The sequence below is a fragment of the Aldersonia sp. NBC_00410 genome, from assembly GCF_026342035.1.
Lineage (GTDB): Bacteria > Actinomycetota > Actinomycetes > Mycobacteriales > Mycobacteriaceae > Aldersonia.
In genome coordinates, this window is the sequence record NZ_JAPENM010000012.1 from 57672 (window position 1) to 114699 (window position 57028).

Consider the following 57028-nt stretch of genomic DNA (forward strand, 5'->3'; position numbering starts at 1 on the left):
GTGCTTGGGGAACCGGACGCCTTCGACGTCGGTCCAGGCCACCGAGCGGGAGCCAAGTGCACTGCGTAGTTCGAGGCCCTCCTCGGTGAGGACGGTGCGGCTGCGCACCACCCACACCGTGACGCCGATCGGGAAGATCAGCAGCCAGCCGAAGCCCGCGGGCCAGCCGATCACCGGGAAGCTGACGCTGATGAACAGCATCAGAACAGCGAGGTAGGCGAGCTTGGGAATCCGAATGACGTAGCGGCGCGCGGTGGGCGGTGCGGCCCGGTCGCCACCGCTGGTGGCGGTATTGTCTGCGCCGTCGCCGACGGGGGAGGATTGCGGATGTTGCGGTGTTGACACGGGACCATCTTCGCACTACGCACGATCGTTCCCACATTTTGGGATGCGGGGGTAGCGAGTTTGACTCTGCGGTAATCCGCCGAATACCGTCGTGTGCGTGTACCGAAATGAGTTGCTCGTAATCGGCAGGCGCGTCGCCGCCTGAGCCGATACTTTCAGCTCTTCGCCCGACGCGCCACCCTCGATCAGCCAACCGCTGACGAGGGTTTTTTGTTGTGTCGAGGCATTTGGCACGAATGAGGAACCCACGCGATCCGTAAGGAAGCACAGTGAGCGCACCAACCGCCCGGCCCGGGCCGTCGACCCAGCGGTCGGCAGCACAGGCCAGCCAGTCGAATCCGGCGGCTCCTGCCGCACCGACGCAGACCCGTCGCCAGCTCGCCCCCGAGCAGGTCACCGGCGCGCAATCGGTTGTTCGCGCGCTCGAGGAGCTCGACGTCGACACCGTTTTCGGGATTCCTGGCGGCGCAGTACTGCCGGTCTACGACCCGCTGTTCGATTCGGTCAAGGTGCGGCACGTCCTCGTCCGCCATGAGCAGGGCGCCGGCCATGCGGCGACCGGCTACGCGCAGGCGACCGGCAAGGTCGGCGTGTGCATGGCGACCTCGGGTCCCGGCGCGACGAACCTGGTCACCCCACTCGCAGACGCGCAGATGGACTCGGTGCCGATTGTGGCGATCACCGGCCAGGTGGGTCGTGCGCTGATCGGAACCGACGCGTTCCAGGAAGCCGACATCTCGGGCATCACCATGCCTGTCACCAAGCACAACTTCCTCGTCACCGACGGTGCCGACATCCCGCGCATCATGGCGGAGGCGTTCCATATCGCTGCGACCGGACGCCCGGGCGCCGTGCTCGTGGACATCCCGAAAGACGTGCTGCAGGCGCAGACCACGTTCAGCTGGCCGCCGGAGATGCGGCTGCCCGGTTACCGCCCGGTGACCAAGCCGCACGGCAAGCAGGTGCGCGAGGCCGCCCGGATGATCATGGCCGCGAAGGCCCCCGTCCTGTACGTCGGCGGCGGTGTGATCAAGGCGGATGCGTCCGAGCAGCTGCGCGAGCTCGCGGAGCTCACCGGAATCCCGGTGGTGACGACGCTGATGGCGCGCGGATCCTTCCCCGACACGCACCAGCTCAACCTGGGCATGCCCGGCATGCACGGCACCGTCGCTGCCGTTGCGGCGCTGCAGAAGAGCGATCTGCTCATCACCCTCGGTGCCCGCTTCGACGACCGTGTCACCGGCCGGCTCGACTCGTTCGCACCGGGCGCCAAGGTGATTCACGCCGATATCGACCCGGCCGAGATCGGCAAGAACCGCAAGGCCGATGTCCCGATCGTGGGTGACTGCGGCGAGGTGATCGCGGAGCTGATCGAGGCGATCCGCAACGAGCAGGCCGCAAATGCACGGATCGATATCGCGAAGTGGTGGGACTACCTCGACGGCATCCGACGCACCTACCCGCTGGCCTACGACCGGCCTACCGACGGGTCGCTCTCGCCCGAATACGTCATCCAGGCGGTCGGCCGGCTCGGCGGACCGGACGCGATCTACTGCGCCGGCGTCGGACAGCACCAGATGTGGGCCGCACAGTTCATCGATTACGAGAAGCCACGCACCTGGCTCAACTCGGGCGGTCTCGGCACCATGGGATATGCGGTCCCCGCCGCGATGGGCGCCAAGATGGGCAAGCCCGACACCGAGGTCTGGGCCATCGACGGCGACGGCTGCTTCCAGATGACCAACCAGGAGCTGGCCACCTGCGCGGTGGAGGGCGTGCCGATCAAGGTCGCGCTGATCAACAACGGCAACCTCGGCATGGTCCGGCAGTGGCAGACGCTGTTCTACGAGAAGCGCTACTCCAACACCAACCTCGGCACGCACGGTCAGGTCCGCATCCCGGACTTCGTCAAGCTCGCGGAAGCCTTGGGCTGCCACGGAATTCGCGTGGAGCGCGAGGAAGACGTGGAGGCCGCGATCCGCGAGGCGCAGTCGATCACCGACCGCCCGGTGGTCATCGACTTCATCGTCGGTGCCGACGCCCAGGTGTGGCCGATGGTCGCCGCAGGCACCAGCAACGACGAGATTCAGGCCGCGCGCGGCATCCGTCCGCTGTTCGACGAGGACGAGACCGCCGCCGAACCTGCGGTGATCCACGAGGCGATGGACAACGCCCAGAATGCCGCGCCGCGCAACGGCGCCGCGAAGGAGGACGCTCAGTGAGCACCACGCACACCCTGAGTGTGCTCGTCGAGGACAAGCCGGGCGTGCTCGCGCGCGTTGCGTCGTTGTTCTCCCGGCGCGGATTCAACATCGAGTCACTGGCCGTGGGCGGCACCGAGATTCCGTCGATCTCGCGCATGACGATCGTCGTCACCGTTGAGGATCTCCCGCTCGAGCAGGTCACCAAGCAGCTCAACAAGCTGGTCAACGTGATCAAGATCGTCGAGCAGGACGAGGACACCTCGGTCGCTCGCGAACTGATCCTGGTCAAGGTCCGGGCCGATGCAAGTGTGCGGACCCAGGTGATCGAGGCGGCAACACTGTTCCGCGCCAAGGTCATCGACGTTTCACCCGACGCGTTGACCATCGAGGCGACCGGAACTCGGTCGAAGCTCGAGGCGCTGCTGCGGATGGTCGAGCCCTACGGTATCCGCGAAATAGTGCAGTCCGGTGTCGTGGCGGTTGGCCGCGGGCACAAGTCCATTACGGCGAACCGCTAAATGTCGGCGAAATAGCCATAACTACAAACGCTTTCGACAATTCGAAGAGCCGAAGGCAAAGAAGAAGGGAACTACCAGTGGCAGTCGAGATGTTCTACGACGACGATGCCGACCTGTCGATCATTCAGGGCCGCAAGGTCGCTGTCATCGGCTACGGCAGCCAGGGTCACGCGCACTCGCTGAGCCTGCGCGACTCGGGTGTCGAGGTGAAGATCGGCCTCAAGGAAGGCTCGAAGTCGCGGGCGAAGGCCGAGGAGCAGGGCCTGGCCGTCGGAACTCCTGCCGAGGTTTCCGAGTGGGCCGACGTCATCATGCTGCTCGCCCCGGACACGGCGCAGGCGGGCATCTTCTCCAACGAGATCGAGCCGAACCTGAAGGACGGCGACGCGCTGTTCTTCGGCCATGGCCTCAACATCCACTTCAAGCTGATCGAGGCACCGGCCAACGTCACCGTCGGCATGGTCGCCCCGAAGGGCCCGGGCCACTTGGTGCGTCGCCAGTTCGTCGACGGCAAGGGCGTTCCCGCGCTCATCGCCATCGACCAGGACCCGAAGGGTGAGGGCCAGGCGCTCGCGCTGTCCTACGCCAAGGGCATCGGCGGCACCCGCGCAGGCGTCATCAAGACCACCTTCAAGGAAGAGACCGAGACCGACCTGTTCGGCGAGCAGGCCGTGCTCTGCGGTGGCACCGAGGAACTGGTCAAGACCGGTTTCGAGGTCATGGTCGAGGCCGGCTACGCACCGGAGATGGCCTACTTCGAGGTGCTGCACGAGCTCAAGCTGATCGTCGACCTCATGTACGAGGGCGGCATCGCGCGGATGAACTACTCGGTTTCCGACACCGCCGAGTTCGGTGGCTACCTGTCGGGACCGCGCGTCATCGACGCCGGCACCAAGGAGCGGATGAAGGCGATCCTGGCCGACATCCAGTCCGGTGAGTTCACCAAGCGCCTCGTCGCCAACGTCGAGAACGGCAACACCGAGCTCGAGGGCCTGCGCAAGGAGAACGCCGAGCACCCGATCGAGGTCACCGGCAAGAAGCTGCGCGACCTGATGAGCTGGGTCGACCGGCCGATCACCGAGACCGCCTGATCGTTCCAATCGCTCGTCGGCCCGGTACCCCGAAGGTGCCGGGCCGACGGCGTTTCACGGTGGCGTCGCACACTTTTTGGTGCCGTGCCGTGCGGAAATTCGCGCGGAAAACCGGAGGCGGTCACTTCGGGCATCGCGCGGGCACTAAACTATGCACGTCGCGGCCCTGTGTGGTGTCAACCCCGGGGCCGTCAACGACCCGCAAGCGCCCCGACCCCAGGAGAATTCTTCGTGAGCCAGAACGGCCGTCCCATTGTTCTGATCGCCGACAAACTGGCGCAGTCGACCGTCGACGCGCTCGGTGACGGTGTCGAGGTTCGCTGGGTCGACGGTCCGGACCGTCCGGCTCTGCTTGCGGCGGTGCCCGAGGCGGATGCGCTGCTCGTGCGCTCCGCGACCACCGTCGACGCCGAGGTCCTCGCTGCCGCGCCGAACCTGAAGATCATCGGGCGCGCCGGGGTCGGCCTGGACAACGTCGAGATTCCGGCCGCGACCGAGCGTGGCGTGATGGTCGTGAACGCGCCGACCTCCAACATCCACTCCGCCGCCGAGCACGCCGTCTCGCTGCTGCTGTCCACCGCACGACAGATCCCTGCGGCCGACAAGACCCTGCGTGAGCACACCTGGAAGCGGTCGAGCTTCAACGGCACCGAGATCCTCGGCAAGACGGTGGGTGTCGTCGGACTCGGTCGTATCGGTCAGTTGTTCGCGCAGCGTCTCGCCGCGTTCGAGACCTCCATCATCGCCTACGACCCCTACCTGCCTGCCGCGCGTGCAGCGCAGCTCGGCATCGAACTCGTCGACATCGACGAACTGGTCGAGCGCGCCGACTTCATCTCGGTGCACCTGCCGAAGACGAAGGAGACCGCGGGCCTGATCAATGCCGCGCGCCTGGCCAAGGCCAAGGACGGCGTGATTATCGTCAACGCCGCGCGTGGTGGGCTCATCGACGAGGATGCGCTCTACGACGCACTCGTCTCCGGCAAGGTCCGCGCCGCCGGCCTGGACGTGTTCAGCACCGAGCCGTGCACCGACTCGAAGCTGTTCGGACTCGACAACGTCGTAGTGACCCCGCACCTGGGCGCCTCCACCTCCGAGGCGCAGGACCGGGCGGGCACCGATGTCGCCAAGTCCGTACTGCTCGCTCTCGCAGGTGAATTCGTGCCCGATGCGGTGAACGTCTCCGGCGGCCCGGTTGGCGAGGAAGTCGCGCCGTGGCTCGAGCTCGTTCGCAAGCTCGGCCTCATCGCGGGCACCCTCTCACCCGAGGCCGTGCAGAACGTGCAGGTGCTCGCGAGCGGTGAGCTGTCCGCCGAAAACGTCGAGATCCTCGGTCTGGCCGCGCTGCGCGGGTTGTTCTCGGCCAGCAGCGACGAGCCGGTCACCTTTGTCAACGCGCCGCAGCTCGCGGAGCAGCGTGGCGTCACCGTCGAGGTCGAAAAGCACAGCGAGGCTTCGACGCACCGCAGCGCTGTCGAGGTGCGTGCCGTCGCCGCCGACGGCACTGTCACCTCCGTCGCGGGTGCGCTCACCGGTCTGCAGCAGGTGGAGAAGATCGTCAACATCAACGGCCGCAGCTTCGATCTGCGCGCCGAGGGCCACAACCTCGTCGTGCACTACGAGGATCGCCCAGGTGTGCTCGGCACGATCGGCACGGTTCTCGGCAACGCCGGCATCGACATCCAGGCCGCTGCGCTGAGCCAGGACTCCGAGGGCCCGGGCGCCACCATCATCCTGCGGGTCAGCGAGGTCGTTGGCGATGCCGATGTCGCCCTCATCGTCGAGCAGCTCGATTCCCGCGTCGAGCAGGTCGACCTGTCCTGAGGGCAGCCGGACCGACACCGCAGTTGAAAAAGGAAGTGAGACAGCAATGAAGCTCGCGGTCATCGCCGGCGATGGCATCGGTATCGAGGTCACTGCGGAGGCACTCAAGGTGCTGCGCAAGCTCGTTCCCGAGCTCGAGACCACCGAGTACGACCTCGGCGCGCGCCGCTACAACGCGACCGGCGAGCTGCTGCCGGCCGCCGAACTCGCCCAGATCCGCGAGCACGACGCCATCCTGCTCGGCGCGATCGGCGACCCGTCGGTCACGCCGGGCGTGCTCGAACGGGGTCTGTTGCTGAACATGCGGTTCGCGCTCGATCACCACGTCAACCTGCGGCCGTCGCGGCTCTACCCCGGCACGACTTCACCGTTGGCGGGCAACCCGGAGATGGACTTCGTCGTCGTTCGCGAGGGCACCGAGGGCCCGTACACCGGCAACGGCGGCGCGATTCGGGTCGGCACCGACCACGAGATTGCCACCGAGGTGTCGATCAACACCTGGTTCGGCGCCGAGCGTGTCGTGCGCTACGCCTTCGCGCTCGCGCAGACCCGGCGCAGGCATCTGACGCTGATCCACAAGACCAACGTGCTGTCCAATGCCGGTGCCATCTGGACCCGCGCGATCGAGACCGTGGGCGCCGAGTACCCGGATGTCGAGACGTCGTACTGCCACATCGACGCGGCCACCATCTACATGGTCACCAATCCGGCGCGGTTCGACGTGATCGTCACCGACAACCTGTTCGGCGACATCATCACCGACCTGGCGGGTGCGGTGACCGGTGGCATCGGGCTGTCGGCGTCCGGCAATATCGACGCCTCGGGAACTAACCCGTCGATGTTCGAGCCGGTGCACGGCTCGGCGCCCGATATCGCCGGTAAGGGCATCGCCGACCCGACAGCCGCGATCCTGTCCGCTGCGCTGTTGCTGCGCCATCTCGGCCGGGACGAGGACGCGGCGCGCGTCGAGCGTGCCGTCGAGGCCGATCTCGCCACTCGCGGGGACAAGGCCATCGTCACCAGCGAGGTGGGCGACCGGATCGCGGCCGCGGTCTGACCCGTCCCGCAGGGACGCTGCGTTACCCAGCAGACCGGCGATCGCGCGGCACCAGGGGGACCGCGGCGAGCGCCAAGGCGGCCGCGACCAGGTACGCGGCACCGAATCCGGTGGTGACGATGAGCGCGCCGAACACGGGTGGAATGGCCGCCATCGCGAGGTTCTGCCCCGTGTTCTGGATACCCAAACCCCTTCCGCTCCAATATGGTCCGGCAATCTCGGCGACCGCGGTAAAGGCCAGCCCGTTGTCGGAAACGGTGATCACCGAGGCGGCGAGCAGCAGCGGAATCGCGGCCCACCACCACTGCGTCGCAGCGGCGACGCCCAATGCGGCCATCGAGATCGCCGCCGCGATCGCCACCTGACGCAGCGGACCGAGCCGACTCCCCACCCGGTCGGACCAGGCGCCCGCGCCGATCCGGCCGGCCGCGCCGAGCAACTGCGTCACGGTGACGAGTGCACCCGCCGCAGCGATCGACCAGCCGATGTCGCGGTGGATCCACAGCAGGGCGAACGTCCACACCACTCCCTGCGGAACGCACAGCAGCACGGAGACGCCGTGGATGCGCCACAACGTCGAATCGCCGCGGTACGGGTTGGCTCGGTCGACACCTTTGCCGCCGGGGCGAGGCGGATCGACGATGCCGAACAGGCAGGCCACCGCAGCAACGCCTGCCATGATCGCGGGCACCAGGATCGCCGCCGAAACGCCATGTGCGGCAGCCACCGCGGGGATGGCGAGCGCGCCGATGCCGACCCCGAGCGGTTGCGCGGTCTGCCGGATGCCCATCGCGAACCCGCGCCGGTGCACGGGGAACCAGCCGACGATGACGCGGCCGCTCGCGCCGTTCGTGCTCGCGGCTCCCGCACCGCCGAGAAACAACAGTGCGCCCAGGGCCACGTTGTTGGTGGTGCAGGCGGCGGCGATGCCCGCGACACAGGTGATCAGCGGTCCGGCGACGAGCACCTTCCGTTCGCCGATGTGGTCCATCACATAGCCCCACGCGATCAGGGTGCAGACCAGGCCGACGGTCGGCATCGCCACCAGCAGACCGGCAGTCGGTAGCGACATGCCGCGATCGGTGAGCGCGGGCAGCAGAAACGGAGTGCCGTGGATGAACACCGCGCTCGCTGCCTGGGCGAAGACGCCGAGACCGAGCATCGACCACCGTCGAGTGGTGCCGATCGCCTCCGTCGTCGATACGCCCCGGGTGTTCATCGGTTGCCCTCTGTCTCATATATTGGACACGCAGTCCTACCATCTGGATTCTGGTGGGACTCTACACCGCCTTCGCCGGGGTCGCTGCCTCGGTCGATAGACTCGGCGGCATGCGCCTTGGACGGATTGCCAGCCCGGATGGTGTCGCCTTCGTCAGCATCGAAGGAGACCCCGACAACGCGATTGCCCGGGAAATCGCGGAACACCCGTTCGGTACGCCGACCTTTACCGGACGCAGTTGGCCGGTCGCCGACGTGCGCCTGCTCGCGCCGATCCTGGCCACGAAGGTGATCTGCATCGGGAAGAACTACGCCGACCACGCGGCCGAGATGGGTGGCGAAGCGCCGGCAGATCCGGTGATCTTTCTCAAGCCGAACACCTCGATCGTGGGGCCGGGCGCGTCGATCGTCCTGCCGCCGAGTTCCGCGCAGGTCGACTACGAGGGTGAATTGGCCGTGGTGATCGGCCGGCCATGCAAGGACGTGCCTGCCGCGCGGGCGCGCGACGTGGTGCTCGGCTACACCGTCGCCAACGATGTCACCGCACGCGACCACCAACGCCATGACGGTCAGTGGACCAGGGGCAAGGGCTATGACACCTTCTGCCCGCTCGGCCCGTGGATCGAAACCGACCTCGACCCGTCGGACCTCGAGATCACCACCGAACTCGACGGGCAGGTGCGCCAGCAGAGCCGAACATCGCTGCTGCTGCACGACATTCCGAAGGTCATCGAGTGGATCTCCGCGGTGATGACGTTGCTACCGGGCGATGTGATTCTCACCGGAACGCCGGCGGGGGTCGGGCCGATGCAGGACGGGCAGACCGTCTCGGTGACCGTGTCCGGGATCGGCACCCTTTCCAATCCGGTCACGAAAAAGAAGTGACCACAACACTTTCGGGCGTTCGTCCCGATTCAGAAAGGCCACAGCGAGGATGACCGCAACCAATTCGACCGCGTCCGGTCGCCCCGACGGCGTCCGCGTGCGCTTCTGTCCCTCGCCTACCGGAACCCCGCACGTCGGCCTGATCCGGACTGCGCTGTTCAACTGGGCGTACGCAAGGCACACCGGGGGCACCTTCGTCTTCCGGATCGAGGACACCGACGCGGCACGCGATTCCGAGGAGTCGTTCGCGGCGCTGCTCGACGCGCTTCGCTGGCTGAATCTCGACTGGGACGAGGGACCCGAGGTCGGCGGGCCGTACGCCCCCTACCGGCAGTCGCAGCGGCGCGAGCTACATCTGGACGTGGTGCGGCAGCTGGTCGAAGCGGGCGAGGCCTACGAGAGCTTTTCCACCCCAGATGAAGTCGAAGCGCGCCACCGAGCGGCAGGTCGGGATCCGAAGCTCGGCTACGACAATTTCGACCGCGACCTGACCGAGGATCAGAAGCGGGAATACCGCGCGAATGGCGCCGCCCCGGTGGTTCGGCTGCGCATGCCCGATCACGATCTGACCTGGCACGACCTGGTGCGCGGCGAAACGACTTTCAAGGCGGGCACCGTGCCCGACTTCGCACTGACCCGCGGCAACGGCGACCCGCTGTACACACTGGTCAACCCGGTCGACGACGCGGCCATGAAGATCACCCACGTGTTGCGCGGCGAGGATCTGCTGTCCTCGACACCGCGTCAGCTCGCGCTCTACGGCGCGCTGCAGCGCGTCGGCGTCGCGGATTTCACCCCCGAGTTCGGCCACCTGCCGTTCGTGATGGGGCAGGGCAACAAGAAGCTGTCCAAGCGCGATCCCGAGTCGAGCTTGTTCGTGCACCGTGACCGTGGGTTCGTGCCCGAGGGTCTGCTGAACTACCTGGCGCTGCTCGGCTGGAGCATCGCCGACGACCACGACGTCTTCTCACTCGACGAGATGGTCGCCGCGTTCGACGTGACCACGGTCAATTCGAATCCGGCGCGGTTCGACCAGAAGAAGGCCGACGCGATCAACGCCGAGCACATCCGGTTGCTCGCGTCCGAGGACTTCGCGGACCGGTTGCGCGGCTATCTCGTCGAGCACGGCCACCTCGGTCCGGACGTGGACGACGCGGTGTTCCGGTCGGCCGCGGAGCTGGTGCAGACCCGGATCGTGGTGCTCGCCGATGCCTGGGACCTGCTGGCGTTCCTGTTCGTGCCCGAAGCCGATTTCGGTATCGATCCCGCGGCCGCGGCGAAGAACCTCGGCGACGACGCGCGGCCGGTACTCGAGGCGGCCGACGCGGCGCTGACCGGCGCGACCGAATGGACGACCGAAGCGATCGAGACAGCGTTGAAGACCGCTCTGGTGGAGGGACTCGGTCTCAAACCGCGCAAGGCGTTCGGGCCGGTGCGGGTCGCGGTGACCGGGTCGCATATCAGCCCGCCGCTGTTCGAGTCGCTCGAGCTGCTCGGCCGGGACACGACCCTGGCCCGGGTTCGCGCCGCGATCCCACAGGAAGCGGTCTGAGCTGCGCGTTTGTGGATTTTTGCGTCGGGTTTGATAACCTCTTCCTCGGTTCGAAACGACCGCCGGAGCCGTTGGCGCGGGCGGTCGGAACGGGCCATTGGGGTATGGTGTAATTGGCAACACAGCTGATTCTGGTTCAGCCATTCTAGGTTCGAGTCCTGGTACCCCAGCGACGTCCGAGCGATTTGGAACCCGGACGCGAGCCAGCTAAGCTGACTCGGGCGCAAAGCCGGGAGACCGGCCGAGATGCCAACCAAGGCCCCGTCGTCTAGCGGCCTAGGACGCCGCCCTCTCAAGGCGGTAGCGCGGGTTCGAATCCCGTCGGGGCTACAACGAACGGCGCCACCGGAGCAATCCGGTGGCGCCGTTCTTTGTGCGCTGCTTTCGGTCCTGGTCCGGGCGCGCGGCGAGAGTGCCTGCGGCACAAGCCGGCCGGCCCCGGAGACCGGCGGCGGGTCAGTGCGGCCGGGCGGTACTGCCGCCGACCGGCATGGCGGGCAGGCCGAGCTTGCGATGGTCCCAACTGCGTACGCGGTCGGGACGCACCCGGACTGCCACGCGCTTGTTCAGCATCGCCTCGACGGCGGGGCGCAACGACTCGTCGTAAGGCCCGGTATAGCGCTCCCAGACGCTCACGCCGACCCGAAACAGCGCCTCCGGATCGTCGACGATCTCCGCGCGGCCCTCGATGGCCACGCCTCGCAGGGTGTCATAGGTGTCGCCGGCCTCGACCATGGCCGTGATGCGGTCGTCGCGGCGCAGGTTCACCACCTTCTGCGACTTTGCCTTCGTCTCGAACCAGATTTCGCCGTCGACGAGGCCGTACCACATGGCGATCAGATGCGGATTGCCCTTCGGGCCGTTGGTCGCCATCGTGACGACCCGGCTGCGCCGGAGGAATTCGCCGATCTCGTCATCGGTCATCTGGATCTGTGCACGCTGGTTGACACCCATGCGGCGACATTACCGACGACGTGTGCGCGGGCTCATCGCCGGAGGTGGGGGAGTTGTTTACAGCCGTTTGTGCAGTGCCTCCGCGGCGGCGAGCAGGTCCGCCGCCCAGCGTGCCCCCGGCCGTCGGCCCATCCGGTCGATCGGACCGGAGACCGACACTGCCGCAACGACATTGCCGCTGCCATCGCGTACCGGGGCGGACACGCTTGCCACGCCGGGTTCGCGCTCGCCGGCACTCTGGGCCCAGCCCCGCTTGCGGACCTCGAGCAGGCTGCGCTCGGTGAAAGTCGCGTCGGCCATCGCGGATCTCAGCAGGTGCGGGTCGGCCCACGCGAGCAGCACCTTGGCGCCGGACCCCGCGGTGAGCGGCAAGCGCGCCCCGACGAGGACGGTGTCCCGCAGCCCGGTCAGCGGTTCCATCGACGCGACGCACACCCGGACCGATCCTTCCCGGCGGTAGAGCTGCACGCTCTCGCCGGTAATCTCGCGCAGCCGGGGCAGCACACTGGCGGCGGCCTCAACGAGGCTGTCGTTGGCGCTCGCGGCGAGTTCGGACAATGCCGGGCCGGGACGCCAGGCCCCGTCGTCGTCGCGAGCCAGCAGGCGATGCGTCTCGAGCCCGACGGCGAGCCGGTGCGCGGTGGCCCGCGGCAGACCGGTGCGTGCGCACAGTTCGTTGAGCGTGCACGGTTGCTCGGCGACCGCATGCAGGACGGTCATGGCTTTGTCGAGAACGCCGATGCCGCTATGCTGTCTCATAGGACGATACTTGCATCTCGTATAGTGAGATTGCAAACGATGTCTCCGCAGCCCGGACAACATCAGCGAAAGCAGGGTCGCCGAGCCCGTATTCGGTCGAAAGAGGTGTGTTGATGACTACCAAGCCGCGCACGATGGCGGAGAAGGTATGGGAAGCCCACGTGGTGACACGGGGCGAAGGCGAAGGCGAACAGCGCCGCCCCGACCTCATCTACATCGACCTGCATCTCGTGCACGAGGTGACCAGCCCGCAGGCCTTCGACGGGCTGCGTCTCGCCGGCCGCCCGGTGCGCCGCCCCGACCTCACGATCGCGACCGAGGACCACAACGTGCCGACGGTCGACATCGACAAGCCGATAGCCGACCCGGTGTCGCGCACGCAGGTCGATACGTTGCGGCACAACTGCGCGGAATTCGGTATCCGGTTGCACCCGATGGGCGATCTCGATCAGGGCATCGTGCATGTGGTCGGCCCTCAGCTCGGCCTCACTCAGCCGGGTATGACCGTGGTGTGCGGTGACAGCCACACCTCGACGCATGGTGCATTCGGCGCGCTCGCAATGGGAATCGGTACCAGCGAGGTCGAGCATGTGCTCGCGACGCAGACATTGTCGTTGCGCCCCTTCAAGACCATGGCGATCACCGTCGACGGTGAGTTGCCCCCGGGCGTGACGAGTAAGGATCTGATCCTCGCGGTCATCGCCAAGATCGGGACCGGCGGCGGTCAGGGCTATGTGCTCGAGTACCGCGGCGAGGCGATCCGGAAACTGTCGATGGAATCCCGGATGACGATCTGCAACATGTCGATCGAGGCCGGGGCGCGCGCCGGCATGATCGCGCCGGACGAGACCACGTTCGAATTCATCAAAGGCCGTCCGCACGCGCCCAAGGGCGACGATTGGGACGCTGCCGTGGCTGCCTGGACCGAGTTGCGCACCGACGAGGGCGCGGAATTCGACAACGAGGTGCATATCGACGCGAGCGAGTTGACGCCGTTCGTCACCTGGGGCACCAATCCCGGACAGGGCTTGCCGCTCGGTGCCGCGGTGCCGGATCCGGCCGAGATCTTCGATGAGAACGAGCGTGCGGCGGCGGAAAAGGCGCTGCGGTATATGGATTTGACGCCGGGCACGCCGTTGCGTGAGGTGCAAGTCGACACGGTCTTCGTCGGCTCGTGCACCAACGGCCGGATCGAGGATCTGCGTGCCGTGGCCGACGTGCTGCGTGGCCGTCGGGTTGCCGAAGGGGTGCGCATGCTCGTCGTGCCCGGCTCGATGCGGGTGCGGGCGCAGGCCGAGAACGAGGGCCTCGGCGAGATTTTCACCGCTGCCGGTGCGGAGTGGCGGCAGGCCGGCTGCTCGATGTGCCTGGGTATGAACCCGGATCAGCTCGCACCGGGGGAACGGTCGGCCTCGACCTCGAACCGCAACTTCGAAGGCCGCCAAGGCAAGGGCGGACGGACACATCTGGTCTCGCCGGCCGTCGCCGCCGCCACCGCCGTCCGTGGCCGGCTCTCGGCGCCCACCGATCTCGCCCCCGCCGATCGCCACTGACTCGCCTGCCCCCGTTAGGAGTTGTTCGAAATGGAAGCTTTCACCGTGCACACGGGTATCGGAGTTCCGCTGCGGCGGTCCAATGTCGATACCGATCAGATCATCCCGGCCGTGTACCTGAAGCGGGTGACGCGCACCGGGTTCGAGGACGGCTTGTTCGCCGCCTGGCGCAACGATCCCGAGTTCGTGCTCAACATCCCGCCGTACGACCGGGGCAGCGTGCTCGTCGCCGGACCCGACTTCGGTACCGGGTCGTCGCGCGAGCATGCGGTCTGGGCGCTGTCGGACTTCGGATTCCGCGTCGTGATCGCCTCCCGGTTCGCGGATATCTTCCGCGGTAACGCCGGCAAAGCCGGTCTGCTCGCCGCCCGGATGGCGCAGCCGGACGTCGAATTGCTCTGGAAACTGATCGAAGAGCAGCCCGGTCTCGAACTGACTGTGGATCTTCGTGAGCGGACCGTGACCGCTGGAACCACCGTGCTGCGCTTCGACATTGACGACTACACGCGGTGGCGTCTGCTGGCGGGTCTCGACGACATCGGGCTGACGTTGCGGCAGGTAGACGCCATTTCGGAGTTCGAAAAGGCAAGGCCGTCATGGCAACCGGTGACGCTTCCGGAGCCCACTTCCGCGGACTGACTTCCGTTGTGCCGGGCGGAATTACTACCGCTCGGAAGCAAATTTCGCAAGGCTTTGGCGATGAAATTTGGCGTGGCACATAGACTCTTGTGCTTTCGGGGTTTACCGTGTACGTAGTCGGTCCACAAATGGGCCTCTAAGTCTGCGGAGGAAACTCGATGAACAAGGCTGAGCTGATAGACATTCTGACCGACAAGCTCGGATCGGATAGGCGCACCGCGACCGACGCGGTCGAGAACGTCGTCGACATCATCGTCCGGGCCGTGCACAAGGGACAGAGCGTCACGATTACCGGCTTCGGTGTCTTCGAGCAGCGCAAGCGCGCCGCCCGCGTGGCTCGCAACCCGCGCACCGGCGAGACCGTAAAGGTAAAGCCGACTTCGGTTCCGGCGTTCCGTCCGGGCGCCCAGTTCAAGGCGGTCATCGCCGGTAAGCAGCGGCTGCCCGCAAGCGGACCGGCCGTGAAGCGCGGTGCGGTCGGCACCCCGACCAAGACCGTGGCCAAGAAGACCGCCGCCAAGAAGACCACCGCGGCCAAGAAGACCACCGCGGCGAAGACGCTCGCGAAGTCGACCACCACGGCGGCCAAGAAGACCACCGCGGCGAAGACGCTGGCGAAGGCGCCGGCGGCGAAGAAGGCCCCCGCGGCGAAGAAGGCTCCGGTGGCCAAGAAGGCCCCCGCGGCCAAGAAGGCTCCGGTGGCGAAGAAGGCCCCCGTAGCCAAGAAGGCTCCGGTGGCGAAGAAGGCCCCCGCGGCCAAGAAGGCTCCGGTAGCGAAGAAGACCGCCGCGAAGAAGGCACCCGCCGCCAAGAAGGCACCGGCGAAGCGCACCGGCCGGCGCTGAGTCCAACCACCGCGACCGACGACGATCGGCCCCCCGGACCAGGTGTCCGGGGGGCCGATCGTCGTCAGGGCTGTGGCGACAAGTGAATTCGGGCTGACAAGCGAATTCGGGCCGACAAGCGGATCCTTCGCATCACTGACGCTGCGTCGACCCGGCGCCCGGTGCATCGGGGAAGGGGCTGTCGATGTGGTCGGCGGCCACCAGCTTGCCGTCGTACAGCGACAACACCCATACGCTGCCTTTACGGTTGCGCGCCGGTGGCAATGCGATGCCGTCTTGGTCGGCCCACCAGGCAAGCAGATCGGGAATCACCTTGCCCTGACTGCACACCACCCGGATACCGTTCTTGGCCGCAATCTTTCGGGCACGATCCCGCCCAGCCGCCGGATCGTCGCGATAGGCCTCCTCGGCGAGGGTAGGTTCCGTCGCGACCTCAACGCCGAGGGAATCGGCAAGCGGGGCGACCGTCTGACTGCACCGCGTGCGGTCGGCGGCGTGGACGTGGCTGGCACCGAAAGCGTGCAGGTTCGCCACAAGGGCATCCGCCTGATTGCGGCCGACCTCGTCGAGCGGACGGAATCGGTCGTCGCCCTTGTATCGCTTGCGCCGGCCTGCCTTGGCATGCCGGACAAGCAGCATCGTCTGGGTATCGGCCGGCAGGCGCCGAAACTGGCGCAGCACGCGGCGATCCATCGGGTAGGACAATTCGTCGAGCATGCGACTCGGCGGCATCCACAGCAGTTTGTCCACCTCGTCGGAGGGGGCGAACTCGCCGTCGATGGCCTCGGCCGCCCAGTAATCCACGCGCTTGAGTTTGCGGTGACCGGGAACCGGGTACGTCACGCGTGCGATGTGCCTGCCGAGCACACAACGCATTCCGGTCTCCTCGGCGACCTCGCGGACGGCGGCGATCATGGCGGTCTCGCCGGGATCGAGCTTGCCCTTGGGAAAGGACCAGTCGTCATAGCGTGGACGGTGAATGAGCGCGACCTCGATGCCGTCCGGGCTCGCCGGCGCTCGGCGCCACACGATCGCACCCGCGGCGAAGACGTTTGCCCGCGCAACCGCCGATTCGGTCGAGTTCACCGGTCTCCTTCCCTCCGAGCGCGGAGTCGGTTCGTGCCCCCCCGATACGGACCCCTCCGATACCGACCCTCCGATACCGACGGACCGCTATGAGCCCGCCGTCCGCCTACTGCGGATGTACTCCTCCTGATGATCGCGGACCGCCTCGCCGCGCGCCGGCGACGCCACCCAGCTGCCGTCCGAATCCAGCACCCAGCACCGGGTCTTGGGGTCGAGGGCGGAGTCGAACATCTCGTCCAGGTATCGGGTCAGCTTCGGATCCTTCACTTGCACCATCACTTCGACCCGCCGATCGAGGTTGCGGTGCATCATGTCGGCGCTGCCGATCCAGATTTCGTCGACCGACTTGAAGTGAAATATCCGCGAGTGCTCGAGGAACCGGCCGAGGATCGACCTGACCTCGATGTTTTCGCTCAGTCCCGGCACTCCCGGCTTGAGGGCGCAGATCCCGCGCACGAACACCTGCACGGGGACACCCGCCTGGGACGCCCGATACAAGGCGTCGATGACCTGTTCGTCGACGAGAGCGTTGGCCTTCAGCCGGATTCGCGCGTCTTTGCCCGCACGCTTGTGGTCGATCTCGGTCTGGACGCGCTCGATGATGCCCTTGCGCACGCCGTACGGCGCGACGAGCAGGTTCCGGTACTCGGCCTTGCGCGAGTAACCGGTCAGCGAATTGAACAGATCGGTCAGGTCCGCGCCGATTTCGGGGGCCGCGGTGAGCAATCCCACGTCCTCGTAGAGCCGGGCCGTCTTCGGGTTGTAGTTGCCGGTGCCGATGTGGCAGTAGCGACGGATCGTGGAGCCCTCGCGGCGAACCACCAGACACGTCTTGCAATGCGTCTTCAACCCGACGAGACCGTAGACGACGTGAACGCCTGCCTGCTCCAGGGTGCGCGCCCATTTGATGTTGGCCTGTTCGTCGAAGCGTGCCTTGATCTCCACCAGTGCCACGACCTGCTTGCCTGCCTCCGCGGCATCGATCAGGGCATTGACGATCGGGGAGTCGCCCGAGGTGCGGTAGAGCGTTTGCTTGATCGCGAGCACCTGCGGATCGGCGGCGGCCTGCTCGATGAAGCGCTGCACGCTCGTGGAGAAGGAGTCGTAGGGATGGTGCACGAGCACGTCGCCCTCGCGCAGCGTCGAGAAGACGCTCTTGGGCGTCTCGCGCTCGCCGAAGGCGGGATGGGTGGCCGGTACGAACGGCTTGTCCTTCAGCGTCGCTCGGTCGACGCCATAGACCTGCCACAGGCTGGACAGATCGAGCAGTCCGGGCACCTGAATGACGTCCGCGGGATTCACGTCGAGTTCGCGCAGCAGCAGATCGAGCATGTGCTCGGTCATATCGTCGGCGACCTCGAGGCGCACCGGAGAACCGAAGCGGCGCCGAGCGAGTTCGCGTTCGAGGGCCTGCAACAGATCCTCGTCGCGATCCTCCTCGACCTCGAAATCGGCGTTGCGGGTGATCCGGAAGGCGTGGTGCTCCACCACAAACATCCCGGGGAAGAGTGCTTCGAGGTGCGCGGCAATGAGCTCCTCGAGCGGCACGAAGGCAGACATCGCATGTGGCCCCTCGCCGCGGCGCACCTGCACGAAGCGGTTCACGTTGTCGGGCACCTTCACGCGCGCGAAATGTTCGCCGGCATTGGTCGAATCACGAACCGTCACAGCAAGGTTGAGGCTCAGGCCGCTGATATAAGGGAACGGGTGGGCCGGGTCGACGGCGAGCGGGGTGAGGACCGGGAAGACCTGCGCGTGGAAGTACTCCGACAGGCCGCGCCGCTCATCGGGGGAGAGATCTTCCCAACCGATGATCGCGATGCCCTCGGCGAGCAGTTCGGGCAGTACCGAATCCAGGAATACGCGGGCATGTCGCGACGCGATCTCCTGTGTGCGGGTGGCGACCATGGCGAGCTGCTCGCGTGGGGACAGTCCGTCCGCCGAGCGCACCGACAGCCCGGTCTCGTCGCGGCGCTTGAGGCCGGCCACCCGAACCATAAAGAACTCATCGAGGTTCGAGGCGAAAATGGCGAGGAACTTGGCACGTTCGAGCAGCGGCAGCGACGTGTCCTCGGCGAGCGCGAGCACCCGGGAGTTGAAATCGAGCCAGCTCAGCTCGCGGTTGAGGTACCGATCGTCGGGCAGCCCTGCCACGGTGACATCGACCGCGAGCGGCGTAGCAGCCGGCGGTGCCGTCGGAATGCGCGGCGCGAGCACCGCGCCGTTTTCGTCCCGGTGGTTGCCGTTGTCGTCGCCAGCCCGGGCCGCCTCCGGCGAATCGGTCTGCGTTGCCGCTCGTCCTGTCTCACTCACGCCTCCAATCATCCCTCACATCGGAGGTGGCGTCATCGGAGCGGTCGATCGAGCGCCCATTCTCGTCGTCGGCCGATGGCGCCGAGCGCCTCCCGGGTCGCCGGGCCGACTCCGAGTTTTACGGCGAGATCGAGGTCGGCGGGGGTGTCGACGTCGAGCCGCAGTCCCGGCCACGTGCCGGTCAGCGCGACTGCGCCGTCGTCGAGATGCGCGCGGGCGGAGTCCGGGCCGAACTGCGGCCGCAGCGGTGCGTCGGGGGTACGCCATACCAGCGCCGCCGTGCCGGTGTCATGATGATCGATTACCACGGATCGCGGCACATCGGCTGCAGCGCAAAGCATTTCGTCCAGGTCGTCGGTCCGTAGGGCGGGCAGATCGGGTTGCAGTGCGAGCAGATCCACCGGGCCGTGGCTGCGCCGCACCGCCTCGGCGGCGTGCCGCAGTGCCGCGTTGAGCAACCCGGCGCCTGCGGTGCTGTCCGTGTCGTGCGCGCCGGCCCGGACCGGGTCGGCTAGCACCTGCGCGCCGTGGCGGCGGGCGAGATCGGCGACGCGCGGATCGGGCGTCACGACCGTGATCCCTGCGACCGCAGATGACTGGCCCACCGCGGCAAGAGTGTCGGCGAGCATGGCCAGCACGAGACGTGCGCGCCCACCGGGTGTCAGCTCGGCGGAAAGCCTGCTCTTGGCGCGATCCAGGTTCTTGACCGCGACGACGGCGTACACGGTCGTGCTCATAACCCGCAATAATGCCAGCCCCGATCCGGCAACGGCCGGTGCGGCGGGGGATACAGTCGAGTCCAATTCGAGTTGCGGCGAAAGGAACGGACACATGGTGCGGGCGGCGGTGCTGGGCGCGGGGTCTTGGGGCACGGCATACGCCAAGGTGCTGGCCGAGGCGGGGACCGATGTGACGATCTGGGCCAGGCGGTCCGAAGTCGCCAAAGCGATCGTCACCGAGCACGAAAACCCCTACTACCTCGCCGACGTCGAGTTGCCGCGGATGAAGGCGACCAACGACTACGCCGAGGCGCTCGCTGGGGCGGACGTCGCGGTACTCGCCGTTCCGTCGCAAACGCTGCGAGAAAACCTCGAGCACTGGAAGGGCGCGATCGGCCCCGACACCACGTTGCTCAGCCTGGCCAAGGGCATCGAGACCGGCACGCTGCTGCGCATGAGTCAGGTCATCGCCCAGGTCACCGGGGCCGACCCGGGCCGGGTCGCGGTGCTGTCCGGACCCAACCTGGCCAAGGAGATCGCGGCCGGGCAGCCCGCCGCGACGGTGATCGCGTGCACCGACTCCGGACGGGCGATCGAGCTACAAAAGTCCTGTGCCACAGGGTATTTCCGGCCCTATACGAATTCCGACGTGATCGGCTGTGAGATTGGTGGTGCGTGCAAGAACGTCATCGCGCTGGCCTGCGGAATCGCCGCGGGCATGGGCCTCGGCGACAACACGATCGCCAGCATCATCACCCGCGGGCTGGCCGAGATCATCCGGCTCGGTGTGGCGGTAGGGGCACGACCGGCCACGTTGGCGGGTCTGGCCGGTGTCGGCGACCTGGTGGCGACCTGCACCTCACGGCTCTCGCGCAACCATTCCTTCGGTTATGTGCTCGGCCAGGGCGGGTCGCTGGCCGAGGCGCAGGAAGCCGCCCACGGGCAGGTCGCCGAGGGCGTCAAGTCGTGTACTTCGGTGCGTGCGCTCGCCGAGGCCTACGACGTCGAGATGCCGATCACGGACTCCGTGCACCGGGTCTGCCACGAGGGCATAACCGCCAGGGAAGCCGGAGATTATCTGCTCGGCCGTAGACACAAGCCGGAGTGAGAACTTGCCGTCCCGAAGGGACGTGAGCGTGCCGTCCCGCACCGACGTGAGATTGCCCCATCCCGCCGGGCGGGAGTCGGCCAACTGCGCCGACCGGCGGTACCGTCAGTGATCGTGACGAACCGGATTCGCGTCGGCGTGCTCTACGGAGGCCGCAGCAACGAGCACTCGGTGTCCTGCGTTTCTGCAGGCAGCGTGCTGCGCCACCTCGACCCCGACCGCTACGAGCCCGTGCCGATCGGCATCACCGCGGCAGGCACGTGGCTGCTCGGCACCCGCGATCCGCGCGACTTCGCCCTGGTCGAGGGCGCACTGCCGACGGTGGAGCAGTCCGGTGTCCCGGTGGCGTTGTCCACCGATCCCGGACAGCGTGGCGCACTCGTCGCCATCGGCGACGGCATCACCGATCGGGTCGTGGAACGGGTCGACGTCATCTTCCCGGTGCTGCATGGCGCCTACGGCGAAGACGGCACGGTGCAAGGACTGCTGGAACTGGCCGACGTGCCCTACGTCGGGCCGGGCGTGCTCGCCTCGGCGGTCGCCATGGACAAGGAGTTCACCAAGAAGCTGCTCGGCGCGGCCGGGCTACCGATCGGCACGCAGTTCGTGCTGCGGGCGGGCGCCGAGACACTCACCGACGAGCAACGCCGCACGCTCGGGCTGCCCGTCTTCGTGAAACCGGCCCGCGGCGGGTCCTCGATCGGTATCTCCCGGGTCAGCGACTGGGCCGATCTGGAGGATGCGATCACCACGGCGCGCAAGCACGACCCGAAGGTGATCATCGAAGCGGAGATCCCGGGCAGTGAGGTCGAATGCGGTGTGCTCGAGTACCCCGACGGCCGAGTCGAGGCCAGTGTCGTGGCCGAGATCAGGATGCCGCTCGCGGTGGACGACGGGACCGCGTTCTACGACTTCGACAGCAAGTACCTCGATGACGTCTGCGAATTCGACGTGCCTGCGAAACTCGACGACGAGACCAGCGGCGCGATCCGCGCCATCGCCGTGCAGGCATTCCGCGCGCTCGACTGCACCGGTCTCGCCCGGGTGGACTTCTTCGTCACCGCGCAGGGCCCGGTGATCAGCGAGATCAACACGATGCCCGGGTTCACCGCAATCTCGATGTACCCGCGGATGTTCGATGCGGCCGGGGTCGATTACCGCACCCTGGTGTCGACGCTGATCGAAACGGCGCTCGCGCGGGGGACCGGGCTGCGCTGACGGCGATGCCCGATCAGTTCGGCAGCGGCGCTGGATCGATGGGCCGAGCGGGCAGCGTCTCGTTCACCGTCGCCGAAACCTCCTGCACCGGCGTCGGCCCCGAGCCCGTCGGCACGGTGAGTGCGATGTACACGTCGCGGTCGACGACGTACCAGGTGCTGAAGCCGGACTGGCCCGGATCGGATACCTCGAACCACTGCACCCCGTCGACGACCTGCAGTGCGGCCGCCGCGTCGAACTCGAGCGGCCGGTCGAGGCCGCAGCGCAGGACCACCCGATCGAAGTCGCCGGCGTCGCCGCCCCACGCCTTCGTCGCCGGCGGCGCAGGCTCGGCAAGTTCGAGGCCCGTGTACTCACCGAGATCGGCGGGCAGTGCGGCCACGAGCTGCGTGCACTCCGGGCCGTCTGCCTCCGGTGCCGGAACCGTGCCCAATGAAATCGGTGTGTGGCCGGGCAGGCGGCCGGCGAGCACGGCGGCGACGATGATGCCGACCACGAGTGCGACGGGCAGTGCGACCGCGACAGCGATCAACGCGGGACGGTGCCGCGGTGAATCCGGTTGGTTCATTCGATCGGGGCGCTCACCCGATGGTTGGGGATCTGGCAGGTCAGCGTGCGAGTGATGCCGCCGACCTGCTGAATGGCGTGAATCACCTCGCCGAGCTCGTCGTCGGACGCGCCCGCGACTCGGGCGATCACATCGTAGGGGCCGACGACATCCTCGGCGGACCGCACGCCGGACAAGGCGGCGATGCTGCCCGCCACCAGAGCGGCTTTACCGACTTCGGTCTGGACCAGAACGAATGCCTCGATCGCCAACCTGAGTCCTTCCCGCCGCGAGCCATCCGGGTCTCGGTAGAGTCGGCCAGGCTGCGGCTCGGTGCGCGCGTTCGCCGGGCACGCCCCGGCTGCACGCTCAAAGTACCGCAGCTGTGCCGAACTCTCGTTCCACCGAGAAGCCAGGGCCCGAGCGCAGGCACAGGGCGGGACGCAGGTCACACTTCGACGGAGCGGAGTACGGCGATCGGGAACAGCGAAGGCACCGCAGCGCCGACCACGGTGGCCGAACTCGGCGAGTTCGGGGTCATCGAGCGGATCAACCGAGGCCGCACCCAGAGCAGTGCGGTGACCATCGGACCGGGCGACGACGCGGCGGTGCTCGCGGCACCCGACCAGCGGGTCGTGGTCACCACCGACATGCTCGTCGCCGGGCGGCATTTCCGCCTCGACTGGTCTTCCCCACGAGACATCGGCCGAAAGGCCATCGCGCAGAACGGCGCCGACGTGGCGGCAATGGGGGCTCGGCCGAGTGGATACGTCGTTGCGCTCGGTTGCCCCGGCGATACTGCGCTGGCGGTGGTGGACGGCTTGGCTGCGGGCATGTGGGCGGAGGCCGAACGCAGCGGCGCCGGGATCGTCGGGGGCGATCTCGTGCAGAGCCCGCAGTTGGTGATCTCTGTTACGGCATTGGGAGATCTGGGCGGACGCCCTCCCGTCCTGCGCTCCGGCGCGCGGGCCGGTGACATCGTGGCAGTCGCCGGCCGGCTGGGCTGGTCGGCGGCCGGAATGGCAGCTCTGGAATCGGCCGCGACCGGGCTCGACGAGTTCATCGAGCTGCACCGGGCACCGCAACCGCCTTATGCCGCAGGCATTTCCGCGGCCACAGCCGGCGCCACCGCGATGTCCGATGTGTCCGATGGGCTGCTCGCCGATCTCGGGCATATCGCCGTCGCGTCGGGCGTGGCGATCGATATCGCCCGGGCGGCGGTGCGGGACGAGCGGGTCGAGGCGGCCGCTCGGAGCCTCGATATCGATCCGGATGTGTTGGCACTGAGCGGTGGTGAGGATCACGCGCTCGTCGCGACTTTTCCCGGCGGCGTCGCGCTGCCGGGCGGGTGGCGCGCGATCGGTGCCGTGACGGCAGTCGGCGCCGACACCGCGCCCGCCGTCACCGTGGATGGACACGAGTGGACGCACGGCAGTGGCTGGCAGAGCTTTTCCGGGTGAACGCCCTCGGAGATGTCGGGCGGAGGCGGCTAGATTGCGCGGGGTGAACAGCAAAGCGATGGGAAGGGTGAGTTGATGCCGGTGCGTCCGCTCGCGGAAGTCGTCGAATCCGGCTGGGCGCAGGCACTGCAACCGGTGGCAGACCGGATCGCCACGATGGGGGATTTCCTGCGCGCCGAGAATGCTTCCGGGCGAGGCTATCTCCCGGCCGGGGCGAACGTGCTACGCGCATTTGCGCAGCCGTTCGCCGATGTCCGCGTCCTGATCGTCGGGCAGGATCCCTACCCGACGCCGGGGCACGCGGTCGGGCTCAGCTTCTCGGTCGCGCCCGAGGTGCGTCCGATTCCGCGCAGTCTGGCCAACATTTTCACCGAATACTGCGCCGACCTCGGCCACCCGATGCCGAGCACCGGAGACCTCACGCCGTGGGCCCGGCAGGGCGTGCTGCTGCTCAACCGAGTGCTGACGGTGACTCCCGGCCAGCCGGCGTCGCATCGCGGCAAGGGCTGGGAGGCGACGACCGAGCAGGCGATCCGGGCTTTGGTCGCGCGGCGCGAACCGATGGTCGCGATCCTGTGGGGGCGCGACGCGGCCACCCTCGAACCGATGCTCGACGGCGTGCCCGCGATCAAGTCGGTGCACCCGTCGCCACTGTCGGCTTCTCGTGGGTTCTTCGGTTCTCGGCCGTTCTCTCGGGCGAACGCGCTGCTCGCCGAGCTCGGTGCCCCGCCGGTGGACTGGCGCCTGCCCTGAGGACGCCCCTCCCGTTGGGCGGGGGTGGTGTGCGATTCTCGGATGGTGAGCCAATCGAAAGAGTTTGCCACCGCGACGACGAGGACTTTCCGTGGACGCGACGGCCTCGCGCTCGTCGGCGACCTCTGGGGACCGGAGGACGGTCCGCTGGTCGTGATGCTGCACGGTGGTGGCCAGACGCGGCATTCGTGGAAGTCGGCGGGTGCGCTACTGGCCGGTTCGGGCGTGCGGGTTGTCACGCTGGACGCCCGCGGCCACGGGGACAGCGCGTGGGCTCCCGACGGTGACTACACCGGGGACGCGATGGTTGCCGACCTGCTCGCCGTGCTCGAACAGCTCGGGGCTCCGGCCACTGTCGTCGGCGCCAGCATGGGTGGTCTCACCGCACTGCGGGCCACGATCACGGCCGGGCCGGACATCATCAACGGCATCGTGCTCGTCGATGTTGTGCCACGTGCGGAGAACGCAGGCGTCGAGCGGATCATGACATTCCTCGGCGGGCATCGGGACGGGTTCGCCTCGCTCGACGAGGCTGCCGACGCGGTCGCGGAGTACCTGCCGCACCGCCGCCGCCCGCGCAGCAGCAAGGGGCTCGAGCGCAATCTGCGCAAACGCGACGACGGCCGGTGGTACTGGCACTGGGATCCGGCGATGCTCGGGGACTCCGGTGTGGTCGAATCCGAGGTCAGCGAGGCCGATCTCGGTGTCGACCTGCTCGAAGAGGCGGCCCGTCATCTCGAGATCCCGACGATGCTGCTGCGTGGACGTCTCTCCGACGTGGTGAGCGAGGAGGGCGTGCAGCATTTCCTCGCCTTGGTGCCGCATGCCGAGTTCGTCGAACTCGCCGGCGCGGCGCACACGGCAGCCGGTGACGACAACGATGCGTTCACCGACGCCGTGTGCGATTTCGTGAAGGCGGTCACCGCAGATGAGGGCGCCGGGCGCGGATAGCCGCAGCGCCCGCCGCGCCCGGACGACCGGTCGCGGCGGGCTCGCGTTTGGCTAGGCCTCGTCGGTGCCGCCGTTGAAATTCGGGCGGCGCTTCTCGACGAAGGCGTTGACCCCCTCGATGCCGACGGGGGAGTCGGCGGCCGTCCCGATCGCCTCCTCCTCGCGGTCGAGTTGTGCCGACAGCGTGCTGGTTGCGGATTCGGCGAGCAGACGCTTGATCCCGGCATAGGACGTGATCGGCCCGGCGGCGAGCGTGCGGGCGACACGGAGTGCCTCGTCGGTGAGCACCTCGTCCCCGACGAGTCGGCTGAGTACACCGAGCCGGACCGCGTCATCGCCGGTGATTACCGCGTCGGTGAGCAGAATCTCGGTTGCGCGCCCGGTGCCGACGATCCGCGGCAGCGTCCACGACATCCCGCCGTCCGGGGTGAGGCCGATGCCGGGGTAGGCAGGGCGAAGCCGGGTGGCCGGGCTGCCGATCGCGATATCCGCCGCGCAGACCAGGCTCATTCCGGCGCCGGCGGCCCAGCCCTGGACGCCGGCGACCACCGGCACGGGGGCGGCGGCGAGCAGGCGCACGAATTCGTGTAGGTCGGCGGCGAGGCCGCGGATGTACGCGCCGCGGTCGGGTGCGTCGTGGAAGGCGCGGACGTCGCCACCGGCGCAGAAGTTCGCGCCGGCGCCGACCAGGAGGATCGCGCCGACCTCCGGATCGAGATCCCGAAGTGCGGCGCTGCCCGCGTTGATGCCGGCGAAGTCCATCGACGTTCCCCGGTCCGCGGTCGAGATCGTGATCTCGAGCACGGAGTCGACGACGCGGACGTAGCTGGCGGCAGGCTCGGTAGCAGTCATTCGTGCACCATATCGAGCGGCGTTGCGGCCATCATGCGGGGTATCACGCGCGGCCGGCTCGTGCTGCGCGGAACCGGCGCGAGTGTCCGGAAACACGACTGTGCCCCGGTGCGTGGGCACCGGGGCACAGTCGGGTGATGCTTCGGGTCAGCCGCGCACGACCTTGCCCGCCTTGAGGCAGGAGGTGCACACGTTGAGACGCTTGGTGTTGCCGGGGGCAACCTGAGCGCGAACGGTCTGAATGTTCGGGTTCCAACGACGGTTCGTACGCCGGTGCGAGTGCGAGACCGACTTACCGAAGCCGGGGCCCTTGGCGCATACGTCGCAGACGGCAGCCATAGTCGCGAACTCCTTGTATCGAAATGGTCAGTAAACATGATCCGGTCGCCTCCGAACACGGCCGGAGCAGCGCGAGGCAACCCTGCAAGAGTAGCCGGAACCGGTCTCGATGGCCAAACCGGGCCCTGGGGTGGTGCGCGCCACGGCGGCACCGGCGGAATGTCGCTAGTCTTTTCGAATGCCACATTCGGGGGGCACTCCGCAGGCTCCGCGCCTGTGCGCGGCGCCCCACCGGGGGTCGGGCGACGGGATTCTTGGAGGCTAGCGCTGTGTTCGATGTCCTTGCGACGCTCGATGGCGACGCCGTCGTGCGCTGGGGACAGGCCTGTGTGGACGGACTCACCGATCGCTGTGACGAGATCAACGGTCTGAACGTTTTCCCGGTGGCCGACTCCGACACCGGCACGAATTTGCTGTTCACCATGCGTTCGGCGATGGATGCCGTCGCGCGACGAAGCGCGGGGACCTCGAACGCGCGCGACGTGCTCGCGCGGATGGCCTCGGGTGCGACGATCGGCGCACGGGGCAACTCGGGCATCTTCCTTTCCCAGGTGTTGCGCGGTATCGCCGAGGTGTCGCCGGAGGGGCCGATGACCGCCTCCCTGCTGCGCGCCGGTCTCGACACCGCTGTTTCGGTGGTGCGGCGCGCCGTGAACGACCCGGTCGAGGGGACGATCGTCACCGTGCTCGAGGCATCGGCGGCCGCCGTGCGCCACTGCCCGGACGAGACGCCGCTCATCGACATCGCGACAACGGCGGCCGAGGCCGCCGCTGCCGCGCTCGAACTGACGACGGCCCAACTCGACGTGCTCGGTGCGGCCGGGGTGGTCGATGCGGGGGGCCGTGGGCTGCTCGTTCTGCTCGATTCGTTGGTGTCGGTGATCTCGGGGTCGGCGCCGCACCGGCGGCGATTCGACCCCGCCACCCAACGGATCGGGCGTGCGTACGACGTCGGCGCCGCGCAGTCCGACGACCTGGAGTACGAGGTCATGTATCTCATCGCCGATGCGGATCAGCACGGTGCGGAACTGCTGCGTAAGAAGCTCGACCGAATCGGCGACTCGGTGCTGGTCGTCAGCGATGGCAGCGGTGGCTGGTCCTCCCATGTGCATTGCACCGAGCCCGGCGCGGCGATCGAAGCCGGACTGAGCATCGGGCGACTGCACCAGATTCGGATCAGCTGCTTCTCCGTCGCCGCGGGAATCAGCGACCGGCTGCCCACCGACCGGCACACGCCGGCGCACCCCGTCGCCGACCGCGGCATTCTCGCGGTGGTCTCGGGTGACGGCGCCGCCGAACTCTTCGAGGCCGAGGGCGCGACGGTGTTGCGCTGCGACGGCGAGTTGCGCGCCATCGAGTTGCTCGCGGCGATCAAAGAGATGAGCAATCGCGAGGTGCTCGTGCTCCCCAACGGCACGCTGGCCGCCCAGGAACTCGTCGCGGTCGGCGTCGCGGCGCGCGACGCCGATCACGACGTGCTGCTGCTACCCGCGTCCTCGATGGTGCAGGGGCTCGCTTCGTTGGCAGTGCACGACCCCGGTCGGGTCGCCGTCGACGACATCTTCGCCATGTCGGAGGCCGCGGCCGCGACTCGCTGGGGATCGCTGCGGGTGTCGAGCGAGCGTGCGCTGACCGTCGTCGGGACCTGCGAGCCTGGCGACGGGCTCGGGTTGGTCGGGCAGGAGGTCGTCGTGATTCGCCCGGATGTACGCGAGGCCGGGACCCTGCTGATCGACCGCGTGCTCGGACTCGGCGGCGAACTCGTGACGCTGCTGGTCGGGGCACGAACCCCGGTCGGTCTGCTCGTCGCGCTGGAGCGCCACATCGCCGAGCACCATTCCGGCGTCGACGTGATCGTCTACCGCGGCGGGCAGGACGGCGACCTGTTCCAGTTCGGCGTCGAGTAGAACTGCGGTCATGGCGACGCTCTCGGACCGGCTCGATCACCTGCTCGGCGCGAAGGCCGCCGAACCGCTGCGCGAGCAGTTCGACATCACCACGGCGGAAGACCTGCTGCGCCACTATCCGATGCGCTACGCCACCCGTGGGCAGCCGCTCACCCAGAAGGATCCGCCGGACGGCGCGCACGTCACCATCATCGGCGACATCGTGAAGGCCGATCTGGTGCGCAACCGCAACGGCGGGTTCCGGCTCGAGGTCTCGGTGCTGACCGACGAGCAACGGGTGGGTGTGACGTTCTTCAACGGGCAGAAGGTCAAACACGTCATCCGGGTCGGCAAGCGGGCGATGTTCTCCGGCACGGTCAAATACTTTCGGGGGCGCTGGTCGCTGTCGCACCCGGGCTACCTGATCATGTCCGGCGACGGCGATCCCGCTGTCGAGACCGTCCGCGGCGGCGGCGCGCTGGCGGGGATGGCCCGCAGCGCACAGGATTCCGGACGCGGCGTGGACATGTCCATCTTCGACCGCGCCATGCTGCCGGTCTATCCGGCGTCGAGCAAGATCGAGACCTGGGATATCGCTCGGTGTGTGCGGCAGGTGCTCGACCAACTCGACCTCGACGGGGATCCGCTGCCCGAGTCGATCCGCGCACAGCACGGACTGATCGGGCTGGCCGAAGCGCTGCGGTTGATCCACTTTCCCGAGACCAAGGCAGACGTCGACAACGCCAAGGAGCGCCTGCGTTTCGACGAAGCGGTGGCGTTGCAGCTTGCGCTCGCGCAGCGTCGGCACGAATCCTTCCTCCGCAGCGCGCCACCGTGCGCTCCGCAATCCGATGGTGTGGCAGCCGATTTCGACAACCAACTGCCGTTCGAACTGACCGCCGGGCAACACGAGGTGGCGGCCGAGATCACCGCCGACCTGGCCCGTGCGCACCCGATGAGCCGGCTGCTGCAGGGTGAAGTGGGCTCGGGAAAGACGATCGTCGCGCTGCGCGCAATGCTGCAGGTGGTCGACGCGGGGAAGCAGTGTGCGTTGCTCGCGCCGACGGAAGTGCTTGCTGCCCAGCACTATCGGTCGCTGCATGCGATGCTGGGTCCGCTCGGCGCGGGCGGCGAACTGGGTGCGGCCGAACATGCCACCCGGATCGTGCTGCTCACCGGTTCGATGTCCACCGCGGCCAAACGCGCCGCGCTGCTCGCAGTGGTGACCGGCGAGGCGGGCATCGTCATCGGTACACACGCCCTGATTCAGGACAGCGTCGAGTTCTTCGACCTCGGACTCGTGGTGGTCGATGAGCAGCACCGGTTCGGCGTGGAGCAACGCGACGCGCTGCGCGGGAAAGCGAAGCAGGGCATCAGTCCGCACCTGCTCGTGATGACCGCGACGCCGATCCCGCGGACCATCGCGATGATGACACTCGGCGACCTGGAGACCTCGACGCTTCGCGAACTGCCCCGGGGGCGATCGCCGATCGTCACGAATGTTGTTGCGGCGCGCGATAAACCGAAGTGGGTGGATCGTGCATGGGCGCGGATCGAGGAGGAGGTTGCCGCCGGGCGGCAGGCGTATGTGGTCTGCTCGCGAATCGGTGACGGTGACGACAGCGGCGAGGACTCCGGTAAGAAGAGTGGCAAGAGCGGTGCGGGTAAGGCCGAGCCGCCGACCACGAGTTCGGTGCTCGAGGTCTACGACCGGTTGCGCACCGGGCCGCTGTCCGGCGTGCGGGTCGGACTACTGCACGGCAGGCTGCCCGCCGACGAAAAGGACGCGGTGATGCAGGCCTTCACCGCAGGCGAGATCGACGTGCTGGTGTGCACGACCGTCGTCGAAGTCGGCGTCGATGTGCCGAACGCGACCGTCATGGTGATCGTGGATGCCGAACGATTCGGCGTCAGTCAGCTGCATCAGCTGCGCGGCCGGATCGGCCGCGGTGCGCATCCCGGACTGTGCCTGCTGATCTCCGAGATGAGCCCGGCCGGCGCGGCATTCGCTCGCCTCAGGGCGGTGGCGGCGACCACCGACGGATTCGAACTGGCGACGCTGGATCTCGAACAGCGCCGCGAAGGCGATGTGCTGGGCGAGGAGCAGTCGGGGAAGAGGTCGACGCTGCGGTTGTTGTCGCTGCTCGAACACGACGAGATCATCGCCAGTGCACAGGAATTTGCGCGCGACGTTGTCGCGGAGGATCCAACACTGGCGGATCACCCGGGGCTGGCCGGTATGGTCGGCGCGGCAATCGATCGGGACCGTCTCGACTATCTCGCCAAGTCCTAGGACTTCACCCGATATCGGGTGTCACTCACCGATCCAGCCGTGGTGGTCGGCAGCGCGGAACAGGGCCTGTCGGAGGTCGAGAATCTGGGACGCGGTGAGCGAGGACGAGGCGTTCAGCAGGATCTCGGTGACTTCGCTCAGATACTCGGCCTCCGTCAGCAGGTCGGAACCGTCGGCGGGCGCCGCGGGCCGGTGTGCGGGAGCGTCGTTGTGCGCGCCGTCGAGCAGCTCCACCTCGCACGCCTTCGCGCCGCGATCGCCCTCCTCGGCCCGGAATCGGACATGCACCCCCGGCCGTGCATCGGCCTTCTCGAAGTACAGGTCGTTCGTGTGCACGAACAGGTCGTCGCCCCCGGTATCCGGACGGATGAATCCGTAACCTTTCTCGGGGTCGAACCTGACGATCTTGCCGGTGTCCATGTTCCCAAGGATAGTTGTCGGCCCAGGTCGTCACTCGTCAACGGCGCCGCGCGGCGGCGATATTGGGGCAGTGGGCCGCGCAACGGATGCTGACGCTCGCATTGTCGAAAACGCGCTGCATCGAGTCGAAGGCCTCACCGACGCGCGGCTGACGGTGTGAGCATCAGGGCAGGTCACGTGCTGTTTTATGACGTTCATCGCAGTGCCCGAGAATGCCTGGTCGCTGTCTCGCGATATGGGAATGCGCCTGCCCCGCGAGGATGCTCACCGGTAGGTTGAGCCAATGTTCACCAAAGTCTTGGTCGCCAATCGCGGCGAGATCGCCATACGCGCGTTCCGTGCGGGCTACGAGCTCGGTATCGGGACGGTCGCGGTGTTCCCGTACGAGGATCGCAACTCGGTGCACCGCTTGAAGGCCGACGAGAGCTACCAGATCGGTGAAGAGGGCCATCCGGTTCGGGCCTATCTCTCGATCGAGGAGATCGTGTCCGCGGCGCAGCACGCCGGTGCGGATGCGATCTACCCGGGTTACGGCTTTTTGTCGGAGAATCCGGACTTGGCGGCGGCATGCGACTCGGCCGGGATCACGTTCGTCGGTCCCTCGGCCGATGTGTTGGAGCTGACCGGAAACAAGGCACGCGCGATCGCGGCGGCGAAAGCCGCGGGGTTGCCGGTGCTCACGTCCTCCGCGCCGTCGGCGGACGTCGAAGAACTGCTCGCGGCCGCGGAGACCATGGACTTTCCGCTGTTCGTGAAGGCGGTCGCCGGCGGTGGTGGTCGCGGGATGCGCCGGGTCGCGGAGCGTGCCCAGCTGCGGGAGTCGATCGAGGCGGCGGCGCGAGAGGCGGAGTCGGCGTTCGGTGATCCCACGGTGTTCCTCGAGCAGGCCGTGGTGGATCCGCGCCATATCGAGGTGCAGATCCTCGCGGACAAAGCCGGCAACGTCATTCATCTGTTCGAGCGGGACTGTTCGGTGCAGCGGCGGCACCAGAAGGTGATCGAACTGGCGCCGGCGCCGAATCTGGATCCGGCGTTGCGGGACCGGATTTGTGCGGATGCCGTGGCGTTCGCGAAAGAGATCGGCTATTCCTGCGCGGGCACCGTGGAGTTCCTGCTCGATACGCGTGGCAATCATGTGTTCATCGAGATGAATCCGCGGATCCAGGTGGAGCACACGGTGACCGAGGAGGTCACCGATGTGGATTTGGTGCAGGCCCAGCTGCGAATCGCAGCAGGGGAGTCGCTGGCCGATCTGGGGTTGAGCCAGGACTCGATCGTGTTGCGTGGTGCGGCGTTGCAGTGCCGGATCACCACCGAGGACCCGGCGAACGGGTTCCGCCCCGACACCGGCCGGATCACCGCCTACCGCTCGCCCGGCGGCGCCGGTGTGCGCCTGGACGGTGGCGCGAACCTCGGTGCGGACGTCGGCGCCTACTTCGACTCGATGCTGGTCAAGCTGACCTGCCGTGGCCGGAACTTCGAGACCGCGGTGGCACGGGCCCGACGCGCCGTGGCGGAGTTCCGGATCCGCGGTGTCGCGACGAACATCCCATTCCTGCAGGCGGTCCTCGACGACCAGGACTTCCGCGAGGGCAGGGTCACCACTTCGTTCATCGAGCAGCGGCCGCAGCTGTTGACGTTGCGCAGTTCCGCCGACCGCGGCACGAAGATCCTCAACTACCTCGCCGACATCACCGTGAACAAGCCGCACGGCGAACGGCCGTCGAAGGTCTACCCGATCGACAAGCTGCCCGAACTCGACACCTCGGTGCCACCGCCGGACGGCTCGCGGCAGCGGCTGCTCACCCTCGGGCCGGAGGGATTCGCGAAGGCGCTGCGCGAGCAGAAGGCCGTGGCGGTCACCGACACCACGTTCCGCGACGCGCATCAGTCGTTGCTCGCGACACGCGTGCGGACCAATGGTCTGCTCAACGTTGCCGGACACGTCGCACGGATGACCCCGGAGCTGTTGTCGCTCGAGTGTTGGGGTGGCGCGACCTACGATGTGGCGCTGCGCTTCCTGCACGAGGACCCATGGGATCGCTTGGCCGCCCTGCGGGAGGAGATCCCGAACATCTGCCTGCAGATGCTGCTGCGCGGCCGCAACACCGTCGGCTACACCCCCTACCCGGAAAAGGTGACTCGCGCGTTCGTCTCCGAAGCCACCGCGACAGGCATCGACATTTTCCGCATCTTCGACGCGCTGAACAATGTCGATCAGATGCGCCCGGCGATCGACGCGGTCCGCGAAACCGGGACCGCCATCGCGGAGGTTGCGCTGTCCTATACCGGCGACCTGTCCAACCCGAACGAAACCCTCTACACCCTCGACTACTACCTGCGTCTGGCCGAGCAGATGGTCGAGGCCGGCGCACACATCCTCGCCATCAAGGACATGGCCGGGCTGCTGCGCGTCCCCGCCGCCGCCACCCTCGTGTCGGCACTGCGCAGCAACTTCGATCTACCGGTGCACGTGCACACCCATGACACCCCCGGCGGCCAGTTGGCGACCTACCTCGCCGCCTGGACTGCCGGTGCCGACGCCGTCGACGGGGCCAGCGCCCCGATGGCCGGCACCACCAGCCAGCCCGCCCTGTCCGCGATCGTCGCCGCGGCGGCCAACTCGGAATACGACACCGGCCTGAACCTGGACGCGGTGTGCGACCTGGAACCGTACTGGGAGGCGCTGCGCAAGGTGTACTCCCCGTTCGAGTCGGGGCTGCCGTCCCCGACCGGTCGCGTGTACACCCACGAAATCCCCGGTGGCCAGCTGTCGAACCTGCGCCAACAAGCCATCGCGCTCGGGCTCGGTGACCGGTTCGAAGAGGTCGAAGCCAAGTACGCCGGCGCCGACCGGTTGCTCGGACGATTGGTCAAGGTCACCCCCTCCTCGAAGGTCGTCGGCGATCTGGCGCTGTCCCTGGTCGGCTCCGGCATCGCGGTGGACGACTTCGCCGCCGACCCCGGCCGCTACGACATCCCCGACTCCGTCATCGGCTTTCTGCGTGGCGAACTCGGCACCCCCGCCGCCGGGTGGCCCGAACCGTTCCGCACGAAAGCGCTCGCGGGACGCAGCGAAGCCAAACCCGAGACCCAGCTCACCGCCGAAGACGAACAGGGCCTTGCCGGTACACCGGAAGAGCGCCGACTGACGTTGAACCGTCTGCTCTTCCCCGGTCCGGCCAAGGAGTTCCTGACCCACCTGGAGAAGTACGGGGACACGTCGCGGCTGTCGGCGAACCAGTTCTTCTACGGGCTGCGCCGCGGCGAAGAGCATCGCGTGCAACTGGAGAAGGGCGTCACGCTGCTCATCGGCCTGGAAGCCATCTCCGAACCGGACGAGCGCGGTATGCGGACCGTCATGTGCATCATCAACGGTCAGCTGCGGCCCGTTTCGGTGCGGGACCGCTCGGTCGCCAGCGAGGTCCCGGCGGCGGAGAAGGCGGACCGGACCAACGCCGGCCACATCGCGGCGCCGTTCGCCGGTGTCGTCACGCTCGCGGTTGCCGAGGGGGACAAGATCGCCGCCGGCGACACCATCGGCACCATCGAGGCCATGAAGATGGAGGCCGCGATCACCGCACCCCGCGGTGGAACCGTCGACCGCGTCGCGATCGGCGCCGTCCAGCAGGTCGAGGGTGGTGACCTGCTCGTCGTCGTCGAGGCAACGGAATCCGCAGCCGACTAGTACGCACGCGAACGAGGGGGACGCGCGGATGACGCGCATTGTTGCGGGAATCGCCCGTGGGCGGCGTCTTCAGGTGCCGCCCGCGGGCACCCGGCCGACGTCGGACCGGGTGCGCGAAGCGCTGTTCAGCGCGCTTGTCAGCCGGGTGGACCTGACCGGGGCGGTGGTGCTGGATCTGTACGCCGGATCGGGCGCGCTCGGTCTCGAAGCACTCTCGCGCGGCGCGGCGCACGCGCTGCACGTCGAGTTCAACCGCCGCTCGGTGGGGGTGTTGCGGGAAAACGTGGCGGCGCTCGACCTGCCCGGCGCGCAGGTGCGCGCGGCGACCGTGGCATCGGTGCTCAGGGAACGAGCGCCGCGCGCCTTCGACGTGGTGTTCTCCGATCCGCCCTACGCACTCGCCGATGAAGTGATCGCATCGGACCTGGCCGCGCTCGTGGCGAACGGTTGGTTGCACGCGGATTCTGTTGTGGCGCTGGAGCGTTCATCGCGATCACCGGCGACCGTGTGGCCGCAGGGTCTGGTACCCGAACCGCCGCGAAAATACGGCGAGACGCGCATCGAGCTCGCGGTGTTCGAGTCCGACGGTGCTGCTACGGTCTGAGGCCATGACAGGCGCGATCTGCCCCGGTTCGTTCGACCCAGTGACCAACGGTCATCTCGACGTGATCGGCAGGGCTGCCGCCCAGTTCGACCGGGTCATCGTCACGGTCATGATCAACCAGAACAAGCGCGGTTTGTTCACCGTCGACGAGCGGATCGACATGCTGCGCGACGCCACCACCGACCTACCGAATGTCGAGGTGGCGTCCTGGCAGGGGCTGCTCGTCGATTTCGCGCGCGAGCGTGGCGTGGGCGCGATCGTGAAGGGCCTGCGCGGCGCGAACGACTTCGACTACGAACTGCAAATGGCACAGATGAACCAGAAACTATCCGGTGTCGACACCCTGTTCATCGCCACGAACCCCACCTACAGCTACCTGTCGAGTTCGCTGGTGAAAGAGGTGGCCACCTTCGGTGGAGACGTCACGGGAATGCTGCCCGACGAGGTGCACAAGCGGCTGTTGACCCGGATCGCCGAGCGCGCCGGGCAGTAACGCCGGGGGTAAGCAGGTCCCGACACACCCCGCGGCCAACGGGACGCTCGCGGCGTGGGCAGGCAGACTGGAGCGCGACTGGTTCGAGGACGACCCGGGCCGCACTGTCGAGTGACGATTGGGGTTTCTCGTGTATCGCGTATTCGAGGCTCTCGATGAAATGGTGGCGATCGTCGAGGAGGCGCGTGGCATTCCGCCGACGCGCAGCTGCATTGTGCCCCGCGGCGATGTCCTCGACCTGCTCGACGACATGCGCGAGGCGATTCCCGGCGAACTCGACGACGCGCAGGACGTGCTCGATCACCGCGACCGGCTGATCGGGGATGCCACGGCGACCGCGAACCGGACTGTCGACGCCGCCAACGCGGAAGCCACCCATACGATCGAAGGCGCGCGCGCGGAAGCCGACCGGCTGCTCGCCGACGCGAAGGCGCAGGCGGACCGGATGGTCGCCGAAGCCACCGCCCACGCCGATGAGCTCGTCGCCGCGGCGCAGACCGAGGTCCAGCGGCTGAGCAGTGACGCGAAACGGGACTACGACGCGGTGACCGCGCGTGGCCGGGCCGAATCGGATCGACTCGTACAGGCCGGTCAGGCGTCCTATGACCGTGCTGTCGCCGAGGGTAACGCCGAGCAGCAGCGTCTCGTCGCCCAGACCGAGGTCGCGCAGGCCGCACGCACCGAGTCGGCCCGCGTGATCGACGAGGCGCACGCCGAATCGGACCGACTGCGCAGCGAATGCGACCACTACGTCGATTCGAAACTCGCCGACTTCGAGGAGTTGCTCACCAACACGGTTCGCTCCGTAGGGCGCGGGCGGCAGCAGTTGCGCACCGGGACCGGGGCGCCGGACTACGCGGCCGAGTACCGCCGCTGACCGTCCGCAGACTCCGCTCCCCGCGGAGTGAACGGAAGCGTTCACTCCGTTCAACGCACCAAATCTTCCGTTCACGGTTCCCAGAGGTAGGGGAGTGCGCCGGGATTTTTGGCCGGCCGATCCGCATCGCGTATTGTGGGGTGGTTGCCCAATCCCCCGATAGACCTCAGGAGTACAACCGTGTCCACGCAGCATGCGCGCCGTCGCGGTGGGTCCGCCCGCCCGGTTGACGCCGATTTCGTGCTGGGCACCCGCACTCTCGGACGTCGGCCGGGGTCGATGCGTACCGTCACGCGGACGTTGTCGGCGCCGGCGCGGATCGGGCTCGATCTCGTCGCCATTCCCAAGGGCGCGCAAATCGAAATGGATCTGCGGCTCGAATCGGTGTCCGAGGGTGTGTTGGTCAGCGGCGAGATCGTCGCGCCGGTCGAGGGGGAGTGTGTGCGCTGCCTCGAGCCGTTCGGGGACTCGATCACCCTTTCGCTCACCGAGCTGTTCGCCTACCCGGACAGCGCGACCGAGCAGACCACCGACGAAGACGAGATCCCGCGTGTCGTCGACGAGCACATCGACCTGGAGCCGGTCATCGTCGACGCGGTCGGACTGGCCTTGCCGTTGCAGCCGTTGTGCAGCCCCGACTGCCTCGGATTGTGCGCCGAATGTGGCATTCGCCTGGCGATTGCGGGATCCGACCATCGGCATGAGATACTGGATCCTCGCTGGGCTGGGCTCGCAGCCAAATTCGGTACCGGATCCACCAGCAATGAACCTGAGACTCGAGCAGAAGAAGCTCGCCTCGATCCAAATGCGGAGGAGAAGTAGACGTGGCCGTTCCCAAGCGCCGGATGTCGCGTTCCAACACCAGGTCGCGTCGCAGCCAGTGGAAGACCACTGCGCCGACCCTGATCACGTGCCCGAACCGTGGCTGCGGCGAGAAGACTCTGCCGCACACCGCTTGCCCGTCCTGCGGGACCTACAAGGGCCGTCAGGTAGCTTCTGCCATCTGAGTGCCCTCGCCGACGAGTTCACGTGAGCAGCATTGACCGCACCGAACTGCCGACCGCGCAAGCGGTGGGCAGTTCGTCTGCATGTGGGCCGGGCAATGGCGGCACACCGGACGACACCGAAGCCGAGTCGCGCGCGATATTGATCGCTGCCCTCGGCATCGACATCAGGCCCGACCTCCTCACCCTCGCGCTCACTCACCGCTCGTACGCGTACGAGCACGGTGGTCTGCCGACCAACGAGCGCCTCGAGTTCCTCGGCGACTCGGTGCTCGGCCTGAGCATCACCGAGCAGTTGTACCTGGCCCACCCCGACAAGCCCGAGGGTGAACTGGCGAAGCTGCGTGCCAGCGTGGTGAACATGCACGCCCTCGCCGAGGTCGCGCGTGGGCTCGGCGACGGCGGACTCGGCGTGCATCTGCTGCTCGGCAAGGGCGAAGAGCTGACCGGCGGCCGGGACAAGCCGAGCATCCTCGCCGACGGTATGGAATCGCTGCTCGGCGCGGTGCACCTCGAGCACGGCATCGACGTCGCGCGCGAAGTGGTGCTCAGGCTGTTCCGCGGATTGCTCGAGCGCGCTCCCAAGATGGGCGCCGGGCTCGACTGGAAGACCAGCCTGCAGGAACTGACAGCCGAGATCGGCGCCAGCGTGCCCAGCTACGAGGTCACCGCGACCGGGCCGGACCACGACAAGGAATTCACCGCGACGGTCATCGTCAGCGGGAAGCCGATGGGTTCGGGCGTCGGGCGGTCGAAGAAGGAAGCCGAGCAGAAGGCCGCGGGTGCGGCCTGGAATGCGCTCTCCACCGATACCGAAGCGGGCACCCGCGCGGAGTAGCCCGCCGCGAACCCATACATGCCCGAACTTCCCGAGGTAGAAGTCGTCCGACGCGGTCTGGCCGAGCATGTCGTCGGACACACGATCACCGGGGTCGAGGTCCGCCACCCGCGGTCGGTGCGCAGGCACGTCCCCGGCGGCGCCGATCTGGCCGCGCGGCTGACCGGCCGCCCGATCACCGCCGCCCAGCGCCGCGGCAAATTTCTCTGGCTCGTACTCGATGATGCATCCGAGGCCATCGTCGTTCATCTCGGTATGAGCGGGCAGATGCTCGTCCAACCCGTCGATGCCCCGCTGGAGAAGCACGCGCATATCCTGGCGACACTCGACTCCGGCACGCAGCTGCGCTTCGTCGATCAGCGCACCTTCGGTGGCTGGGCGCTCGCCCCCATGGTCGAGGCAGACGGTTCGATCGTTCCCGAGCCGGTCGCCCATATCGCCCGTGACCCGCTCGATCCGCTATTCGACGTGGAGTCCGTGGTGAGCGTGATGCGCCGCAAGCACAGTGAGATCAAACGTGTGCTGCTCGACCAGACCGTGGTGTCCGGGGTGGGCAATATCTATGCCGACGAGGCGTTGTGGCGAGCGAAGATCCACGGCGGCAGGCTCGCCGACGGACAGTCGCGGCCGAGGCTTCGCGCACTGCTGAACGACGTCCACGCGGTGATGGGCGAGGCGCTCGCGGTTGGCGGCACCTCGTTCGACTCGCTCTATGTCAACGTCAACGGCCAGTCCGGGTACTTCGAACGGTCGTTGGCGGTCTACGGTCGCGAGGAGCGGCCGTGCCGGCGGTGCGGTGCGCCGATCCGCCGGGAGAAGTTCATGAACCGCTCGTCGTACTCGTGTCCGCGCTGCCAGCCGCGGCCACGCCCGCGTGCCGAGGTCCGTACAGCCTGACCTGCGATGACCGAACGGACCGCAAAGTGCGGCGAGAAAGTCTAACCTCGAAGTCGAGGCGGCAACGAGGAGGCGTGATGCGCAAGTTGACGTACTACGTCGCCAGCACGATCGACGGCTTCATCGCCGCCGAGGACGGCTCGGTGGACTTCTTTCCCGTCGGGGGTGACCATGGTCCCGCGATTACGGCGCAATACCCGGAGACCGTGCCGACGAAGGTGCGCGATGCGCTCGGAATGCAGAGCGCGAACGAAACTTTCGACACGGTGCTGATGGGACGCAAGACCCACGACTTCGGCGTGAAGACCGGCACCTCCAGCCCGTACTCGCACCTGCGCCAGTTCGTGGTGTCGACGACGCTGCTGGAGAACCCCGCGCCCGATGTCGAGCTCGTGTCCGACGACCCGCTTGCCAAGGTGCGCGAACTGAAGGCCGAGCGGGGCGTCGGCATCTGGCTGTGCGGTGGCGGCGAACTCGCCCATCATCTGCTGCCCGAGATCGACCAGATCTTCTTGAAGCTGTACCCGGTGGTGCTCGGCAGCGGCCGCGCGCTGTTCGGGCACGGAGCCGGTGTCGACCCGATCGATTTCCACGTGGTGAGCAGCCGGGTGTTCGGCGACGGTGTCGCGTTCCTGAAGTACAGCAGGTCCTGACCGCGCGGATGGATCCAGTCGATGCGCTGCGCGAGATCGCCTTCTGGCTCGAACGCTCGCGCGCGGAAACCCATCGGGTCAAGGCATTCCGGCGTGCCGCCGACGTTGTCGCGGGCCTCGACGAGCGTAAGCGGGCCGCACATCGCGACGCGCGTAGCTGGGCGACGCTGACCGGAATCGGGCCGAAAACCGCGGCCGTCATCGAACAGGCCCGAGCCGGCAAGGTGCCCGACTATCTCGCCGACCTGCGGGCGCAGGCGGAACCGATCGGACCCGAGGGCGCGGCGCTGCGCGATGTCCTGCGCGGCGATCTGCACACCCATTCGGACTGGTCGGACGGTGGTAGCCCGATCGAGGAGATGATGCGCAGCGCCATCGCGCTCGGGCACGACTATCTTGCGCTGACCGACCATTCGCCACGGCTGACCGTCGCCAACGGCCTGTCCGCGGACCGGCTGCGCCAGCAGCTCGACCTGGTCGCGGAACTGAACGCCGACCTTGCACCCTTTCGCATCCTCACCGGGATCGAGGTGGACATCCTCGACGACGGTTCGCTCGATCAGCACGAGGATCTGCTCGCGCGACTCGATGTCGTGGTGGCGAGCGTGCATTCGAACCTGCGTGCCGACCGGGGCACGATGACCGAACGGATGGTCACCGCGGTGGCCAATCCGCTGGTGGACGTGCTCGGGCACTGCACAGGGCGCCTCGTCACCGGTGGCCGGGGCACCCGCCCGGAGTCGAAGTTCGATGCCGACGTGGTCTTCGAAGCGTGCCGGCAGTACGACACCGCGGTGGAGATCAACAGCAGGCCCGAGCGGCGCGACCCGCCCGCGCGGCTCATCGATCTGGCCCTCGAAACGGGCTGTCTGTTCGCCATCGACACCGACGCCCACGCGCCCGGGCAGCTCGACTGGCAGGGCTATGGATGCGAGCGGGCGGTGGACCGTGGCGTGCCGCCCGATCGCATCGTGAACAGCTGGGCGCTCGACGACCTCTTGGCCTGGACGACGCGATAGCGCGATCCTGCAGCAGGCGAGCCGGAGCCGACTCCCTAGGATCGTCGTCATGACCGACAAGACCGCAGATGTCGCGGCGCCGCAGAGTGCGCCGAGCACCCCGCCCGCGACCGAGTTGTGGGTGGAACGAACCGGCACTCGCAGCTACACCGGGCGTAGCTCGCGCGGTGCGGAGGTGCTGATCGGTTCGGAGAACGTGCAGGGCGTGTTCACGCCCGGCGAGCTGCTCAAGATCGCGCTCGCAGCGTGCAGCGGCCTGTCTGCCGACCTGCCGCTCGCGCGCCGGCTCGGTGACAACTTCGACGCGAAGGTTCGCGTTTCCGGCCCGGCCGACCGGGACAGCGAGACCTATCCGGAGTTGCGCGAGGTGTTCGAACTCGATCTGTCCGAACTCGACGAAGCAGCACGGGAACGCCTGCTGACCGCGGTCGAGCGGTCGATCGACAAGGTGTGCACGGTCGGTCGCACCCTGAAGGCGGGCGCGCAGGTCGATCTCGCGTTCGACATCGACGCGTAGTAGCGCGGAGGGGGGAGACAGTGAGCACGAACGACGGCGGCGGGCCGCCCGATTCGACAGGCGGCGGGCCGCCCGATTCGACAGGCGGCGGGCCGCCCGATTCGACAGGCGGCGGGCCGCCCGATTCGACAGGCGGCGGGCCGCAGGACGGTGCGCCGGAGCCGGGGTCGAGCAGTGGTCAGCAGACGCCGCCGCGGCGGGGCAACGTCAGCCGGCAGGAGCCCGGTACGACTCAGCCGCGCCCGCCGACCGTGGGGGAGGTGCGCGCCCGCAAACAGGCGCGTAAGCAGGCCGCCGAACTCGAAGCGGCCGCGCGTGCGGCGGAAGAGCGCAGGCGCAAGCGCAACCGCAGACTCATTGGCGGTGCGGCGGTTGTCGGTGTCGTCGCCGTCGTGGCGGTGGGCTACAAGGTGCTGTCCGCGCACGAAAATGTGACCGCGCGCTGTGTGGTCATGGAAGACGGCAGCGAGGTCGTTGTCGAGGACCGGTATTGCAACGGATCGCCGGGCATGAACGGCATCTTCATCGTCGGCGGCAGCCAGTACCGCTACTACTATGGCGGTAACGGCACGATCGGGCAGTCCCCGACCGGGGGCAGCACGGTCAAACCCAAGGGCGCAGAGATCAAGACCTCGTCGGGCACCACCGTTCAGCGTGGTGGGCTCGGCGCCAAGGTCGGCGGAAGCAGTGGGTCGTAACTGATGCGGCGCGTACATCGCAGCCCGCGCAACGGGTGGGAGACCATCGTCGAGGCGCAGGGCCTGGTATACGGCACTCCCGCCAGGGATGGCGGCGGCAACGCACGGCCCTATTGGGACGAGTCGGTGCACTACGAGTTCGAGATGGACGAGATCCTCGCCCTCGAAGCCGATGTCGAACTGCTGCACTCGATGTGCCTGAAGGCAGTGGAGCAGGTGATTTTGCTCGAGCGATACGCGGATTTCGGCCTGCCGGAATGGAGTTGGCCGCATATTGCCGAATCGTGGCGGCGTAGCGATCCGCATGTGTACGGGCGCTTCGACCTGCGCTACGACGGACGCCGGCCCGCGAAACTGCTCGAGTACAACGCGGACACACCGACCACGGTGCTCGAGGCGGCAATTCTGCAGTGGCACTGGCTGACCGACCTCTACCCCGAGGACGACCAGTGGAACTCGTTGCACGAGAAGCTGGTTGAGCGCTGGGGCGCGGTCAAGGGAACGCTGCCCGGCTCGGAGCTGCACTTCACCTGGTCGTCGGCGGATGCGTCCGGCGAGGACAACGTCACCACCGCTTATTTGCAGGAGACCGCGGCAGAGGCGGGATTCGACACGGTTGCGCTCGCGATCGAGGAGGTCGGATTCGACACCGAGCTCGGGCGTTTCGTCGATCTCGCCGAGGCGCCCATCGAGGCTATCTTCAAGCTCTACCCATGGGAGTGGGTGCTCGACGACGACTTCGGCAAACGGGTCGTGGAAAGCCTGCCGTCCACCATGTGGATCGAACCTTTGTGGAAGACGCTGCTGAGCAACAAGGCGATTCTCGCGGTGCTATGGGAGATGTATCCCGGCCACCCGAACCTGCTGCCCGCCTTCCTCGATGACCCGGGCATGCTGACCGAGTACGTACGCAAGCCCAAGCTCGGGCGCGAAGGCGCGAACATGACCGTCGTCGGCGGTGGGTTCGAGACCGCGACCGGCGGTATCTACGGCGAAGAAGGCTACGTCTACCAATTGCTCGACCCACTACCCGAATTCGACGGCATGCGCCCCGCTCTCGGCGCATGGATCGTCGGAGACGAATCTGCCGGGCTCGGCATTCGTGAGACTGCCGGCTTGATCACCGACGATGGCGCGGCTTTCGTGCCGCATCGCATTCCGCAGAGCTGACCAGACCCGACCACGCACCGCACCAATCCGAACGGAGACAGTGAATGATCTCGAATCTGGCACTCGAGGAGGGCTTCTGGCGCCTGCTGGGCCGCGGCTCGTATGCGATCGCGCTTTACGCTCTCGTCGGGCTCGGCCTGATGACCGTGGGCTTCTTTGCGATCGACCTGACCACGCCGGGCAACCTGCGGCACATGGTGCGTGACGGAAAGCCGAACGCCATCATCGTGACCTCGGCGGGGCTGATCAGCATGGCGTTCATCGTCGTGCTCGCGATTTTCTCTTCGGCCGGCAAGCTGTCCGAGGGCCTGATCGCCTCGATCATCTGGGGCCTCGTTGGTATTGGTGCGCAGATCATTTCGGTGCGCGTCATTGAAAAGGTGATCGGTATCGACATCGGTCGGGTAATCATGGCCGAGAAGTATCTGCCCGAGGTGCTGCTCGTCGCGGCCGCGCATTTCGCGCTCGGCCTCGTGGTCGCTTTCGCGATTCTGTAGTCGCCGAGCCGGTTCCGTGCGGTCCGGTCCGGCTCAGGCCCGCGACTCGTCGAGCACGGGCAACTCCCGGTCTAGTCGTTCGCCGCGGAAGTACGCGGGCATGCGCTCCTTGGTCAGCAGGTACAGCGGGATACCCAGCAGCAATCCGCCGACGCCGAGCAGGAATACCGAGTCAATCGTCACGTCCGTAAACGGCAGCGTCAGAGCGGTTTCGCCGAAGTCGGCCGCCCACGACGTCACTCCCGTCCACACTGTGGCGAAGATGAGCATCGCCCCGCCGAGCCCGGGCAGCACGCCGCGGACCAGTGCGACGCGGGCATTGGTGCGCAGCTCGCGGCGATACAGCCATACGCACGCCAGCCCGGTCAGCGCGTAGTAGAAGCCGACCGAAATACCGATCGCCGAGACCGCGTCGATGACCAGCAGGCCCCCGGACGTGACATCGAGCAGCACGTAGAGCGCGACCGACAGCGCGCCGAACACGATGGTCGATACGGTCGGGGTGCGCCAACGCGGATGCACCCGGCCGAACACCGCGGGCAGTGCCCCGTGCACCGCCATGGAGAAGGTGGTCCGCGACGTCGGCAGGATCGTGGTCTGGGTGCTCGCCGCCGCCGAGGTCAGCACCATCACGATCAGTAGGTTGACCAGCACCTCGCCAACCGGGCCCGACCCGAACACCGCCGCGCCCAGCGCGCCGAGCACATCGTCGACATGCTCGGGGTTCGCCAGTCCGATGCCCTCGGTGCCGACACCGGCGAACGCCTGCGCGGCCATGGTCACCACGATGTACAGCGCCACCAGCGCGATCGTGGACACCACCGCCGAACGACCGGGCGTGTGCCGCGGATCGACGGTCTCCTCGTTGACCGAGACCACCGAATCCCAGCCCCAGTAGATGAACACCATCAGCAGCGTCGCGTTCACGAATGTGGAGAACGAGTCGATCGCGAACGGGTTGAACCAACTCCAGTCCGGAGTGATCGCCTGATCGCCGGCATCGCCGAGCGCAACCCGGACCAGCGCAATGGCCGCGAACGCAACCAGCATCAGCACCTCGATGGACAACAGCAGCCGCTGCAGCCGGGCCGAGATGTCGATGCCGCGCACCGCGATCCAGGTCATCGCGACGATGTAGGCGACGCCGAGGGAGAGCACCCACGGATTCGAGGGATCGCCGCCGATCCCGTCGGCGCCGAACAACAGGAAGGTGTACTGCGCGCTGACCTGGGCCAGGCTGGCCATCACCAGCAGGTCCGCGACCACGATCGCCCAGCCGGACATCCAGCCGAGGAACGGGCCGAAGGCGCGAGTGGCCCACACGAAGGTGGTGCCCGCATCGGGATCGGCGGCATTGAGTTCGCGGTAGCCGATCGCCACGAGCAGCATCGGAACGAAGGCGATCAGCACGATGATCGGCGTCTGCAGCCCGACGGCGGCGACGATCAGCCCGAGGGTTGCCGTGATGCTGTAGGCCGGTCCCGCCGACGCGACGCCGATGACAACGCTGGAACCGAACGAGAGCGCGCCCGCGCGCAGCTTGCCACCGGTTGACATGCGGCAAGGCTAGTTTCGGGCAATTCCGCCGGTAGGCTCAACCCCCATGTCGTCGGACGCGCGCGTCACCGCCTGGGTGCACGGATACGTGCAGGGGGTGGGGTTTCGCTGGTGGACCCGGTCGCGGGCGCTCGAGTTCGGGCTGACCGGGTATGCCAGGAATACCAGCGACGGTCGCGTGCAGGTGGTCGCCGAGGGACCGCGGGAGAAGTGCGAGCGGCTGCTCGCGCTGTTGCGGTCCGGCGACACGCCGGGGCAGGTCGATCTCGTGGTCGAGGATTGGGGCGAACCCACCGGGCAATACACGGGTTTCGAAGAACGCTGACGTCGCCAATGACCGCTGCGCCGCCGCGCCACGGCGATGTGCCTGCGACCAGCCGGTAATCTGACGGCACTATGGCACTTCCTCCGGTCGCAATATGCACCTGAAAAGCCTGACTCTCAAGGGCTTCAAGTCCTTCGCATCGGCAACGACATTACGGTTCGAGCCAGGAATCACCTGCGTCGTGGGCCCGAACGGCTCCGGCAAGTCGAATGTGGTCGACGCGCTGACCTGGGTAATGGGCGAGCAGGGCGCGAAGGCGCTGCGCGGCGGCAAGATGGAGGATGTCATCTTCGCCGGCACCCCGGGCCGGCCACCGCTCGGCAGGGCAGAGGTCACCCTGACCATCGATAACTCCGACGGTGCGCTGCCGATCGAGTACTCGGAGGTCTCGATCACCCGCCGGATGTTCCGCGACGGCGCGGGCGAGTACGAGATCAACGGCAACTCCTGCCGCCTGATGGACGTGCAGGAACTGCTCAGCGACTCCGGCATCGGCCGGGAAATGCACGTCATCGTCGGACAGGGCCAGCTTTCGGCGATCCTGGAGTCGCGCCCCGAGGACCGCCGGGCCTTCATCGAGGAGGCCGCCGGTGTGCTCAAGCACCGCAAGCGCAAGGAAAAGGCGCTTCGCAAGCTCGACGCGATGCAGGCCAACCTCGCACGTCTCACCGACCTCACCGCGGAATTACGCCGCCAACTCAAGCCCCTCGGCCGCCAAGCCGAGGTGGCCCGCCGAGCGCAGACCGTGCAGGCCGACCTGCGCGACGCACGGTTGCGACTGGCCGCCGACGACCTCGTCACCCGCCGGACCGAACTGGCCGGCACCCAGGAACAAGAAAATCTCGCCCGCGAACAGCAGTTGGTCACGCAACGTGAACTCGAAGAGGCGGAGGCGCTGCTCGCCGAACAGGAGCGCGAACTCGCCCGGCTCACCCCCAGTGCCGAAGCCGCCGGGCAGACGTGGTTCCAGCTCTCGGCGCTCGCCGAACGGGTGAACGCGACCGTGCGAATCGCCAAGGAGCGGGCTCGCCACCTCGACAGCGAGCCGACCTCCGGCGGCGGTCGCGACCCGGAGCAGCTCGAGGCCGAGGCAGAGCGCGTCGAGGCCGAGGAAGCCGAACTGCTCGCGATCGTCGAAACGGCCACGGCGACGCTGGAATCGGCGAAGGACGAACTGGCCGAGCGGGAGCGCGCGGCGGCCGCAGCGGAGCACGCACACATGGCCGCAGTCCGTGCGATTGCCGACCGACGCGAGGGTCTGGCCCGCCTCGCCGGTCAGGTGGAGACGCTGCGCACCAGGGCACAGTCGGTGGACACCGAAGTCGGCAGGCTTACGCAAGCGATCGTCGACGCCCGGCAACGGCACGACGCCGCCCAGGCGGAATTCGACACCGTGCAAGAGCAGCTGGGCGACCTGGATGCCAACGAGAGCGGTCTCGACACCCGGCATGAGCACGCGGTGGCCGCACTGGAATCCGCCGATGCCCGGGTGGAGGAATTGCGCGCCCACGAGCGCGAATCGGTGCAGCTGGTCGCCTCGCTCGGTGCCCGGATCGATGCCTTGTCGATGAGCCTCGGCGTCCGCGATGGGGCGGGCTGGCTGGTCGAAAACCATTCGGGCGAAGGCATACTCGGACCGCTCGCCGGTCTGATCGGCGTCGAGGCAGGGTTCGAGGCGGCCGTGGCCGCAGCGATGGGACCCGCCGCGGAGGCGATCGCGGTGCAAGGCCGCGCCGCCGCCCGGGATGCGGTACAGGCGCTCAAAGACGCCGACGCCGGACGCGCCGCGATCGTGTACGGCGGGGGGACGCCGGAGCGCGGATCGCGTCCGGACCTGCCCCCGGGTGCGCGCTGGCTGCTCGACGTCGTCGACTGCCCAGAATCGTTGCGCGCCGGGCTTTCCGGGCTGCTCGCCGGTATCGCGGTGGTGGCCGATCTGGCCGGTGCCCTCGACGTGACAGAACGCGAACCGTTGGTGCGCGCCGTCACCAGGGACGGCGACCTGGCCGGCTCCGGTTGGATCGCGGGCGGGTCCGACCGAGCGCCGAGCCAGCTCGAAGTGCAGGCCGAAATCGACACCGCCCGTACCGGACTGCACGCCGCGCAACGCCGTGCGGAGGAACTCGCCGCGGCCCTGTCCGGAGCGCTCGACGAGCAGCGGGACCGCAGGTCCGCCGCCGAGCAGGCGCTGTCCGAACTGCACGAGTCGGATCGGGCGTTGGCCGCGGTGTACGAACAACTCGGCAGGCTCGGTCAGGCCGCGCGGATCGCCCAAACCGACGCCGAACGGTTGATGGTGCAGCGCGCCGACGCGGAGTCGGGTCGCGAGGAGACGCTCGCCGCACTGGCCGAACTCGAGGACCGGCACCGCGCCGCGCAGGCGGAGCAGACCGACCTCGACGACACCGCAGCCGACGCCGGGACCGAATCGACCGCGCGCGAACGGGAGGATGCGGCCGCTGCGTTGACCGAAGTCCGGTCGATGGAGATGGAGGCGCGCCTGGCCGTGCGGACTGCCGAGGAGCGGGCGGAATCGATTCGCGGCAAGGCGGATTCGCTGCGCCGCGCGGCAGGGGCGGAGCGGGCGGCCCGAGCGAGGGCCGAGCGGGCGCAACTAGCGCGCAAACAGGCCGCCGCCGTGGCAGCGGCGGTCGCGGAGTCCGGCCAACGCGTTGCAGAGCATCTCGACGACGTCGTCGCGCAGGCCATCGCGCACCGTGACGAACTGGTGGCCAAGCGCACCGAGCGGACCGGGGTGCTCGATCAAGCCAAGGAGCGGGCACGACTGCTCAGCGCGCAGCTCGCCGCATTCACCGACGTCGTGCACCGCGACGAGGTGGCCAAGGCGCAGGCGGCGCTGCGCATCGAGCAGCTCGAGGAGTCCATCTCCGAGCAGTTCGGGATCGGGCTCGATGACCTGATCAGCGAATACGGCCCCGCCGTGCCGCTACCACCGTCGCAGCAGGAGCTCGCCGAGTACGAGCAGGCGCGTGACCGCGGCGAGCAGGTCGTCGCACCCGCCCCGATGCCGTACGACCGGGACACCCAGGAGCGCCGCGCCAAGCGGGCGCAGAAGGATCTCACGACGCTTGGCAAGGTGAACCCGCTCGCGCTCGAGGAGTTCGCCGCGCTCGAGGAGCGCTACACCTTCCTGTCCACCCAGCTCGAGGACGTCAAGAACGCGCGCAAGGATCTGCTCGACGTGGTCGCGGAGGTGGATACCCGCATCCTGCAGGTGTTCACCGAGGCCTACGCCGATGTCGAACGCGAGTTCGTCGGCGTCTTCGAGAAGCTGTTCCCGGGCGGCGAGGGCAGGCTGGTGCTCACCGACCCCTCGGACATGCTCACCACCGGTATCGAGGTGGAGGCGCGCCCGCCGGGGAAGAAGATCAAGCGGCTGTCGCTGCTCTCCGGCGGCGAGAAGTCACTGACCGCGGTCGCCCTGCTGGTCGCGATCTTCCGGGCCAGGCCGTCACCTTTCTACGTCATGGACGAGGTGGAGGCCGCGCTCGACGACACCAACCTGCGCCGATTGATCGGGCTGTTCGAACAGCTGCGGGAGCGGTCGCAGCTGATCGTCATCACTCACCAGAAGCCGACGATGGAGGTCGCCGACGCGCTCTACGGCGTGAGCATGCGCGGGGACGGCATCACCACGGTCATCTCGCAGCGGATGCGTGGCGCGAACCTGGTCGGTTCACCCGCGTCGTGATGCAACCCCCCGCATCGACTGAACGGAACCGTTCAGTCGATCAGATCGACTGAACGGTTCCGTTCAGTCGATGGGGGGTGCGTTCAGAGCAGGCCGCCGATGTCGTCGGGGACGTCCACGGCGTAGCGGTGCAGGTCTTCGAGCGAGACGATCTCGAGCGCGCGTTCGTGCGTGGCTGCCAGCACGACGGGCGCGGCGATGCCGTCGTCACACGCCTGCTGCCAGCGTGCGGCCACGACGCACCACCGGTCGCCGGGTGTGAGCCCGGGGAAGCCGTATTCGGGACGCGGCGTGCTCAGGTCGTTGCCGACGCCCGCCTGGTAATCGAGAAACTCGGCGGTGACCACCACGCACACGGTGTGGCTGCCCACATCCTCCGGTCCGCTTGTGCAGCAACCGTCGCGATAGAAACCGGTCATCGGCTCGGTGCCGCACTCCTCGAGCGGACCACCCAATACATTGCGCTGCGACACGCCGCAGATGCTACGCGCGACTTGCGGTGTTGCGGGGTGCCCAGGTCACCGGCGCGTCCCGGATCGCATGGCTGATGAAAAGATGGCGGTGTGACTGCCCAAGTTTGGATCCTCATCGCCGTCGTCGCGGCCATCCTGCTCGTCGCGCTGGTGGCGGGCGGAACGCTCTACCGCCGCCGGCGGATCTCGCTGACCGCCCCGGACAAGCCGAAGGGGGAGATCGCCGACCGGTCGGGCGGATACCAGGCAGGCAGCGGCTTCTCGTTCACCCAGGGCGGCACCGCGACCGCACCGCCGCCGCCGACAGGGGAGCGGACCGACACCGAAGGGCAGCCGGGTGTCGGTGACGACGCCGCCGTGCCGCGGGATGCTCCGCGGCGCGGAATCACGGAGGTGCGGCTGCCCGAACCTCCGGTGGCCGAAACACCGACGGCGCCACCGGCCCAAACCCCGGCTACACCGGCGCCGGTAGCGGCCGAGCCCGAAGCAGCGGCACCGACTGCGGAAGTCCCCCCGGAAACGGCCCCTGTCGAGACGGCCCCGGTCGAGACGCCGCCGGTCGAGGTTCCGCCCGCGCCCGAACCGGTCGCGCCCGCGCCGGTGGAGGAGATCGCCCCGACGGAGGGCAGGCTCGACCGGCTGCGTGGCCGGTTGTCCCGCTCGCAGAACGCCATGGGCAAGAGCCTGCTCGGTCTGCTCGGCGGCGGCGACCTCGACGAGGATTCGTGGGAAGAGGTCGAGGACACCCTGCTGGTGGCCGACCTCGGCACGCCTATCACGACAGCCGTCGTCGAGCAGTTGCGCGAGCAAATGGCCGCCCGCAGCATCCGCACCGAGGCACAGGCACGCGCGCTGCTGCGTGAGGTACTGATCGAGCAGCTGCATCCGGAGTTCGACCGGTCGGTGCGCGCGCTGCCGCACGACAACCACCCGTCGATCCTGCTGGTCGTGGGCGTGAACGGCACCGGAAAGACCACGACGACGGGCAAGCTCGCCCGTGTGCTCGTCGCGGACGGGCGCCGGGTATTGCTCGGCGCCGCCGACACGTTCCGTGCCGCCGCCGCGGATCAGCTGCAGACCTGGGGTGAGCGGGTTGGTGCGGACACGGTGCGCGGCAAGGAGAACGCGGATCCGGCTGCCGTCGCGTACGACGCCGTGACCAGGGGAATCGAGGACGGTGTCGATGTCGTCGTGATCGACACCGCCGGCCGCTTGCACACCAAGACCGGCCTGATGGACGAGCTGGGCAAGGTGAAGCGCGTGGTGGAGAAGCGCGCCGCGGTCGACGAAGTGCTGCTAGTCCTCGATGCCACCGTCGGCCAGAACGGTCTCGTACAGGCGCGGGTGTTCGCCGAGGTCGTCGACATCACCGGGGTCGCGCTGACCAAGCTCGACGGCACCGCGAAGGGCGGCATCGTCTTCCAGGTGCAGCACGAGTTGGGTGTGCCGGTGAAACTGGTCGGGCTCGGTGAGGGCGCCGACGATTTGGCCCCGTTCGAGCCCGAGGCCTTTGTCGACGCGCTGCTCGGCTGAGCGATCGTGTCTTCGGATCCCGTGGAAGAACTGTCTCTGGAGGTTTTCGCGGCGCGCGTGCTCGGTGTGTCCGCGGCACCGGACCGGATCGCCGGCGTGATCGCGCAGATCATCGGCGACGGTATCGAGATCAAGGACGAGCGCGTCGGTCCGAGCGGTATCGGGATCGCGTCGGCGGTCGGCGAACCGGGGGAGATCGAGGCGTTGCGCAGTTCGCACGGCGATTGGGACGTCGAGGTGACGGTTCCGGTGCAGTTGCGGGTCAACGTGCAGGTCGCCGGCGCCACGGCGCGCTACCGGATCGCGGTTCGCGTGCACACCAGGATCCGGCTCGTCCCGGTGCCGCCGTGCGCGGTATTCGTCGAGATTGCCGACATCGGCCGCGAGCACATCGAGGCCGTCGTCGACCCCGAAGGCATGCCGTCGCGGATCGTCGGTTGGGTTGGAAATATCAATTCCGTGGTAGGTGACAAGGTGGTGGCCTATATCAACGATCTCTTCGACAGTCCGGAAGTGCTCGCCGTACGCCGGATCGATGTGGCACGCATGATCGACCGCGCGTGGGACGCGGGGTTCGTTGTCGAGCCGTCCGCGGTGCCGGCAAGGGAGGGGAGGACGCCACTGACGTAGCGTGTCGGGGGGAGACCCGAGTCCGGTTTGCCCGATTCGACTGCCCGATTGACGGCTCGATTCGAGCCGAAATTTTCGAGGAACAGGAGTCCTGCATGAACAGCACGATCAGTAAGTCCCGGCGGGGGTTGGTTCGCCGGCTGGGTGTGGGTATCGCGGCCGTCGCGGCCTCGATGGCCGTCTTCGCCGGCCCCACCACCGCGGCGCCCGCAGCACCGGCGCAGCCGACCGTGGATTGGAACCAGGCCGCGCAGCAACTGCGCGCCGCCGCCGCGGGGAACCCCACCGCCGAAGCGGCGATGGACCGATTGCTCACCGCGCCGAAGCAGGAGCTGCGTCAGGACGTCGCCCTGCCCGCCCAGGTCTTCCAGATCCCGGCCTACTCGCAGGAGGGCCGGATGGACGGCGTCTCCGGGCAGGTGTACGGCTCGGGCATCGCACTCGGCATTGGCGGCTTCCGCCTCGGCGTCTTCGGCGGTCCGGGCGTGTTCGCGCCCAGCCAGGCCGGCGCGCGGATGGAGGTGCTCTGGGTGAATCTGTCCACCGGCAAGTCGGGGACTGCCGTGCTCAGCGAGCACACCGACAGCATCTTCGACACCACGCTGCGGTCGGCCGATCTGAGCGGCCAGATTGGTAAGGGCACCGTCGTGGCCGGTGTGTACGGCTCGGCATGGCACCGCTGGCCGGTGCCCGTCGACGACGCGCACAAGGATGGCTTCGCCTACCACAAGGCGGAACTCTGGTTCCCGTCGCTCGGCGCGGTCATCAATAACTGACGCCGGATGTTCGCTGGGAGGGTCTCGCCGCGGCGGGGCCCTCCTTTCGTCGGCTCACAAGTCACGCCGTGCTCCTGTGAGATCGATTTGACGGGTGTCTGTCGGCACCGTCACGGCCCTGCAACGTCGCCCGCCGACACTGGCTGATCGAGGGCCGCTCAGCCCGCGGCCCGCGCGGATTCCGCCGCAACGCTCGTCTTCGATCACAGGAGTGCTGATGGACAAAGGCCTGCTCGAACGCAGTCTCGTACTCGTCGATGGCGAGGAGGACGCGCTGACCCGCCGCTTCTACGACGTGCTGTTCACCCGCTATCCGCAGGTGCAGCCCATGTTTTCGGCCGACGTGCGCCCGCAGGCCGCGATGCTGCGCCAGGCGGTGATCGCGGTGATCGAGCATCTCGACGATGCGCAGTGGCTCGAATCGACCCTGCACGCGCTCGGCGCGCGCCACGAGGGACTCGGGGTCACTGCGCCGATGTACGCTGCGGTCGCGGAATGTATGATCGCGACGATGCAGGAGCGCGGCGGCCCGGAGTGGACTCCGGCGATGAGTGCGGCCTGGACCGAAGCGCTCGGCGCGGTTGCGACCATGATGCTGGCCGGTTACCGCGACGCCGAATCGGTCGCGTGACCAGCGATTGCCTCCGGTGGCGTGCATAATCCCGCGACGAAATCCACCCGAAACACATTGTGCCAATGCGTTCACATTCGTGAAACACGTTGGCGTCATGGATGAAACACCGAGTGAGCACCCTTCTCTGCAGGTCTTCAGCCGCAATCGGCTGGGCTGATAACGAGGAGGCAGCAGGTGGATTCGTTCCCCTTACTAGGCGCACCCGACGCCGGTGACACAGCATGGATGCTGACGAGCTCGGCGCTCGTGTTGCTCATGACCCCGGGGCTCGCGTTTTTCTACGGCGGCATGGTGCGGTCGAAGAACGTGCTGAACATGATCATGATGAGTATCGGCTCGATGGGCGTCGTGACCGTGCTCTGGGCGCTGTACGGATTCTCCGTCGCGTTCGGCGACGACAAGGGCGGCGTGATCGGTGACCCGATGCAGTACTTCGGGCTCAAGAGCGTGTTCGGTGGCAGCTACCTTGCCAGCACCGACCCGATCTCCGATCCGTCGATCCCGCTTGCGGGCACCATTCCGCTGACGGTTTTCGTGGCCTTCCAGCTGATGTTCGCCATCATCACGGTCGCCCTGATCTCGGGCGCGGTCGCGGACCGCCTGAAGTTCGGCTCTTGGCTCCTGTTCGCCGGCCTGTGGGCGACGGTCGTGTATTTCCCGGTCGCGCACTGGGTGTTCGCGTTCGACGGTTTCACCGCTGAGTACGGCGGCTGGATCGCCAACGATCTCAAGGCGATCGACTTCGCCGGTGGTACTGCCGTGCATATCAATGCCGGCGTGGCCGGTCTGGTCCTCGCGATCATCCTCGGCAAGCGCGCCGGCTGGCCGCAGACCGCATTCCGGCCGCACAACCTGCCATTCGTGATGCTCGGTGCCGCGCTGCTGTGGTTCGGCTGGTACGGCTTCAATGCCGGCTCCGCGGTCGGTGCCAACGGCATCGCGGGCGCAACCTTCCTCACCACGACGATCGCCACGGCCGCGGCCATGCTCGCCTGGCTCGTCACGGAGCGGATCCGCGATGGTAAGGGCACCTCGCTCGGCGCGGCGTCGGGCGTCGTCGCCGGTCTGGTCGCGATCACCCCGTCCTGCTCGTCGGTGAACGCGCTCGGTGCGGTGATCATCGGTGTGGTCGCCGGTGTGCTGTGCGCCCTGGCCGTCGGGCTGAAGTTCCGCTTCGGCTTCGACGACTCGCTCGACGTGGTCGGCGTGCACCTCGTCGGCGGCCTCGTCGGCACGCTGCTTATCGGACTCGTCGCGACCCAGGAGGCCCCGGCCGGTGTCGACGGGCTCTTCTACGGCGGCGGACTCGACCAGTTGTGGCGGCAGGCTGTCGGTGCGGGTGCCGTGCTGCTCTATTCGGCCGTGGGCACGACGATCGTCGCGTTGATCGTCAAGTACACCCTCGGCCTTCGTGCCACGCCGGAGAATGAATCGACCGGCCTGGATGAGTCCGAGCACGCGGAAACCGCATACGATTTCGTTGCACTTGGCGGCAGCTCTGTTCTCAGCCGCTCCACCGGCAAGGAGGCATGACCCAAATGAAGCTGATCACTGCAATCGTGAAGCCCTTCACGCTCGAGGACGTCAAGACCGGGCTCGAACAGGCCGGCGTACTCGGCATGACGGTCAGCGAGGTCCAGGGCTACGGGCGCCAGAAGGGCCATACCGAGGTGTACCGCGGTGCGGAGTACTCGGTGGACTTCGTCCCCAAGGTCCGCGTCGAAGTGGTAGTCGACGATGGCGCCGTGGACAAGGTGGTGGACACGATCGTGGAAGCGGCCCGCACCGGCAAGATCGGCGACGGCAAGGTCTGGATCACCCCGGTCGAATCGGTCGTCCGGGTCCGTACCGGCGAACGCGGCACGGATGCCCTCTGACCCCACGGGGGCGAGGCCAACGGACCCCACCGGGTCGCAGACGAACGGCCCCGCCTCCGCCGGAAAGCCGGCGGGGGCGGGGTTGTCCCGTTCGCCCGTGTCGCAGGGACCGCAGAGTGCCCCCGCGCCCGCGGCCGCGGACGATCTGGTCCGCGCTGTCGCCCAGCTACTCGATGATGGCGGAGCACGCAACCGCCGGCTCGACGCCCCAACCTTGCGCCAGGCACTCGTCGACCTGTACGAGTTCTGGCTGAACACGAAGGGCTCGGAAGTCGGGATCAAACCCGACAGCGGCCTGGCGATCGTCGCGGTCGGTGGGCTCGGCCGTCGCGAGATGCTGCCGTACTCGGATCTCGATCTGATCCTGTTGCACGACAACGTACCCGCCAAGCAACTAGGTGCGACCGCCGACGCGATCTGGTACCCGCTCTGGGATGCACACGTGAAGCTCGACCACAGCGTCCGGACGGTGCCGCAGGCGCTGCAAGTGGCCTCGAACGACATTCCGGCCGCAATGGGCATGCTCGACGCGCGACACATCGTCGGCGACGAAGAGCTGTCCAACCTGCTCATCAGCGGGATTCGGCGGCAGTGGCGGGCCGGGATCCGCGGCCGCTTCGACGACCTCGTCGTGCAGACGACGGCGCGCTGGAAGCGCAGCGGCGAAGTCGCCCATCGGGCCGAACCGGATTTGAAGAACGGGCGCGGCGGATTGCGCGATGTGCAGTTGCTCGACGCGCTCGCGATCGCTCAGCTCACCGACGCCGTACCCGGTCTGGGGCCGGACGTGCCCGGCGGCGGTCTGGAGCACGCGCACCGCAGCCTGCTCGACGTGCGCACCGAACTCCACCGGGTCGCCGGACGTGCGCGCGACCAGTTGCGCGCCCAGGACGCCGACGAGATCGGCGCGGCGCTGCGGATCGGTGACCGGTTCGATCTGGCGCGGACCCTATCGGACGCGGCCCGCACCGTCGGCTATTCGGTAGACGTGGGGCTGCGGACCGCCGCCAATTCGCTGCCGAGGCGGGGGCTGTCGAGGCTGCGCCGGGTTCCGGTGCGCCGGCCGCTCGATGAAGGTGTCGTCGAACACGCCGGTGAGGTGGTGCTTGCCCGGGACGCTCGCCCAAGCCGGGACCCGGGCCTGATCGTCCGGGTGGCCGCGGTGGC

The 57028-nt window shown here is 67.8% G+C and carries 54 protein-coding genes and 2 tRNA genes (2 of these 56 only partly in view); 42 read left to right on the forward strand and 14 right to left on the reverse strand.

From position 1 onward, the window contains the following. Nucleotides 1-345, reverse strand: the 5' portion of a protein-coding gene (locus OG921_RS23410; RefSeq protein WP_266114953.1) for a PH domain-containing protein. Its footprint begins 210 nt before the window's first position; 345 of the gene's 555 nt are visible here — the first part of the coding sequence; the start codon lies at nucleotides 343-345; its stop codon lies beyond the left edge, outside the window. 269 nt (nucleotides 346-614) lie between these two features. On the opposite strand from OG921_RS23410, the gene OG921_RS23415 reads away from it, so the two are divergent. The 5 genes from OG921_RS23415 to OG921_RS23435 all read left to right on the forward strand — a co-directional run bounded on the left by OG921_RS23415 (nucleotide 615) and on the right by OG921_RS23435 (nucleotide 7039). Continuing rightward, complete coding sequence (locus OG921_RS23415; protein ID WP_266114954.1) at nucleotides 615-2567, forward strand: acetolactate synthase large subunit; 1953 nt, start codon at nucleotides 615-617, stop codon at nucleotides 2565-2567. Then, complete coding sequence (gene ilvN, locus OG921_RS23420; protein WP_266114955.1) at nucleotides 2564-3067, forward strand: acetolactate synthase small subunit; 504 nt, start codon at nucleotides 2564-2566, stop codon at nucleotides 3065-3067. The genes OG921_RS23415 and ilvN overlap by 4 nt, the downstream gene beginning before the upstream one ends. 89 nt (nucleotides 3068-3156) lie before the next feature. Further along, the gene (gene ilvC / locus OG921_RS23425; RefSeq protein ID WP_266115064.1) at nucleotides 3157-4158 is read left to right on the forward strand and encodes a ketol-acid reductoisomerase; all 1002 of its coding nucleotides are present in this window, start codon (nucleotides 3157-3159) and stop codon (nucleotides 4156-4158) included. A gap of 231 nt (nucleotides 4159-4389) precedes the next feature. Continuing rightward, nucleotides 4390-5982 carry a phosphoglycerate dehydrogenase gene (serA, locus tag OG921_RS23430; protein ID WP_266114956.1) on the forward strand — a complete coding sequence of 531 codons (1593 nt, stop codon included), beginning with the start codon at nucleotides 4390-4392 and terminating at the stop codon, nucleotides 5980-5982. Between the two features lie 46 nt (nucleotides 5983-6028). After that, a complete protein-coding gene (locus OG921_RS23435) occupies nucleotides 6029-7039 on the forward strand; it encodes a 3-isopropylmalate dehydrogenase (RefSeq protein ID WP_266114957.1) in 1011 nt (336 codons plus the stop codon). 22 nt (nucleotides 7040-7061) lie between these two features. Here OG921_RS23435 and OG921_RS23440 read toward each other — a convergent pair whose 3' ends face one another. Further along, nucleotides 7062-8258, reverse strand: a complete 1197-nt coding sequence (locus OG921_RS23440) for an MFS transporter (protein WP_266114958.1) — start codon at nucleotides 8256-8258, stop codon at nucleotides 7062-7064. Nucleotides 8259-8368: 110 nt separating this feature from the next. Here OG921_RS23440 and OG921_RS23445 point away from each other — a divergent pair, with 110 nt between their 5' ends. The 4 genes from OG921_RS23445 to OG921_RS23460 all read left to right on the forward strand — a co-directional run bounded on the left by OG921_RS23445 (nucleotide 8369) and on the right by OG921_RS23460 (nucleotide 11024). Further along, the gene (locus tag OG921_RS23445) at nucleotides 8369-9142 is read left to right on the forward strand and encodes a fumarylacetoacetate hydrolase family protein (RefSeq protein ID WP_266115065.1); all 774 of its coding nucleotides are present in this window, start codon (nucleotides 8369-8371) and stop codon (nucleotides 9140-9142) included. A 49-nt stretch (nucleotides 9143-9191) separates the two neighbouring features. Continuing rightward, nucleotides 9192-10694 (forward strand): glutamate--tRNA ligase, encoded by a 1503-nt coding sequence (gene gltX / locus OG921_RS23450; RefSeq protein ID WP_266114959.1) that lies wholly within the window; start codon nucleotides 9192-9194, stop codon nucleotides 10692-10694. A 98-nt stretch (nucleotides 10695-10792) separates the two neighbouring features. Beyond that, nucleotides 10793-10864 (forward strand) — tRNA-Gln (locus OG921_RS23455). A gap of 87 nt (nucleotides 10865-10951) precedes the next feature. Then, nucleotides 10952-11024 (forward strand) — tRNA-Glu (locus tag OG921_RS23460). A 126-nt stretch (nucleotides 11025-11150) separates the two neighbouring features. Here the strand turns inward: OG921_RS23460 and OG921_RS23465 are convergent. Continuing rightward, nucleotides 11151-11648, reverse strand: a complete 498-nt coding sequence (locus OG921_RS23465; protein WP_266114960.1) for a pyridoxamine 5'-phosphate oxidase family protein — start codon at nucleotides 11646-11648, stop codon at nucleotides 11151-11153. Nucleotides 11649-11705: 57 nt separating this feature from the next. Beyond that, nucleotides 11706-12407, reverse strand: coding sequence for an IclR family transcriptional regulator (locus OG921_RS23470; protein WP_266114961.1), 702 nt, complete (start codon nucleotides 12405-12407; stop codon nucleotides 11706-11708). Between the two features lie 113 nt (nucleotides 12408-12520). Between OG921_RS23470 and leuC the strand changes: the two genes are divergently transcribed. The 3 genes from leuC (at nucleotide 12521) to OG921_RS23485 (ending at nucleotide 15444) form a co-directional block, all read left to right on the forward strand. After that, on the forward strand, nucleotides 12521-13960 hold the full coding sequence (gene leuC, locus OG921_RS23475) for a 3-isopropylmalate dehydratase large subunit (RefSeq protein ID WP_266114962.1): 1440 nt from the start codon (nucleotides 12521-12523) through the stop codon (nucleotides 13958-13960). A gap of 30 nt (nucleotides 13961-13990) precedes the next feature. Next, complete coding sequence (gene leuD / locus OG921_RS23480) at nucleotides 13991-14599, forward strand: 3-isopropylmalate dehydratase small subunit (protein WP_266114963.1); 609 nt, start codon at nucleotides 13991-13993, stop codon at nucleotides 14597-14599. 158 nt (nucleotides 14600-14757) lie between these two features. Then, complete coding sequence (locus OG921_RS23485) at nucleotides 14758-15444, forward strand: HU family DNA-binding protein (protein ID WP_266114964.1); 687 nt, start codon at nucleotides 14758-14760, stop codon at nucleotides 15442-15444. Nucleotides 15445-15576: 132 nt separating this feature from the next. Here the strand turns inward: OG921_RS23485 and OG921_RS23490 are convergent, their stop codons facing one another. From OG921_RS23490 to cofC, 3 genes are all read right to left on the reverse strand, one after another. Beyond that, complete coding sequence (locus OG921_RS23490; protein ID WP_266114965.1) at nucleotides 15577-16530, reverse strand: NUDIX hydrolase; 954 nt, start codon at nucleotides 16528-16530, stop codon at nucleotides 15577-15579. 87 nt (nucleotides 16531-16617) lie between these two features. Then, a complete protein-coding gene (locus OG921_RS23495; RefSeq protein WP_266115066.1) occupies nucleotides 16618-18732 on the reverse strand; it encodes an RNA degradosome polyphosphate kinase in 2115 nt (704 codons plus the stop codon). 143 nt (nucleotides 18733-18875) lie between these two features. After that, complete coding sequence (gene cofC, locus OG921_RS23500; RefSeq protein WP_266114966.1) at nucleotides 18876-19580, reverse strand: 2-phospho-L-lactate guanylyltransferase; 705 nt, start codon at nucleotides 19578-19580, stop codon at nucleotides 18876-18878. A gap of 94 nt (nucleotides 19581-19674) precedes the next feature. On the opposite strand from cofC, the gene OG921_RS23505 reads away from it, so the two are divergent. Continuing rightward, nucleotides 19675-20670: an NAD(P)H-dependent glycerol-3-phosphate dehydrogenase gene (locus OG921_RS23505; RefSeq protein WP_266114967.1), complete on the forward strand. Its 996-nt coding sequence runs from the start codon at nucleotides 19675-19677 to the stop codon at nucleotides 20668-20670. Between the two features lie 111 nt (nucleotides 20671-20781). Then, nucleotides 20782-21888 (forward strand): D-alanine--D-alanine ligase family protein, encoded by a 1107-nt coding sequence (locus OG921_RS23510; protein WP_266115067.1) that lies wholly within the window; start codon nucleotides 20782-20784, stop codon nucleotides 21886-21888. Between the two features lie 13 nt (nucleotides 21889-21901). Here the strand turns inward: OG921_RS23510 and OG921_RS23515 are convergent, their stop codons facing one another. Together OG921_RS23515 and OG921_RS23520 are read right to left on the reverse strand one after the other, a co-directional pair. Continuing rightward, complete coding sequence (locus tag OG921_RS23515) at nucleotides 21902-22456, reverse strand: DUF3515 domain-containing protein (RefSeq protein ID WP_266114969.1); 555 nt, start codon at nucleotides 22454-22456, stop codon at nucleotides 21902-21904. Continuing rightward, on the reverse strand, nucleotides 22453-22701 hold the full coding sequence (locus tag OG921_RS23520; protein ID WP_266115068.1) for an Lrp/AsnC ligand binding domain-containing protein: 249 nt from the start codon (nucleotides 22699-22701) through the stop codon (nucleotides 22453-22455). The genes OG921_RS23515 and OG921_RS23520 overlap by 4 nt, the downstream gene beginning before the upstream one ends. 246 nt (nucleotides 22702-22947) lie before the next feature. On the opposite strand from OG921_RS23520, the gene OG921_RS23525 reads away from it, so the two are divergent. The 3 genes from OG921_RS23525 (at nucleotide 22948) to OG921_RS23535 (ending at nucleotide 25599) form a co-directional block, all read left to right on the forward strand. Beyond that, on the forward strand, nucleotides 22948-23895 hold the full coding sequence (locus OG921_RS23525; protein ID WP_266114970.1) for a thiamine-phosphate kinase: 948 nt from the start codon (nucleotides 22948-22950) through the stop codon (nucleotides 23893-23895). Between the two features lie 75 nt (nucleotides 23896-23970). After that, nucleotides 23971-24648 carry a uracil-DNA glycosylase gene (locus tag OG921_RS23530; protein WP_266114971.1) on the forward strand — a complete coding sequence of 226 codons (678 nt, stop codon included), beginning with the start codon at nucleotides 23971-23973 and terminating at the stop codon, nucleotides 24646-24648. Nucleotides 24649-24690: 42 nt separating this feature from the next. Beyond that, nucleotides 24691-25599 (forward strand): alpha/beta fold hydrolase, encoded by a 909-nt coding sequence (locus tag OG921_RS23535; RefSeq protein ID WP_266114972.1) that lies wholly within the window; start codon nucleotides 24691-24693, stop codon nucleotides 25597-25599. Nucleotides 25600-25650: 51 nt separating this feature from the next. Here the strand turns inward: OG921_RS23535 and OG921_RS23540 are convergent, their stop codons facing one another. Both OG921_RS23540 and rpmB read right to left on the reverse strand, forming a co-directional pair. Then, nucleotides 25651-26451 carry an enoyl-CoA hydratase/isomerase family protein gene (locus OG921_RS23540; protein WP_266114974.1) on the reverse strand — a complete coding sequence of 267 codons (801 nt, stop codon included), beginning with the start codon at nucleotides 26449-26451 and terminating at the stop codon, nucleotides 25651-25653. Nucleotides 26452-26598: 147 nt separating this feature from the next. Further along, entirely contained in the window at nucleotides 26599-26790 is a 192-nt protein-coding gene (gene rpmB / locus OG921_RS23545; RefSeq protein ID WP_137724282.1) for a 50S ribosomal protein L28, read from the reverse strand. A gap of 269 nt (nucleotides 26791-27059) precedes the next feature. Between rpmB and OG921_RS23550 the strand changes: the two genes are divergently transcribed. Both OG921_RS23550 and recG read left to right on the forward strand, forming a co-directional pair. Further along, entirely contained in the window at nucleotides 27060-28697 is a 1638-nt protein-coding gene (locus OG921_RS23550; RefSeq protein WP_266114976.1) for a DAK2 domain-containing protein, read from the forward strand. 10 nt (nucleotides 28698-28707) lie between these two features. Further along, on the forward strand, nucleotides 28708-30969 hold the full coding sequence (gene recG, locus OG921_RS23555) for an ATP-dependent DNA helicase RecG (protein ID WP_266114979.1): 2262 nt from the start codon (nucleotides 28708-28710) through the stop codon (nucleotides 30967-30969). A 21-nt stretch (nucleotides 30970-30990) separates the two neighbouring features. On the opposite strand, the gene OG921_RS23560 is transcribed toward recG, so the two are convergent. Continuing rightward, complete coding sequence (locus tag OG921_RS23560; RefSeq protein ID WP_266114981.1) at nucleotides 30991-31389, reverse strand: cold-shock protein; 399 nt, start codon at nucleotides 31387-31389, stop codon at nucleotides 30991-30993. 283 nt (nucleotides 31390-31672) lie between these two features. Here OG921_RS23560 and OG921_RS23565 point away from each other — a divergent pair, with 283 nt between their 5' ends. The 14 genes from OG921_RS23565 (at nucleotide 31673) to OG921_RS23630 (ending at nucleotide 44344) form a co-directional block, all read left to right on the forward strand. Further along, entirely contained in the window at nucleotides 31673-35077 is a 3405-nt protein-coding gene (locus OG921_RS23565) for a pyruvate carboxylase (RefSeq protein ID WP_266114983.1), read from the forward strand. A 28-nt stretch (nucleotides 35078-35105) separates the two neighbouring features. Then, complete coding sequence (gene rsmD / locus OG921_RS23570; RefSeq protein ID WP_266114984.1) at nucleotides 35106-35681, forward strand: 16S rRNA (guanine(966)-N(2))-methyltransferase RsmD; 576 nt, start codon at nucleotides 35106-35108, stop codon at nucleotides 35679-35681. Nucleotides 35682-35685: 4 nt separating this feature from the next. Continuing rightward, nucleotides 35686-36174, forward strand: a complete 489-nt coding sequence (gene coaD / locus OG921_RS23575; protein WP_266114985.1) for a pantetheine-phosphate adenylyltransferase — start codon at nucleotides 35686-35688, stop codon at nucleotides 36172-36174. A gap of 130 nt (nucleotides 36175-36304) precedes the next feature. Continuing rightward, the gene (locus OG921_RS23580) at nucleotides 36305-37051 is read left to right on the forward strand and encodes a DivIVA domain-containing protein (RefSeq protein ID WP_266114986.1); all 747 of its coding nucleotides are present in this window, start codon (nucleotides 36305-36307) and stop codon (nucleotides 37049-37051) included. A gap of 279 nt (nucleotides 37052-37330) precedes the next feature. Beyond that, nucleotides 37331-37873 carry a DUF177 domain-containing protein gene (locus OG921_RS23585; RefSeq protein ID WP_323182868.1) on the forward strand — a complete coding sequence of 181 codons (543 nt, stop codon included), beginning with the start codon at nucleotides 37331-37333 and terminating at the stop codon, nucleotides 37871-37873. A 2-nt stretch (nucleotides 37874-37875) separates the two neighbouring features. Next, a complete protein-coding gene (rpmF, locus tag OG921_RS23590; protein ID WP_068269565.1) occupies nucleotides 37876-38058 on the forward strand; it encodes a 50S ribosomal protein L32 in 183 nt (60 codons plus the stop codon). A gap of 136 nt (nucleotides 38059-38194) precedes the next feature. Beyond that, entirely contained in the window at nucleotides 38195-38893 is a 699-nt protein-coding gene (rnc, locus tag OG921_RS23595; RefSeq protein ID WP_266115069.1) for a ribonuclease III, read from the forward strand. 18 nt (nucleotides 38894-38911) lie between these two features. Beyond that, a complete protein-coding gene (mutM, locus tag OG921_RS23600) occupies nucleotides 38912-39790 on the forward strand; it encodes a bifunctional DNA-formamidopyrimidine glycosylase/DNA-(apurinic or apyrimidinic site) lyase (RefSeq protein WP_266114988.1) in 879 nt (292 codons plus the stop codon). A 77-nt stretch (nucleotides 39791-39867) separates the two neighbouring features. Next, complete coding sequence (locus OG921_RS23605) at nucleotides 39868-40443, forward strand: dihydrofolate reductase family protein (protein ID WP_266114990.1); 576 nt, start codon at nucleotides 39868-39870, stop codon at nucleotides 40441-40443. 8 nt (nucleotides 40444-40451) lie between these two features. Beyond that, complete coding sequence (locus tag OG921_RS23610) at nucleotides 40452-41462, forward strand: PHP domain-containing protein (protein ID WP_266114991.1); 1011 nt, start codon at nucleotides 40452-40454, stop codon at nucleotides 41460-41462. 49 nt (nucleotides 41463-41511) lie between these two features. Beyond that, the gene (locus OG921_RS23615; protein WP_266114992.1) at nucleotides 41512-41979 is read left to right on the forward strand and encodes an OsmC family protein; all 468 of its coding nucleotides are present in this window, start codon (nucleotides 41512-41514) and stop codon (nucleotides 41977-41979) included. A 20-nt stretch (nucleotides 41980-41999) separates the two neighbouring features. Next, entirely contained in the window at nucleotides 42000-42677 is a 678-nt protein-coding gene (locus OG921_RS23620) for a hypothetical protein (protein WP_266114993.1), read from the forward strand. A 3-nt stretch (nucleotides 42678-42680) separates the two neighbouring features. Beyond that, complete coding sequence (locus tag OG921_RS23625; protein WP_266114995.1) at nucleotides 42681-43847, forward strand: glutathionylspermidine synthase family protein; 1167 nt, start codon at nucleotides 42681-42683, stop codon at nucleotides 43845-43847. A 44-nt stretch (nucleotides 43848-43891) separates the two neighbouring features. Continuing rightward, a complete protein-coding gene (locus tag OG921_RS23630; RefSeq protein ID WP_266114996.1) occupies nucleotides 43892-44344 on the forward strand; it encodes a DUF350 domain-containing protein in 453 nt (150 codons plus the stop codon). Nucleotides 44345-44377: 33 nt separating this feature from the next. On the opposite strand, the gene OG921_RS23635 is transcribed toward OG921_RS23630, so the two are convergent. Continuing rightward, entirely contained in the window at nucleotides 44378-45901 is a 1524-nt protein-coding gene (locus tag OG921_RS23635; protein ID WP_266114997.1) for an APC family permease, read from the reverse strand. A gap of 46 nt (nucleotides 45902-45947) precedes the next feature. Between OG921_RS23635 and OG921_RS23640 the strand changes: the two genes are divergently transcribed. After that, nucleotides 45948-46226, forward strand: a complete 279-nt coding sequence (locus OG921_RS23640) for an acylphosphatase (protein ID WP_266114999.1) — start codon at nucleotides 45948-45950, stop codon at nucleotides 46224-46226. A gap of 94 nt (nucleotides 46227-46320) precedes the next feature. Further along, nucleotides 46321-49938: a chromosome segregation protein SMC gene (smc, locus tag OG921_RS23645; RefSeq protein ID WP_266115000.1), complete on the forward strand. Its 3618-nt coding sequence runs from the start codon at nucleotides 46321-46323 to the stop codon at nucleotides 49936-49938. 83 nt (nucleotides 49939-50021) lie between these two features. Here the strand turns inward: smc and OG921_RS23650 are convergent, their stop codons facing one another. Then, nucleotides 50022-50411 (reverse strand): DUF2237 family protein, encoded by a 390-nt coding sequence (locus tag OG921_RS23650; protein ID WP_266115001.1) that lies wholly within the window; start codon nucleotides 50409-50411, stop codon nucleotides 50022-50024. 90 nt (nucleotides 50412-50501) lie between these two features. On the opposite strand from OG921_RS23650, the gene ftsY reads away from it, so the two are divergent. The 7 genes from ftsY to OG921_RS23685 all read left to right on the forward strand — a co-directional run. Further along, nucleotides 50502-51944, forward strand: coding sequence for a signal recognition particle-docking protein FtsY (gene ftsY / locus OG921_RS23655; RefSeq protein ID WP_266115002.1), 1443 nt, complete (start codon nucleotides 50502-50504; stop codon nucleotides 51942-51944). A 6-nt stretch (nucleotides 51945-51950) separates the two neighbouring features. Continuing rightward, nucleotides 51951-52574, forward strand: coding sequence for a hypothetical protein (locus OG921_RS23660; RefSeq protein ID WP_266115003.1), 624 nt, complete (start codon nucleotides 51951-51953; stop codon nucleotides 52572-52574). 95 nt (nucleotides 52575-52669) lie between these two features. Beyond that, on the forward strand, nucleotides 52670-53350 hold the full coding sequence (locus tag OG921_RS23665; RefSeq protein WP_266115004.1) for a hypothetical protein: 681 nt from the start codon (nucleotides 52670-52672) through the stop codon (nucleotides 53348-53350). Nucleotides 53351-53567: 217 nt separating this feature from the next. Continuing rightward, the gene (locus tag OG921_RS23670) at nucleotides 53568-53981 is read left to right on the forward strand and encodes a globin domain-containing protein (RefSeq protein ID WP_266115006.1); all 414 of its coding nucleotides are present in this window, start codon (nucleotides 53568-53570) and stop codon (nucleotides 53979-53981) included. A gap of 228 nt (nucleotides 53982-54209) precedes the next feature. Then, nucleotides 54210-55517, forward strand: coding sequence for an ammonium transporter (locus OG921_RS23675; protein ID WP_266115070.1), 1308 nt, complete (start codon nucleotides 54210-54212; stop codon nucleotides 55515-55517). Between the two features lie 5 nt (nucleotides 55518-55522). Further along, nucleotides 55523-55861: a P-II family nitrogen regulator gene (locus OG921_RS23680; protein ID WP_266115071.1), complete on the forward strand. Its 339-nt coding sequence runs from the start codon at nucleotides 55523-55525 to the stop codon at nucleotides 55859-55861. After that, a protein-coding gene (locus OG921_RS23685; RefSeq protein ID WP_266115007.1) for a [protein-PII] uridylyltransferase crosses the window boundary here: on the forward strand, nucleotides 55851-57028 show its beginning. It continues 1375 nt past the right edge of the window; 1178 of the gene's 2553 nt are visible here — the first part of the coding sequence; its start codon is at nucleotides 55851-55853; its stop codon lies off the right edge, out of view. The genes OG921_RS23680 and OG921_RS23685 overlap by 11 nt, the downstream gene beginning before the upstream one ends.

What these genes read in the sequence shown, in the direction of transcription:
- OG921_RS23435 (WP_266114957.1), top strand. Translation starts at nt 6,029, where the DNA reads ATGAAGCTCGCGGTCATCGCCGGCGATGGCATCGGTATCGAGGTCACT.
- smc (WP_266115000.1), top strand. Translation starts at nt 46,321, where the DNA reads ATGCACCTGAAAAGCCTGACTCTCAAGGGCTTCAAGTCCTTCGCATCG.
- OG921_RS23665 (WP_266115004.1), top strand. Translation starts at nt 52,670, where the DNA reads ATGAACAGCACGATCAGTAAGTCCCGGCGGGGGTTGGTTCGCCGGCTG.
- cofC (WP_266114966.1), bottom strand. Translation starts at nt 19,580, where the DNA reads ATGAGCACGACCGTGTACGCCGTCGTCGCGGTCAAGAACCTGGATCGC.
- OG921_RS23445 (WP_266115065.1), top strand. Translation starts at nt 8,369, where the DNA reads ATGCGCCTTGGACGGATTGCCAGCCCGGATGGTGTCGCCTTCGTCAGC.
- OG921_RS23610 (WP_266114991.1), top strand. Translation starts at nt 40,452, where the DNA reads ATGGATCCAGTCGATGCGCTGCGCGAGATCGCCTTCTGGCTCGAACGC.
- OG921_RS23605 (WP_266114990.1), top strand. Translation starts at nt 39,868, where the DNA reads ATGCGCAAGTTGACGTACTACGTCGCCAGCACGATCGACGGCTTCATC.
- recG (WP_266114979.1), top strand. Translation starts at nt 28,708, where the DNA reads ATGGCGACGCTCTCGGACCGGCTCGATCACCTGCTCGGCGCGAAGGCC.
- OG921_RS23615 (WP_266114992.1), top strand. Translation starts at nt 41,512, where the DNA reads ATGACCGACAAGACCGCAGATGTCGCGGCGCCGCAGAGTGCGCCGAGC.
- OG921_RS23535 (WP_266114972.1), top strand. Translation starts at nt 24,691, where the DNA reads ATGGTGAGCCAATCGAAAGAGTTTGCCACCGCGACGACGAGGACTTTC.
- OG921_RS23560 (WP_266114981.1), bottom strand. Translation starts at nt 31,389, where the DNA reads ATGGACACCGGCAAGATCGTCAGGTTCGACCCCGAGAAAGGTTACGGA.
- leuD (WP_266114963.1), top strand. Translation starts at nt 13,991, where the DNA reads ATGGAAGCTTTCACCGTGCACACGGGTATCGGAGTTCCGCTGCGGCGG.
- OG921_RS23585 (WP_323182868.1), top strand. Translation starts at nt 37,331, where the DNA reads ATGCGTACCGTCACGCGGACGTTGTCGGCGCCGGCGCGGATCGGGCTC.
- OG921_RS23625 (WP_266114995.1), top strand. Translation starts at nt 42,681, where the DNA reads ATGCGGCGCGTACATCGCAGCCCGCGCAACGGGTGGGAGACCATCGTC.
- mutM (WP_266114988.1), top strand. Translation starts at nt 38,912, where the DNA reads ATGCCCGAACTTCCCGAGGTAGAAGTCGTCCGACGCGGTCTGGCCGAG.
- OG921_RS23670 (WP_266115006.1), top strand. Translation starts at nt 53,568, where the DNA reads ATGGACAAAGGCCTGCTCGAACGCAGTCTCGTACTCGTCGATGGCGAG.
- OG921_RS23515 (WP_266114969.1), bottom strand. Translation starts at nt 22,456, where the DNA reads ATGAACCAACCGGATTCACCGCGGCACCGTCCCGCGTTGATCGCTGTC.
- OG921_RS23675 (WP_266115070.1), top strand. Translation starts at nt 54,210, where the DNA reads ATGCTGACGAGCTCGGCGCTCGTGTTGCTCATGACCCCGGGGCTCGCG.
- OG921_RS23640 (WP_266114999.1), top strand. Translation starts at nt 45,948, where the DNA reads ATGTCGTCGGACGCGCGCGTCACCGCCTGGGTGCACGGATACGTGCAG.
- OG921_RS23470 (WP_266114961.1), bottom strand. Translation starts at nt 12,407, where the DNA reads ATGAGACAGCATAGCGGCATCGGCGTTCTCGACAAAGCCATGACCGTC.
- rsmD (WP_266114984.1), top strand. Translation starts at nt 35,106, where the DNA reads ATGACGCGCATTGTTGCGGGAATCGCCCGTGGGCGGCGTCTTCAGGTG.
- OG921_RS23630 (WP_266114996.1), top strand. Translation starts at nt 43,892, where the DNA reads ATGATCTCGAATCTGGCACTCGAGGAGGGCTTCTGGCGCCTGCTGGGC.
- coaD (WP_266114985.1), top strand. Translation starts at nt 35,686, where the DNA reads ATGACAGGCGCGATCTGCCCCGGTTCGTTCGACCCAGTGACCAACGGT.
- gltX (WP_266114959.1), top strand. Translation starts at nt 9,192, where the DNA reads ATGACCGCAACCAATTCGACCGCGTCCGGTCGCCCCGACGGCGTCCGC.
- OG921_RS23540 (WP_266114974.1), bottom strand. Translation starts at nt 26,451, where the DNA reads ATGACTGCTACCGAGCCTGCCGCCAGCTACGTCCGCGTCGTCGACTCC.
- OG921_RS23635 (WP_266114997.1), bottom strand. Translation starts at nt 45,901, where the DNA reads ATGTCAACCGGTGGCAAGCTGCGCGCGGGCGCGCTCTCGTTCGGTTCC.
- OG921_RS23680 (WP_266115071.1), top strand. Translation starts at nt 55,523, where the DNA reads ATGAAGCTGATCACTGCAATCGTGAAGCCCTTCACGCTCGAGGACGTC.
- OG921_RS23530 (WP_266114971.1), top strand. Translation starts at nt 23,971, where the DNA reads ATGCCGGTGCGTCCGCTCGCGGAAGTCGTCGAATCCGGCTGGGCGCAG.
- OG921_RS23505 (WP_266114967.1), top strand. Translation starts at nt 19,675, where the DNA reads ATGGTGCGGGCGGCGGTGCTGGGCGCGGGGTCTTGGGGCACGGCATAC.
- OG921_RS23465 (WP_266114960.1), bottom strand. Translation starts at nt 11,648, where the DNA reads ATGGGTGTCAACCAGCGTGCACAGATCCAGATGACCGATGACGAGATC.
- leuC (WP_266114962.1), top strand. Translation starts at nt 12,521, where the DNA reads ATGACTACCAAGCCGCGCACGATGGCGGAGAAGGTATGGGAAGCCCAC.
- OG921_RS23485 (WP_266114964.1), top strand. Translation starts at nt 14,758, where the DNA reads ATGAACAAGGCTGAGCTGATAGACATTCTGACCGACAAGCTCGGATCG.
- rpmB (WP_137724282.1), bottom strand. Translation starts at nt 26,790, where the DNA reads ATGGCTGCCGTCTGCGACGTATGCGCCAAGGGCCCCGGCTTCGGTAAG.
- OG921_RS23440 (WP_266114958.1), bottom strand. Translation starts at nt 8,258, where the DNA reads ATGAACACCCGGGGCGTATCGACGACGGAGGCGATCGGCACCACTCGA.
- ilvC (WP_266115064.1), top strand. Translation starts at nt 3,157, where the DNA reads ATGTTCTACGACGACGATGCCGACCTGTCGATCATTCAGGGCCGCAAG.
- OG921_RS23565 (WP_266114983.1), top strand. Translation starts at nt 31,673, where the DNA reads ATGTTCACCAAAGTCTTGGTCGCCAATCGCGGCGAGATCGCCATACGC.